Source organism: Burkholderia sp. Bp8991 (genome assembly GCF_003853795.1).
Taxonomy (GTDB): domain Bacteria; phylum Pseudomonadota; class Gammaproteobacteria; order Burkholderiales; family Burkholderiaceae; genus Burkholderia.
This window is the reverse complement of record NZ_QTQJ01000032.1, coordinates 1-57,671: the sequence shown is the minus strand read 5'-3', so window position 1 is coordinate 57,671 and position 57,671 is coordinate 1. Positions and strand designations below refer to the sequence as shown.

The 57,671-nt window shown below is 67.9% G+C and carries 43 protein-coding genes (1 of these 43 running past the window's edge); 26 read left to right on the top strand and 17 right to left on the bottom strand.

Annotation, left to right across the window (positions count from 1 at the left end; translation table 11 throughout):
• The 4 genes from DIE02_RS28400 to DIE02_RS28385 form a co-directional block, all read left to right on the top strand.
• Window positions 1-889 carry the 3' portion of a PDR/VanB family oxidoreductase gene (locus DIE02_RS28400; RefSeq protein ID WP_124529978.1) on the top strand. 77 nt of this gene lie to the left of the window's left edge, so only the last 889 of its 966 coding nucleotides appear in the window; its start codon lies beyond the left edge, outside the window; its stop codon occupies window positions 887-889.
• 48 nt (window positions 890-937) lie between these two features.
• On the top strand, window positions 938-1,999 hold the full coding sequence (locus tag DIE02_RS28395; protein WP_124529976.1) for an aromatic ring-hydroxylating dioxygenase subunit alpha: 1,062 nt from the start codon (window positions 938-940) through the stop codon (window positions 1,997-1,999).
• 156 nt (window positions 2,000-2,155) lie between these two features.
• Window positions 2,156-3,499, top strand: coding sequence for an MFS transporter (locus DIE02_RS28390; RefSeq protein ID WP_124530004.1), 1,344 nt, complete (start codon window positions 2,156-2,158; stop codon window positions 3,497-3,499).
• 102 nt (window positions 3,500-3,601) lie between these two features.
• A complete protein-coding gene (locus DIE02_RS28385) occupies window positions 3,602-4,693 on the top strand; it encodes a porin (protein ID WP_124529974.1) in 1,092 nt (363 codons plus the stop codon).
• Between the two features lie 21 nt (window positions 4,694-4,714).
• Here DIE02_RS28385 and DIE02_RS28380 read toward each other — a convergent pair whose 3' ends face one another.
• Window positions 4,715-5,161 carry a hypothetical protein gene (locus DIE02_RS28380; protein ID WP_124529972.1) on the bottom strand — a complete coding sequence of 149 codons (447 nt, stop codon included), beginning with the start codon at window positions 5,159-5,161 and terminating at the stop codon, window positions 4,715-4,717.
• 423 nt (window positions 5,162-5,584) lie between these two features.
• Between DIE02_RS28380 and DIE02_RS28375 the strand changes: the two genes are divergently transcribed.
• Window positions 5,585-7,771: a TonB-dependent siderophore receptor gene (locus DIE02_RS28375; RefSeq protein WP_124529971.1), complete on the top strand. Its 2,187-nt coding sequence runs from the start codon at window positions 5,585-5,587 to the stop codon at window positions 7,769-7,771.
• Between the two features lie 194 nt (window positions 7,772-7,965).
• Here DIE02_RS28375 and DIE02_RS28370 read toward each other — a convergent pair whose 3' ends face one another.
• Window positions 7,966-9,888 carry an SMP-30/gluconolactonase/LRE family protein gene (locus tag DIE02_RS28370; RefSeq protein WP_124529970.1) on the bottom strand — a complete coding sequence of 641 codons (1,923 nt, stop codon included), beginning with the start codon at window positions 9,886-9,888 and terminating at the stop codon, window positions 7,966-7,968.
• A 664-nt stretch (window positions 9,889-10,552) separates the two neighbouring features.
• Entirely contained in the window at window positions 10,553-11,746 is a 1,194-nt protein-coding gene (locus DIE02_RS28360; protein ID WP_124529969.1) for a porin, read from the bottom strand.
• A gap of 317 nt (window positions 11,747-12,063) precedes the next feature.
• Here DIE02_RS28360 and DIE02_RS28355 point away from each other — a divergent pair, with 317 nt between their 5' ends.
• The 4 genes from DIE02_RS28355 (at window position 12,064) to DIE02_RS28340 (ending at window position 14,834) form a co-directional block, all read left to right on the top strand.
• The gene (locus DIE02_RS28355) at window positions 12,064-12,696 is read left to right on the top strand and encodes a LysE family translocator (RefSeq protein ID WP_124529968.1); all 633 of its coding nucleotides are present in this window, start codon (window positions 12,064-12,066) and stop codon (window positions 12,694-12,696) included.
• A 96-nt stretch (window positions 12,697-12,792) separates the two neighbouring features.
• Window positions 12,793-13,329, top strand: coding sequence for a GNAT family N-acetyltransferase (locus DIE02_RS28350; protein WP_124529967.1), 537 nt, complete (start codon window positions 12,793-12,795; stop codon window positions 13,327-13,329).
• 106 nt (window positions 13,330-13,435) lie between these two features.
• Window positions 13,436-14,170: a metallophosphoesterase gene (locus DIE02_RS28345; protein WP_124529965.1), complete on the top strand. Its 735-nt coding sequence runs from the start codon at window positions 13,436-13,438 to the stop codon at window positions 14,168-14,170.
• 52 nt (window positions 14,171-14,222) lie between these two features.
• Window positions 14,223-14,834, top strand: coding sequence for an alpha/beta fold hydrolase (locus DIE02_RS28340; protein ID WP_044847427.1), 612 nt, complete (start codon window positions 14,223-14,225; stop codon window positions 14,832-14,834).
• A gap of 61 nt (window positions 14,835-14,895) precedes the next feature.
• Here the strand turns inward: DIE02_RS28340 and DIE02_RS28335 are convergent, their stop codons facing one another.
• Together DIE02_RS28335 and DIE02_RS28330 are read right to left on the bottom strand one after the other, a co-directional pair.
• A complete protein-coding gene (locus DIE02_RS28335) occupies window positions 14,896-16,218 on the bottom strand; it encodes an ATP-binding protein (protein WP_124523299.1) in 1,323 nt (440 codons plus the stop codon).
• Window positions 16,215-16,955 carry a response regulator gene (locus tag DIE02_RS28330; protein ID WP_124529963.1) on the bottom strand — a complete coding sequence of 247 codons (741 nt, stop codon included), beginning with the start codon at window positions 16,953-16,955 and terminating at the stop codon, window positions 16,215-16,217. Before DIE02_RS28330 ends, DIE02_RS28335 begins: the two co-directional genes overlap by 4 nt.
• 229 nt (window positions 16,956-17,184) lie before the next feature.
• Here DIE02_RS28330 and DIE02_RS28320 point away from each other — a divergent pair, with 229 nt between their 5' ends.
• Window positions 17,185-17,766, top strand: a complete 582-nt coding sequence (locus tag DIE02_RS28320; protein WP_124529961.1) for a thioredoxin family protein — start codon at window positions 17,185-17,187, stop codon at window positions 17,764-17,766.
• A 49-nt stretch (window positions 17,767-17,815) separates the two neighbouring features.
• Here DIE02_RS28320 and DIE02_RS28315 read toward each other — a convergent pair whose 3' ends face one another.
• A complete protein-coding gene (locus DIE02_RS28315) occupies window positions 17,816-18,454 on the bottom strand; it encodes an FMN-binding negative transcriptional regulator (RefSeq protein WP_124529959.1) in 639 nt (212 codons plus the stop codon).
• Window positions 18,455-18,580: 126 nt separating this feature from the next.
• On the opposite strand from DIE02_RS28315, the gene DIE02_RS28310 reads away from it, so the two are divergent.
• From DIE02_RS28310 to DIE02_RS28300, 3 genes are all read left to right on the top strand, one after another.
• A complete protein-coding gene (locus DIE02_RS28310; protein WP_124529957.1) occupies window positions 18,581-20,134 on the top strand; it encodes a PLP-dependent aminotransferase family protein in 1,554 nt (517 codons plus the stop codon).
• Window positions 20,135-20,231: 97 nt separating this feature from the next.
• Window positions 20,232-22,430 (top strand): penicillin-binding protein 1A, encoded by a 2,199-nt coding sequence (locus DIE02_RS28305; protein ID WP_124523309.1) that lies wholly within the window; start codon window positions 20,232-20,234, stop codon window positions 22,428-22,430.
• A gap of 98 nt (window positions 22,431-22,528) precedes the next feature.
• Window positions 22,529-22,975, top strand: a complete 447-nt coding sequence (locus DIE02_RS28300) for a nuclear transport factor 2 family protein (RefSeq protein WP_124523311.1) — start codon at window positions 22,529-22,531, stop codon at window positions 22,973-22,975.
• A gap of 120 nt (window positions 22,976-23,095) precedes the next feature.
• On the opposite strand, the gene DIE02_RS28295 is transcribed toward DIE02_RS28300, so the two are convergent.
• Together DIE02_RS28295 and DIE02_RS28290 are read right to left on the bottom strand one after the other, a co-directional pair.
• Window positions 23,096-24,394 (bottom strand): hypothetical protein, encoded by a 1,299-nt coding sequence (locus DIE02_RS28295; RefSeq protein WP_185702663.1) that lies wholly within the window; start codon window positions 24,392-24,394, stop codon window positions 23,096-23,098.
• Between the two features lie 334 nt (window positions 24,395-24,728).
• Complete coding sequence (locus DIE02_RS28290) at window positions 24,729-26,147, bottom strand: MFS transporter (RefSeq protein ID WP_124529955.1); 1,419 nt, start codon at window positions 26,145-26,147, stop codon at window positions 24,729-24,731.
• 422 nt (window positions 26,148-26,569) lie between these two features.
• Here DIE02_RS28290 and DIE02_RS28285 point away from each other — a divergent pair, with 422 nt between their 5' ends.
• A complete protein-coding gene (locus tag DIE02_RS28285; RefSeq protein ID WP_124529953.1) occupies window positions 26,570-29,029 on the top strand; it encodes a DUF3772 domain-containing protein in 2,460 nt (819 codons plus the stop codon).
• A gap of 142 nt (window positions 29,030-29,171) precedes the next feature.
• Here DIE02_RS28285 and DIE02_RS28280 read toward each other — a convergent pair whose 3' ends face one another.
• Window positions 29,172-30,683 carry an aldehyde dehydrogenase family protein gene (locus DIE02_RS28280; protein WP_124529951.1) on the bottom strand — a complete coding sequence of 504 codons (1,512 nt, stop codon included), beginning with the start codon at window positions 30,681-30,683 and terminating at the stop codon, window positions 29,172-29,174.
• A 642-nt stretch (window positions 30,684-31,325) separates the two neighbouring features.
• Between DIE02_RS28280 and DIE02_RS28275 the strand changes: the two genes are divergently transcribed.
• The 3 genes from DIE02_RS28275 (at window position 31,326) to DIE02_RS28265 (ending at window position 35,100) form a co-directional block, all read left to right on the top strand.
• On the top strand, window positions 31,326-32,906 hold the full coding sequence (locus DIE02_RS28275; RefSeq protein ID WP_124488685.1) for an amino acid permease: 1,581 nt from the start codon (window positions 31,326-31,328) through the stop codon (window positions 32,904-32,906).
• 135 nt (window positions 32,907-33,041) lie between these two features.
• Window positions 33,042-34,310: an FAD-binding oxidoreductase gene (locus DIE02_RS28270; protein ID WP_124488686.1), complete on the top strand. Its 1,269-nt coding sequence runs from the start codon at window positions 33,042-33,044 to the stop codon at window positions 34,308-34,310.
• Between the two features lie 115 nt (window positions 34,311-34,425).
• Entirely contained in the window at window positions 34,426-35,100 is a 675-nt protein-coding gene (locus DIE02_RS28265; protein ID WP_044848780.1) for a TetR family transcriptional regulator, read from the top strand.
• 139 nt (window positions 35,101-35,239) lie between these two features.
• Here the strand turns inward: DIE02_RS28265 and DIE02_RS28260 are convergent, their stop codons facing one another.
• Window positions 35,240-37,063 (bottom strand): phospholipase D-like domain-containing protein, encoded by a 1,824-nt coding sequence (locus DIE02_RS28260; protein ID WP_124529949.1) that lies wholly within the window; start codon window positions 37,061-37,063, stop codon window positions 35,240-35,242.
• A 104-nt stretch (window positions 37,064-37,167) separates the two neighbouring features.
• Window positions 37,168-37,926 (bottom strand): DeoR/GlpR family DNA-binding transcription regulator, encoded by a 759-nt coding sequence (locus tag DIE02_RS28255; RefSeq protein WP_044848782.1) that lies wholly within the window; start codon window positions 37,924-37,926, stop codon window positions 37,168-37,170.
• Window positions 37,927-38,131: 205 nt separating this feature from the next.
• Here DIE02_RS28255 and DIE02_RS28250 point away from each other — a divergent pair, with 205 nt between their 5' ends.
• The 3 genes from DIE02_RS28250 (at window position 38,132) to nadE (ending at window position 40,567) form a co-directional block, all read left to right on the top strand.
• Window positions 38,132-38,317, top strand: coding sequence for a hypothetical protein (locus tag DIE02_RS28250; RefSeq protein ID WP_006752380.1), 186 nt, complete (start codon window positions 38,132-38,134; stop codon window positions 38,315-38,317).
• A 252-nt stretch (window positions 38,318-38,569) separates the two neighbouring features.
• Window positions 38,570-39,439: a DMT family transporter gene (locus DIE02_RS28245; protein WP_124488688.1), complete on the top strand. Its 870-nt coding sequence runs from the start codon at window positions 38,570-38,572 to the stop codon at window positions 39,437-39,439.
• 279 nt (window positions 39,440-39,718) lie between these two features.
• Entirely contained in the window at window positions 39,719-40,567 is an 849-nt protein-coding gene (gene nadE / locus DIE02_RS28240) for an ammonia-dependent NAD(+) synthetase (RefSeq protein ID WP_124488689.1), read from the top strand.
• A gap of 75 nt (window positions 40,568-40,642) precedes the next feature.
• On the opposite strand, the gene DIE02_RS28235 is transcribed toward nadE, so the two are convergent.
• The 3 genes from DIE02_RS28235 to DIE02_RS28225 all read right to left on the bottom strand — a co-directional run bounded on the left by DIE02_RS28235 (window position 40,643) and on the right by DIE02_RS28225 (window position 44,901).
• Window positions 40,643-42,319 (bottom strand): S10 family peptidase, encoded by a 1,677-nt coding sequence (locus tag DIE02_RS28235; protein WP_124529947.1) that lies wholly within the window; start codon window positions 42,317-42,319, stop codon window positions 40,643-40,645.
• A 73-nt stretch (window positions 42,320-42,392) separates the two neighbouring features.
• Complete coding sequence (locus DIE02_RS28230) at window positions 42,393-44,018, bottom strand: protease pro-enzyme activation domain-containing protein (RefSeq protein ID WP_124529945.1); 1,626 nt, start codon at window positions 44,016-44,018, stop codon at window positions 42,393-42,395.
• A 259-nt stretch (window positions 44,019-44,277) separates the two neighbouring features.
• Window positions 44,278-44,901 carry a LysE family translocator gene (locus tag DIE02_RS28225; protein ID WP_124488692.1) on the bottom strand — a complete coding sequence of 208 codons (624 nt, stop codon included), beginning with the start codon at window positions 44,899-44,901 and terminating at the stop codon, window positions 44,278-44,280.
• 134 nt (window positions 44,902-45,035) lie between these two features.
• Here DIE02_RS28225 and DIE02_RS28220 point away from each other — a divergent pair, with 134 nt between their 5' ends.
• Window positions 45,036-45,500, top strand: a complete 465-nt coding sequence (locus tag DIE02_RS28220; RefSeq protein ID WP_044848788.1) for an Lrp/AsnC family transcriptional regulator — start codon at window positions 45,036-45,038, stop codon at window positions 45,498-45,500.
• A gap of 68 nt (window positions 45,501-45,568) precedes the next feature.
• On the opposite strand, the gene DIE02_RS28215 is transcribed toward DIE02_RS28220, so the two are convergent.
• A complete protein-coding gene (locus tag DIE02_RS28215) occupies window positions 45,569-46,480 on the bottom strand; it encodes a LysR family transcriptional regulator (RefSeq protein ID WP_124523321.1) in 912 nt (303 codons plus the stop codon).
• Window positions 46,481-46,630: 150 nt separating this feature from the next.
• On the opposite strand from DIE02_RS28215, the gene speB reads away from it, so the two are divergent.
• Window positions 46,631-47,587 carry an agmatinase gene (gene speB, locus DIE02_RS28210; RefSeq protein ID WP_124488694.1) on the top strand — a complete coding sequence of 319 codons (957 nt, stop codon included), beginning with the start codon at window positions 46,631-46,633 and terminating at the stop codon, window positions 47,585-47,587.
• A 53-nt stretch (window positions 47,588-47,640) separates the two neighbouring features.
• Window positions 47,641-48,966: an MFS transporter gene (locus tag DIE02_RS28205; protein WP_124529943.1), complete on the top strand. Its 1,326-nt coding sequence runs from the start codon at window positions 47,641-47,643 to the stop codon at window positions 48,964-48,966.
• A gap of 188 nt (window positions 48,967-49,154) precedes the next feature.
• Here the strand turns inward: DIE02_RS28205 and metE are convergent, their stop codons facing one another.
• Window positions 49,155-51,449 (bottom strand): 5-methyltetrahydropteroyltriglutamate--homocysteine S-methyltransferase, encoded by a 2,295-nt coding sequence (metE, locus tag DIE02_RS28200; protein WP_124529940.1) that lies wholly within the window; start codon window positions 51,447-51,449, stop codon window positions 49,155-49,157.
• Between the two features lie 127 nt (window positions 51,450-51,576).
• On the opposite strand from metE, the gene DIE02_RS28195 reads away from it, so the two are divergent.
• From DIE02_RS28195 to DIE02_RS28180, 3 genes are all read left to right on the top strand, one after another.
• Window positions 51,577-52,485, top strand: a complete 909-nt coding sequence (locus DIE02_RS28195) for a LysR family transcriptional regulator (protein WP_124488697.1) — start codon at window positions 51,577-51,579, stop codon at window positions 52,483-52,485.
• A 220-nt stretch (window positions 52,486-52,705) separates the two neighbouring features.
• Window positions 52,706-54,298, top strand: coding sequence for an inorganic phosphate transporter (locus DIE02_RS28190; protein ID WP_124529938.1), 1,593 nt, complete (start codon window positions 52,706-52,708; stop codon window positions 54,296-54,298).
• Between the two features lie 333 nt (window positions 54,299-54,631).
• Window positions 54,632-55,375: a 2OG-Fe(II) oxygenase gene (locus tag DIE02_RS28180; protein ID WP_185500328.1), complete on the top strand. Its 744-nt coding sequence runs from the start codon at window positions 54,632-54,634 to the stop codon at window positions 55,373-55,375.
• Between the two features lie 255 nt (window positions 55,376-55,630).
• Here DIE02_RS28180 and DIE02_RS28175 read toward each other — a convergent pair whose 3' ends face one another.
• Window positions 55,631-57,055 carry a DHA2 family efflux MFS transporter permease subunit gene (locus DIE02_RS28175; protein ID WP_124488700.1) on the bottom strand — a complete coding sequence of 475 codons (1,425 nt, stop codon included), beginning with the start codon at window positions 57,053-57,055 and terminating at the stop codon, window positions 55,631-55,633.
• Window positions 57,056-57,671: the final 616 nt, after the last annotated feature.

Genomic DNA, 57,671 nt, shown 5'->3' with positions numbered 1-57,671 from the left:
CAGCGACGACGGTTCGCCCCTGCCGCGCTTCGACGCCGGCGCCCATATCGACGTGCATCTGCCGGGCGGGCTCGTGCGCCAGTACTCGCTGTGCAACCACCCGGAGCACGGCGATCGCTACCAGATCGCGGTGCTGCGCGATGCCGACGGCCGCGGCGGGTCGCGCGCGATTCACGACGAAGTCCGGCAAGGCGATACCGTGCGGATCGGCATGCCGCGCAATCAATTCCCGCTCGCGCCCGACGCCCCGCACCACCTGTTGCTCGCCGGCGGAATCGGCGTGACGCCGATCCTCAGCATGGCCGAACGGCTGTTCTCGTCCGGCCTGCCGTTCGACATGCACTACTGCGCGCGTTCGACCGATCGCATGGCCTTCGTCGAGCGGATCAACGCCGCCGGGTTCCATGACCGCGTCCGCTTCCACGTCGACGACGGCGACCCCGCGCAACGCTTCGACCTCGCCGCGGTGCTCGCCGCCGCGCCGGAAGGCACGCACCTGTACGTATGCGGCCCGCGCGGCTTCATGGATGCGGTGCTGAACGCCGCGCGCGAGCGCAACTGGGCCGAAGCGCGGCTGCACTACGAGTTCTTCGGCGGCGCGGTCGAGTCGTCCGGCGCGGATCGCGCGTTCCAGGTCCGGATCGCGAGCAGCGGCAAGGTGATCGACGTGCCGGCCGAATGCACGGTCATCGCGGCGCTGGCGGCCAACGGCATCGACGTGCTGACGTCGTGCGAACAAGGCGTATGCGGCACCTGCATGACGCGCGTGCTCGAAGGCGAGCCCGATCATCGCGATTCGTATCTGACGGAAGCGGAACAAGCGGCCGGCGACCAGTTCATGCCGTGCTGCTCCCGATCGCGAAGCGACCTGCTGGTCCTCGATCTGTAGACGGACCGCCCGATACGCGGCGGCCAACCACAATACTGGAGACGATCAATGGAACGACCTGCCCAGGCCCCCATCAGTACTGCTCAATTCCCGGTCGATCGATGGTGGGTCGCCGCGCTGTCATCCGAACTGACGGACCAGCCCGTCGCCCGCACGTTGCTCGGCCGTCCGGTCGTGCTGTTCCGGTTGCCGTCCGGGGAAGTCGGCGCGCTGGAGGATCGCTGCTGCCACAAGTCGCTACCGCTGTCGTGCGGCTCGCTCGAGGCGCGCGGCCTGCGCTGCGGCTATCACGGGCTGCTGTTCGACCGCGGCGGCACCTGCGTGGAGATTCCCGGCCAGGAACGCATTCCGGCGAAGGCATGCGTGGCGTCGTATCCGGTGCGGGAGCAGGACGCGATCGTATGGATCTGGATCGGCGCCGACGCACACGCCCAACCGACCTGCGCGCCGCCGCGCTATGCGTTCCACACGGATCCGCAATACCGGTTCGGCGGCGGCCACTACCATTACGACGCGCCGTATCAGCTGATTCACGACAACCTGATGGACCTGAGCCACCTCGGCTACGTTCATCTGAAAACGATCGGCGGTAACGCGCCGCTGCATATGGGCGCGGAAACCCGCGTCAGCAGCGAAGGCGACACGGTGACGCTGGTCCGCCGGATGCCGGCGTCCGACCCGCCGCCGACCTACACGGCCGCGTGGCCGTTCGCGGGCCGCGTCGACCGCTGGCAGGAAATCGAATTCCACGTGTCGCATATCCGGATCTGGACCGGCGCGATGGACGCAGGCACCGGCGACCTTCACGACCCGGCGCGCGGCGGTTTTCACATGCGCGGCTTCCACGGCATCACGCCCGAGACGGAAACGACGACGCACTACTTCTGGACCGTCGCGACCAATCCGCAACACGACGTCGAACGCATCGCGCAAACCGTCATCGAGCAATCCGCGGCGACGTTCGACGAAGACAAGACCGTGATCGAAGCGCAATACCGGAATCAGTTGCGGTTTCCGGACTGCCGCCAGATCGACATTCATGTCGACGCGGGCCCCAATCGCGCGCGGCGCGTGATCGAGCGGCTGCTGCTGCAGCCCGACCCCGCGTAACCCTCGCCCCGGCGCGCGAACGACGCGAGCCGGCCGCGACGGGCGTTCCCCGGATTGCCCGTCAATCCACGCATTCGCTTTCGTCCCATTCGCCGCTGCCGGCTTCGATTTCATCCCATTCGATTAGTCATACTATTTTTATCAAGGATCTTTGACGTGAGCGATAATATCCGCAATACGATCGACGCGTCCCCGATGAGCGCGTTCCAGACGATGGCGGTCACGGCCTGCGTCGTGCTGAACATGCTCGACGGCTTCGACGTGCTGGCCATCGCGTTTGCCGCGCCGCACCTGGCGGCCGAGTGGAAACTGAGCGGCAAGGAAATCGGCCTGCTGCTGAGCGCCGGGCTGGCCGGCATGGGGATCGGCTCGGTGCTGATCGCCCCGCTGGCCGACCGCGTCGGCCGCCGCCGCATCATCCTGCTCTGCCTCGCCGTGATCTCGACCGGCATGCTGGCCTGTGCGGCCACGCACAGCACGTTGCAACTCGCCGTCGCGCGTGCCTATACGGGGCTCGGCATCGGCGGGATGCTCGCAAGCCTGACCGTCATCAGCGGCGAATACGCATCGAACAAATGGCGCAGCGCCGCGATCGGCATGCAGTCGACCGGCTACGCGATCGGCGCCACCGCGGGCGGCGTTCTCGCCGGTTACCTGTTGTCGGTATGGGGATGGCGCAGCGTGTTCGCGTTCGGCGGCATCCTGACCTTGATGGCGATCCCGATGGTGCTCGCACTGCTGCCGGAATCGCTCGACTTCCTGCTGGCGCGACGTCCGGACGACGCGCTGCAGAAGATCAACCGCATCCTCGCGAGAATGAAGCGCGCGCCGATCGATGCGCTGCCGGCCGCGAGCGCATCCATCGACACGGCGAGCCCCGCCTCAAGTTGGACAGCCGTGCTGCGCGCGCCGCTCACGCGTCGCACGATCGCGCTTTGGATCGCATTCTTCCTCGTGATGGGCAGCTTCTATTTCGTCGTCAGCTGGACGCCGAAGCTGCTGGTCCAGGCCGGCCTGTCGGCCTCGCAGGGTGTGACCGGCGGCGTGCTGCTCAACCTCGGCGGCATCGCGGGCGCGTCGCTGTTCAGCCTGCTGTCGACCCGGTTCGGCCTGCGCAGCCTGCTGGGCGCGACGCTGTTGCTGGGCGGCGCACTGATGGTCGCGTTCGGCGCGAACACCGGCTCGCTCGGCACCGGGATGATCGTCGCGGTGTTCCTCGGCGCCGTGATCAACGCGTGCGTGGCCGGCATGTACGCGCTGTCGCCAACGCCCTATCCCGCCGAGATCCGCACGACCGGCATCGGTCTCGCGGTCGGCATCGGCCGCCTCGGCGCGATCCTGTCGCCAATGACGGTCGGCGCGCTGCTGGACGACGGCTGGTCCGTGCCCCATCTCTATTTCGCGTTCCTCGTGCCGATGGCCGGCGCGGCGATCGCCGTCGCCGTGGCGGGCGCGCATGTCGCGGCGCCGCACCGGCAACGCGATCCGGCGATCTCGTAACACGCGACACCCGCAGTCCTGCCGATACCCGTCGGCATCCCGGGCAGGTCCGGGGCAATAAAAAAATCGATAAGTACATCTACATACTGTTTGGAGACAGCCATGAAAACGAAACTGGGCGTCGCACTCGCGACGGCGATGGCGCTGGCCGGACCGGCCTGTGCGCAAAGCAGCGTCACGCTGTACGGGATCATCGATACCGGCGTGTCCTACTACAACAACGCCGCGCGCGGCGGATCGTTCACCGGGATGCCGACGCTGACCGGCGAAGTGCCGTCACGCTGGGGCCTGAGAGGCACGGAGGATCTCGGCGGCGGCTACCAGGCCTTCTTCGTGCTCGAAAACGGCTTCCAGCCGGGCACCGGCGCGCTGAACTACGGCGGGCGCCTGTTCGGGCGGCAGGCCAACGTGGGCGTAAACAGCCCGTTCGGCGCGCTGACCCTCGGCCGTCAGATGAACATGTCGATGATCGTGGTGACCAATGCTGACGTGATCGGCCCGTCGATTCATTCGATGGCGGATTTCGACTCGTATCTGCCGAACGCGCGCAGCGACAATGCGATCGGCTACAAGGGCACGTTCCACGGCGTGACGCTCGGCGCGACCTACAGCTTCGGCCGCGACGCGGCCGGGCCGGCGGGGCCGTCGGCGACGGGCTGCGCCGGACAGGTGCCCGGCGACATCGTCGCGTGCCGCCAATACACGGCGATGCTCGCGTATGACGCGAGCAATTTCGGGCTGGCCGCGTCGCACGACGTGATGCGCGGCGGCGGCGGCGCGCTCGCGCCGCTGAACAATCCGGCCTACACCGACACGCGCGACATCGTCGCCGGCTACGTGAAGATCGGCCCCGCGAAACTCGGCGCCGGGTGGATCCGCCGCAACCTCGCGGCGGCCGAGCACCTGCAGGCCGACATCGTGTTCGCGGGCGGCACGTACTACGCGACGCCCTACCTCGCGCTCGACCTGCAGGGCGTGCGCTACCTGCAACGCCGCGAAAACAAGGAAGGCACGAACGCGACGCTGGTCGTCGGGCGCGCAAACTATTTCCTGTCGAAGCGGACGACCGTGTATACGTCGGTGGGCTACATGTTCAACAGCGCGCTGGCCGCGAACGCGGTCGCGGCCGGCGGGACGGTCGGCACCGGGATGAATCAGCTCGGCGTGATGGCCGGCATCCAGCAGAAGTTCTGAACGCCGGACACCGCACCTCGATCAATCGGCGAGCCGGCAATGCGACAGCTTCAGCCCGGGCAGCACCGGCGCGTCGATATAACCTTCGTTCACGCAGCTGAAGCGGAAATTCGCGGACGCCGTGAACGGCTTGATCTCGCCGCCCGGGAATTTCGGTTTCAACGCGGACTGATCGGCCGCGTCGAAATGCGTGTCGAACTGCTCGCCGTCGGCCGTCAACGCACCGAAGTACGTGCCGCCCGGGTCGCTGCCCATCCGCATCACCGCGCCGACGAACGCGAGGCGCCTGCCGTCGTATTTCGTCTTCGCGGCGGCCATGTCCTGCGTGTAGGCCTCGATCACGGTGGCGTAGTGCGCGTCGATCGCGGGCTCGGCGGCCGGCGCGGCGTAGCCGCTCTGGTGAACGCCCGCCAGCATCGCGCAGGCAGCCAGCGCGGCCGTCATGAACGGCGCGGAACTCTTTTTCATTGGGTGGTCTCCCGTCAAGCGTGGTGGTTGAAGTAATCGATCGCGGCGCTTCGCCGGCTGCCCGGCGAAACACCAGGGAATGACGTGCGGCCGTTGCGTCAATCGTTCGAATCGTGGAACACGGCTGCAATCACTTCAGCACCCGCGTGGTCGGCTGCGGTGCGCGACGTCGCGCGGCACGCGACGTGACAGGAAGATGACATGGTGCGGCCCCCGGCTCTCATTGAATTTCACTGCGTCTATTTTTGGGCGCTACGGTAGCAGACGGCCGGCGGCCCGGCAATCACGATGCCCGGTCCGAATCGGCCTCTTTACAATTGCAAACGATTCTCATTACATATATCATGCACATCCTCCGCGCGACGCAGTAAAGGCGCTGCGGCCCGCGTCATCGTCCTTAGCACTCCGTCCATTCATCGATTCATGCCATCCCGCCGAACGCCCCACCGCGCCCGGACGCTTCGTCCGTGGCGCGCGAGCCTGCCCGCCCTGATCACGCTTTGCGTCGCAAGCGGCGCGCATGCGGATGCCGAACCTGCCGCCACGGCTTCGGCGGCCACGCCCTCGCCCTCGTCGACGCCCGCGCGCCCCGAACGCGAACTGCCGACGATCAGCGTCAGCGCATCGTCAGCAGTCGATCCGACCGTCGGCTACCAGCCGCGCACGAGCAGCGTCGCCGGCGGCGACGATCGCCCGCTCAGGGAGATTCCGCAATCGGTCGCCGTGGTCAGCAGCAGCGTGATGCAGGACCAGCAGGCGCGCTCGCTCGACGACGTGCTCGGCAACATCAGCGGCGTCACGCAGACCAACACGCTCGGCGGCACGCGCGATGCGTTCATCAAGCGCGGCTTCGGCTCGAACAACGACGGCTCCGTGCTCGTCGACGGCGTGCGCACGCCGGTGCTGCACAGCTACCTCGCGACGATCGACCGCGTCGAAGTGCTGAAGGGCCCGGCTTCGCTGCTGTACGGGATGCAGGACCCGGGCGGCGTGATCAACCTCGTCACGCGCAAGCCGGAGGACACGTTCGGCGGCTCGATCTCGGCCTCGCGCACGAGCCACGGCGGCAGCAGCGCGCAGTTCGACCTGACCGGCCCGCTCGGCAAGCCGGGCCAGGTCGCGGGCGGCACGCTCGCATTCCGGCTCACCGGCGAATACGACACGAGCCGCTACTGGCGCAGCTTCGGCCGCGAGCGCAATGCGCTGATCGCGCCCGCGCTGTCGTGGCACGACGCGAACACGTCGATCGACGTCAGCTACCAGTACGCCGACTACACGATGCCGTTCGATCGCGGCACGGTGCTCGTGAACGGCCGCCCCGACGATGCGCTGCGCTATCGCCGCTACGAGGAAGCGTGGGCGCAAAGCAGCGGCATCCAGGAAACGCTGCGCGCGCGCGTCGAACACCGCTTCTCCGACGCATGGCGCGTGCGCGCGACCTACGGCTGGGGTCGCGACCGCTACGATCAATACATCGCCCGCGCGACCGCCTTCAACAGCACGACCGGCGCGCTGTCGCGCTCGTCCGACGCGAACCTCGGACGCAACGACTCCGACCAGATCGCGACGCTCGGCCTGCTCGGCAACCTGACGCTCGCGGGGATGAGCCACGCGCTCTATGTCGGCGGCGAATACGAGCGGCAGCGCAGCTTCCGCGGTGACACGATCCGCGGCACCGCGACGAAGGGCTTCGATCTCTACGATCCCGTCTACGGCCTGCTCGCGCCCGGCGGCACGGTGAGCGCGAAGCAGAGCGATTCGCTCTCGAAGGTCCACACGTACTCGATGATCGTGCAGGACTCGGTGAAGATCACCGACCGGCTCACCGCGGTCGGCGGGCTGCGCTGGGAGGACTGGCAGCAGGAATCGGGAATGGGGCGGCCGTTCGTGTTCGCCGACCGCTCGCACGGCAACGTGTGGCTGCCGCAGTTCGGGCTCGCGTATGCGCTCACGCCGTCGCTGACCGCGTATGCGAACGTGAGCCGTTCGTTCAAGCCGAACGTCGCGTCCAACGTGGCCGCGCCGCTCGCGCCGGAATTCGGCCGCGTGCTGGAAGCCGGCCTGAAGTTCAGCCTGAAGCCGGGCATCACCGGCACGCTCGCGGCCTATCAGATCGACAAGCGCAACGTCGCGGTCACGGTCAACGACATCACGTCGACGATCGGCACCGCGCGCTCGCGCGGGATCGAACTCGACGTCGCGGGGCAGCTCACGCGGCACCTGAGCCTGATCGGCAGCTATGCGTACACGAACGCGAACGACCGCGACAGCAACACGCCGCTCGTCAACGTCGCACGCCACACCGGCAGCCTGTTCGCGGTGTACGACACGGCGATCGCGAACCTCCCGGGGCGCTGGCGCTTCGGCGGCGGCGCGCGGCTCGTCGGCGCACGGCCCGGCGACACCGCGAACAGCTTCACGCTGCCCGGCTACGTGACCGTCGATGCGTTCGCGGCCTACGAAACGACGATCGGCAAGTTCCCGACGCGCATCCAGCTCAACGTGAAGAACCTGCTCGACAAGACCTACTACCCGTCGAGCAACAGCAACCTGATCGTCGCGGTCGGCGAGCCGCGGCTCGTCACGCTGACGACGACGGTGTCGTTCTGACGCATCTTCTCGCCGGGTGGCCGGGGCCGCGCAACGCGCTCCGGCCGGCGACACGAACACGTATCAGCCGCCCCGCAAAATCGAGCAGGATCCTGCTGCTTTGCTCGGGATTGTGCGCGGCCATCTCGAGGTGAACGGCCGCGTGCCCGGCGCGCCATGAGACCTGGCCGGCCCGGGCGGCGCCGCTTGCACCATCACGGACGCCAGCGATACACGACGAGGCTCGACCCGTTGTAGTTGTCCTTCGTGATCACGTATTCGCCGGTCGAGCGCAGGTACGCACGGATGCCGTACATCGAGTCGACGTCGTTGCCGACGTCCATCGCCGACGTGTTCGAGTTCGTCAGCGTGGTGACGAGGCTGCCGGTGTTCAGGTCGAACACGTCGACGTTCGGCACCGTGTGCACGTAGCCGACGAACAGATAGTGGCCGGCCGCCGCCATCGATTTCGGATTCGCGCTCGTCAGGTTGATCGCCACGTTCGGCGTGCTCGTGTTGCCGGCCATCCAGCCGCGATAGACCTCGATGTGCCCGTTCATCGCGGTCCAGTCCCAGCTGCCCGAGATGCCCTGCGCGAGGATCATCGTGTCGCTGTCGGCCTGGTAGATGATCCGCGTGAGCGGCAGCACGGAGCGCGGAATCGGAATCTGCACCGGCTTGCCCCATGTCGGCTTCCCGGCCGCGTCGAAACCCGTCATCGGATAGTGCGAGATGTTGTTGGTGCGATCGAGCCCGGCCCACACGTCGCCGTTGTCGTCGAGCGAGAAACCTGCCGTTACCTGCAGCGTCGTGTTGAACGGCTTGCCGGGAATCGAGCCGTCCGGAATCGCGATGTAGCCGCTCGCGCCGTTGAAGTGATAGAGGTTGTAGTTGCCCGGGTTCTGCCCGGTCGCGACGAGCATCCGGGTGCCCTTTACCAGCGCCAGCTGGCCGAAATGCTGGCCGCGCTGGTAGTCGTTCATGTCGAGGCGCGGGTCCTTCGGATAGCTGAACGGATCGATCGTGTTCGCGACGAACGTGCCGCCCGCGGTGCCGGTGTACACGTTGTTGCCGCTGTAGAAGAACGCGCCGTCGGTCGCCGGATCGGGCGCGGCGGCACCCTCGAAGTTCAGCGCCTGCAGCTTCCATTGCAGCGCGCCCGTCGGGTTGTACGAATGCAGGTCGGTGCTGCCGTTGCGCCCGAGATCCCAGCCGCCGCCCCAAGCGTTGTTCAGCACGTACAGGTTGCCGGCCGCGTCCTTGCCGATGCCTGCGACGCGCGTGAAGCGCTTGTCGCCGACCTGCCCCTTGATGCCCGACGTCGTGTCGAGATAGCCGCCCTGCACGCCGAACGTGCCGAGCTGCACGGGCTGGCCCACGAGCGCGTAGATCTTGATGTTCATGTCGGGGCCTTCGTCGCCCACCAGCAACTGCCCGCGCGGCGCATCGAAATACAGCGATGCCGGCCGCGCGCGGGCCGCCATCTGGATCGTGCTCATCGCCGTGCCCGTCGGGCTGAACTGCGCGACGACGCCCGCGCTCTTGCGTGCGACCCACAGGTTGCCGGCCGCGTCGAGCGCCAGCGCGCCGGGCCCCGATACGCCGATGTCGCGCTGCCACACGCCGTCCGTCGTGTAGACGCGCACGCGGTTGCCGTAGAAGTCGCTCACGTACAGCAGGTTGCCGGTCGTCGCGAGGCCCGTGATCACGTCCGCGTACTGGATGCCCGTCCACGTGCTGACCGGAATGCGCAGGTCGCGCTGGTTCGTGCTGCGGTTGTAACGGCCGACCGAGCCGCTGCCGAACGTGCGGTTGTAGCCGAGCGCGACGAACAGCGCGTTCGCGTTGCCGGTGATCGCGCCGCCCTGGAATTCGTCATGAATGCCGATCGTGCCGAGCGTCTGCCCGTTCTGGTAGATCGCGACGCCGCCCGCGTTCTCGTCCCAGCGCGAAGCCGTATAAATCACGCCCTCGGGGGCGACCCACAGCGAGCGCGCGCCGTTGCCGACGTGCGCGGCGAGCGTGCCGAACGTGTTCGCGAGCCAGTCCGTCGTGTATTGCGCTTGTGCGTGACTGACCGGCGCCAGCATTGCCATGCACAATCCAAGCAATGCCGCGCGAATTTGTTTCGATAACATGAATGATGCTCCCGGACGATCGTTGTTCGACACTCTAATTCGCCGCGTATGAAATATCGGTGATTTTTTCAAGAACCGGTTCAATTACCGTGCAAACGATTCATTACGTTCCCTTACCGCACGACGCGAATTGACCAGCGATGGGGCATGCCGGGGTCACCACCGTGAAACCCGTCAACCAACGCCGTTGCGATCCGTCATTACCGGCACTTTGTTCCGAATTTCCTAATGCTCGCACGTCATTTTTTCTGACATGCGCGCATTGATTTTCATTTCCATGAAATCGATTCGATTATTACAAATCGAAATAGAAATGAAAGAGAAAAAATATTATCCGGCGCACGCAGCATTGCCGGGTAAATCGTGAATATATGAAATAAGGCAGTGTGCGGCGGAATGTCGTTGCCGATGAAGATGCGGACGAGGTCCGGGATGTACCGCGCGTGCGGCGAAGGGAAGTGGGCAGCGGTGAATGAGCAAGGCCGCACGCCGGCGGGGGCGGCCGGTTACGGTCAGCTCGCGCTGTCGAGCGTCGGGCCGTCCCGGCCGTCGAGGTACTTGGGCAGCGCATCGACGACGTCGATCACGCGCTACCGATGGAACAGAGGCATCCACGCAACCGGCGGCCCGCATCGAACGCGAGCCCCCGGTCATGCACATGACATTAGAACTTCTGACGCAGCCCGAGGCTGACGATCGCCTGCGATCGCGAGTCGGACGAGTGGCCGTTCGCCTTGTCCGACACCGATGCAGTCGCCGCCACCGGCCGGCCGAGCGCGTCGAGCGTCGTGCCCGACGCATGCTGGTACGCGCCGAGCAGGTACACGCTGGTGCGCTTCGACAGGTCGTAGACCGCACCGAGCGTGACGTTGTGATACTGCGCGCGGTTGTCTATGCCGTCGACGTCGCTGCCGCGCGTGTAGCTGTAGCCCGCGAACAGTTGCGTCTGCGGCTGCACGTTCCAGCGCGTGAACACGCCCGCGACGTTGAACGTCGCATGACCGTTGAACAGCGACTGGGCCCCGCTGCGGTACTGCACGTTGCTGTAATTCACCCCGACCACGGCCGGGCCGAAGTCGTACGTCGCGCCGGTCGCGATGATCTGCTGCGACTGCGCGCTCGCATAGCCTTCGTTGATCGACGAGTTGAACAGGCCGTCGTCGGTGCTTCGCCACTTGCCGGCGGTTGGGTCGGTCGCGCCCGTCTTGCTGTTGTCCGAACGCTCGTAGCCGACGCCCACGCGCAGCGGCCCTGCCGCGTACGCCGCGCCGACGCTCCACGTGTTGCGCTGCTTCATGCTGCCCGGCTGGCTGCCGAAGCCGTACAGCGCGCCGAACGTGAAGCCCGCGTAGTTCGCGCTCGTGTACTTGATCGAGCTGTCGACGCGCGCGGTCTGGTCGAGGTCGTCGATGTCGCCCGGATGCGCGCCGAAGCCGCCGATGAACGACGACGGGCCGACCGGGCTCACGAAGTCGTCGAGCGACGTGTACTGGCGGCCGAGCGTGACCGTGCCGTAGCGGTCGCTGCCGACACCGACGAACGCCTGCCGGCCGAACTGGCGGCCGCCCTGGCCCGACGTGCCGTTGGTGATGTCGAAGCCGTTCTCGAGCACGAACAGCGCGCGCATCCCGCCGCCGAGATCCTCGGCGCCCTTGATGCCCCAGCGGCTGCCGGACAGGTTGCCGGTAGTCAGGGCGACGTCCGAGTGCCCGGTATAGGCGCCCGGCGAGCCGACCCGTTCGTTGCTGCGATAGGTCACGCCCGCATCGACGATGCCGTACAGCGTGACGGAGCTTTGCGCGGAGGCGATGCCCGCGAGCGAGAGCAGCAGCGGTGCTGCGATCAGTTGCTTGTTCATGATTTTTTAGCGTCTCCGGGCGGTGAGCCCGTTGTTCTATGCGAGTAGCGCGTGCGGTCGGCGAGATCCGCCGGCATGGCGAGGCCGGCAGCGTCCGCACACGGGAACGCGCGCATGCGAAACGCGCGCGCGACGTCGCGGCCAGCATGCCCGCCGTGGCCGCCATGGTAGTTGGAACCGGTTCCGGTCGATAGCGCAATAATGAAAACAGCTTCTTGCCAAAATCGAGATAATCAGCCGCGCGGCGGACGTCCCTGTACAGCGCGAGGCCGCGCGCCCGATAATCGGGCACCCGCCATCCACCGGGAGTCTTCGGCATGCATCAATCGACCCTGCTGATCTTCGCCGCCGTCGCGTTCGTCGGGATCGCGACGCCCGGCCCGACCGTGCTGCTCGCACTGACCAACGGCTCGCGCTACGGCGTGCGCCGCGCGGCCTACGGCTTCGCCGGCGCGATGCTGTCCGACTTCGTGCTGATCGTCGCGGTCGCGCTCGGCCTCGGCGCGCTGCTGATGGCATCGGCGTTCTGGTTCTCGGTGGTGAAATGGCTCGGCGCCGCCTATCTCGCGTACGTCGGCATCCGGCTGCTCACGTCGAAGGGCTCGCTCGACGTCGCCGTCGCGCATGGCGGCGCGGCGTACGAACGCAACGCGTCGATCTTCGCGAAGAGCTTCCTGACCGCGGTGACGAATCCGAAGGGCTATCTGTTCTTCTCCGCGTTCCTGCCGCAGTTCCTCGATCCGGCCGCCCCGCTGGCACCGCAATATGTTGCGCTCGCGGTCACGTTCGCGCTGCTCGACGGCGCCGTGATGTTCGGCTACGCGCTGCTCGGTGCGCGCGCTATGCGGCTGCTGAAGCGCTCGGGCGCGCTGTGGCTCGAACGCACGTGCGGCGCGATGCTGCTCGCGCTGGCGGGATCGCTCGCGCTGTATCGGCGGCATGCTGCGTAGGAGCATCGGCATGCGCGGTGCTTCGGGCGCTTCGAGCGCTTCAGGCGCGCCGTTCGCGCGGGTCGCATTACCCGCAACGTCCTCAACGGGCTCGCGATGAGAATCGACGTCCCGCCCCGCTCCGGTTTCCCCGGCCTGTCGCTGCGCCAGCTCGACCGCGCGGATCTCGACACGTGGTACGCATACCTGTCGAATCCCGACGTCGTCCGCCACACGAGCTGGAACCTGCATGCGCGCGACGATCTGCTGCCGCTGTTCGACGGCATCGAATCGGCTCATCCGGATTCGATCCGCCGCCTCGCGATCGTCGACGACGCGTCGGGCGCGCTCGCCGGGACCATCGGGCTGCATACGGTATCCACCGCGAACCGCTCGGCCGAGATCGCGTACGACCTCGCGCCGTCGCACTGGGGGCGCGGCATCGCGAGCGCGCTGTGCGCGAGCGTCACCGCATGGGCGTTCGCCGAAGGCGGCTTCATGCGGATCCAGGGCGTCGTGCTGACCAGCAATGCCGGCTCCGCGCGCGTGCTGCAGAAATGCGGCTACCGGTACGAAGGATTGCTGCGCGCATACCGGATGGTGCGCGGCGCGCCGGGCGATTTCGCGCTGTACGCGCGCCTCGCGACCGACTGACGGGCCGACGCGACGCGCGACGCGCCGATCCGCACGCCGTCGACGCGAATGGACGACCCGCGGCGAATTCGCGACAATCGCCGTTCCCCGCCTCGACTCCTTCGCCATGAAAATCGCCGCGCTGTCCGACATCCACGGCAACCTCGCCGCGCTCGACGCGGTGCTCGACGACGTGCGCCGCCGCGGCGCCGACGTGATGGTCAACCTCGGCGACATCGTGTCGGGCGCGCTCCATCCTGCCGCAACGGCCGACCGCCTGATCGCGCTCGACCTGCCGACCATCAAGGGCAATCACGAACGGCAACTGCTGACCGGCGATCGCGACACGATGCGGCTGTCCGACCGCTGGGCGCACGACACGCTGCGCGACGACCATCGCGCATGGATCGCCGCGCTGCCCGAGCGCCTGACGCTCGGCGACGATGTACTGATGGTGCACGGCACGCCCGCCAGCGACCTCGTCTACTTCCTCGAAACGGTCACGCCCGACGGCTGCCGTGCGGCGACGCCCGATGAAATCGCGCAGCGCGCGGGCGACGAGACGGCCTCGCTGATTCTGTGCGGCCATACGCATGTGCCGCGCCTCGCGAAACTCGACGACGGCCGGCTGATCGTCAACCCCGGCAGTGTCGGGCTGCAAGCGTACGCGGACGATCTACCGCACCCGCACCGGATCGAAACGGGTTCGCCGCATGCGCGCTACGCGATGGTGTCGCGCACGCCGGCCGGCTGGCACGCCGAATTTCATGCGGTCGAATACGACTGGCATACGGCCGCCGCCACCGCGGCATCGCGCGGCCGCGACGACTGGACCGTCGCGCTGCGCACCGGCCGGTGCTGACGCATCGCCGCCTTCCATTCACCCGCTTCGTTCACCAGAAAGCCGATCCGTCATGCCCGTTCCGTCACAACTGCTGTTCCTGCCCGGCGCATCGGGCAGCACCGCCTTCTGGCAACCGCTCGCGAGCCGCCTCGCGCATCCGGCCGAGCGTCGGATCGTCGGCTATCCGGGTTTCGGCGACACGCCGCGCGATCCGGCCGTCGACGACTTCGACGGTCTCGTGCGCCATGTGCTGAGCGCGATCGACCGGCCGACCGCCGTGATCGCGCAATCGATGGGCGGCGTGATCGCGATGCGCGCGGCACTCGAACGTGCGCCGCTCGTCACGCACCTGGTGCTGACGGTCACGTCGGGCGGCCTCGACATGCAGGGGCTCGGCGCGCAGGACTGGCGCGCCGGCTTCGCGCAAGCGAACCCGCAATTGCCCGACTGGTTCCTGACGTTGCGCGCCGACCTGTCGCAGGGCATCGGCCGCATCGCGCAGCCGACGCTGCTGCTGTGGGGCGACGACGATCCGATCAGCCCGGTCGCGGCCGGCAAACGCCTGCTCGAACGGCTGCCCGATGCACGGCTGCACGTGGTGCCGGGCGGCCGGCACGATCTCGCGGCCGTGCATGCCGAAACGCTCGCGCCGCTCGTCGACGCGCATCTGCAGCGCGTGTGACGCAGCCCGCTTCGACCCAGAAGCCCACGACGCGTTCGACGCCGCATCTCGGGGCGCCCCGTCAGGTCGCGTTCACCAGCGTCAACCGCGCTTCGAGTCCACCGCCGTCCGGCCGGTTGCGCAACGTGAGCGTGCCGCCCATCGCGAGCGCAAGCTGCCGCGCGATCGCGAGGCCGAGCCCCGTGCCGCCCGTCTCGCGATTGCGCGACGTCTCCACGCGCCGGAACGGTTCGAACACCGCGTCGAGCTGATCGTCCGGAATGCCCGGCCCGCGATCGAGCACCGCGATGACCGCGCCGCCGCCCGGCGCCGCCTGCACGTCGATCTCGGCCGCGCCCGCGAACTTCAGCGCGTTGTCGACGAGGTTGCCGACGATCCGGCGCAGCGCCTTCGGCCGCGTGACGAGCGCGAGCGGGCCGCCGCCATGCAGCGCGACGTCCTGCCCCGCATCCGTGTAGTCGCACACGATGCTGTCGAGCAGCGCATCGAGATCGATGCGGCGCGCGGCCTCTTCCGTGCCGTGCAGCGTGCGCGCATACGCGACGCCTTCCTTCACCAGATGCTCCATCTCGAGCAGGTCCTGGCGCAGCTTCGCGCCCTGCGCGTCGTCGTCCATCACGTCGACGCGCAGCCGCATCCGCGTGATCGGCGTCTGCAGGTCGTGCGAGATCGACGCGAGGATCTGCATGCGCTCGGCCATGTATTGCGCGATGCGGTCCTGCATCGCGTTGAACGCCCGCGCGGCACGCGCGACTTCGGACGGCCCGTCCTCGTTCAGGCGTTCGCCCTTCAGATCGGGGCCGAGCGCGTCGGCCGCCTGCGCGAGCTGCTTCAGCGGCCGCGTCGCGAGCCGCACCGCGAGCCAGCAGCACCCGGCCAGCACCGCGAGCTGCAGCGCGAGCACGACGGGCAGCCAGCCCGACAGCGGCACCGTGGACATCGGGTGGATGTCGATCGTCAGCGGCGAGCCGTCGGTCAGGCGCAGATGCACCTGCAGATGCTCGCGATCGCCGGGGATCGCGTTCGCCGTCAGCGGATAGTCGCCGCCGATGCCGTCCGAGATCGAGCGCTCGACGCGCGCCGAGAGCCGCGCCTCCGGCGGCGTGCCCGTCTCGCCGGGCCCGAGGATGAACGCGTAGCTGCGCCGTGCGAGACGCGGCAGCCACGCGGCACGCTGGTCGGGCGGCAGGTGATCGAGCAGCGCGACCGAACTCGCGACCTCGCGTTCGATGTAGCCCATCATCAGGTTGGTGGTCGCCTGGTCGCGCTCGGTGACCGTGAGCCAGAACGACAGCGTCTGCGCGAGCGCGAGGCCCACGCACAGGATCAGCGCGAGCCGCGCGAACAGCGAGCGCGGCCAGTGCCATGGGGTGCGCGCGCTCATGCGTCGCCTTCGACCGCGGTCACCGCCGCCGAGAACACGTAGCCCTCGTTGCGCAGCGTCTTGATGTAGCGCGGCTCGCGCGCGCCGTCGCGCAGGCGCTGGCGCAGCCGGCTCACGAGCAGGTCGATCGACCGGTCGAACGGATCGGACTGCCGGCCCTGCGTGAGGTTGAGCAACTGGTCGCGCGTCAGCACGCGCTGCGGATTGTCGAGGAACACGCGCAACAGCCGGTATTCGGCGCCGCTCAACGCGACCAGCGTGCCTTCGGCGTCGAGCAGGTGACGCCCCGTCGTGTCGAGCCGCCATTCGCCGAACGCGAGCATCGCGGCCGACTCCGTCACCTGCATGCCGGGCGGCAGCATGCGCGCGCGGCGCAGCACCGAGCGGATCCGCGCGAGCAGCTCGCGCACCGCGAACGGCTTTGCGAGATAGTCGTCGGCGCCCATCTCCAGACCGATGATGCGGTCGGTTTCCTCGCCACGCGCGGTCAGCATCAGCACCGGCACCGTCCGGAACTTGCCCGCGCGCAGATCGCGGCACAGCGTGAGGCCGTCCTCGCCGGGCATCATCAGGTCGAGCACGATCAGGTCGGGCGCGCCGTCGTCGAGCGCGTTGCGCATCTCGCGGCCGTTCGCGGCGAGCGACACGCGCATGCCGTTCTTCTCCAGGTAGTCCGCGATCAGTTCGCGGATCGCGCGATCGTCGTCGACGATCAGTACGTGGTCGATCTTGTCCATGGGCGATGTCGTTGGCGTGATGTTCCGGCTGGCGATGTCCGCTTTTATACCCCACTGCGGGCACCCGTTTGTATCCCAATGTATCGCGCCGCCGTGGCGACACACAACATTGCACACGCGCGGCCTGCCGGACACATCGCAGATACGTCGGCGCGGCCCAATGAGGGCTGTCGAAACCTGTCCGGCCGCCGCCCCCCCGCGCGGCGGCCGGCCGAACCGGAGAACCGCCATGCCGACCAGACTCAAGACCGCCGCCCTCGTGATCGCCCTCGCCGCCACGGCCGGGCTCGCCGCGTTCGCCGGCACCCGCGACGACGCGGGCATGCCCGCCTCGCTGGCCGGCACGCCGGCACCCGACTTCACCGGCATCGAGCAATGGCACAACAGCGCGCCACTCAAGCTCGACCAGTTGCGCGGCAAGGTCGTGCTGGTCGATTTCTGGACGTACTCGTGCATCAACTGCATTCATACGATTCCGTACGTGAACGACTGGTACCGGAAGTATCGCGACCAGGGGCTCGTCGTGGTCGGCGTTCATACGCCCGAGTATCCGTTCGAACGCGATGCGAAGAACGTCGCCGATGCGGTCAAGCGCTTCGGCATCCAGTATCCGGTCGCGCAGGACAACCGTTACGACACGTGGCGCGCGTACGGCAACCAGTACTGGCCCGCGCTGTACCTGATCGACGCGAACGGCAAGGTCGTCTATACGCGGTATGGCGAGGGCGGGTATGACAAGACGGAAGCGGCGATTCGGGGGGCGCTGGCGCAGGCGGGGGAAGTGGCGAAGGGCGCGACGCGTACGCAGTAGCGTGCGCCGGCGGGGGCGCGACATGCGCCCCCGTGCGATTCACCGTGACTCACCTGCGCTTCGCGTCGGCTTCCGCCAGCATCGCCTCCCCGATCGCGAGATTCCCGTCCGCGATCAGCGCGTCGCCCGCGCCGCGAATGTCGTCGACCGCCTTGTTCTGCCCGAGCTTGCGCTTGCCGACGAGCCGCGTGATCTCGATCTGCAGCCCGACGATCGACTGCAGCATCGTGTCGAGATAGTCCTTCGGCGCGTCGGCCATCTTCCACGGCGCCGGCTGCGACGCCTCGTGCGTGCGCGTCAGCCGCGCGACCACGCCGCGCACGAACTTCTCGTCGTCGCGCACGGTGATGCGGCCGTGCGCATGCACGACCACGTAGTTCCACGTCGGCACCTGCCGATGCGCGACGTGCTTGCTCGGGTACCAGTTCGGCGAGATGTACGCGTCGCCGGCGCGGAAGATCACGAGCACCTCGTCGCCATCCGCGACGTCCTGCCAGACCGGATTCGCGCGCGCGACGTGCGCATGCAGTTCGCCGAGGCCGCCATCGCCCGGCAGCAGTTCGAACGGAAGGTGGTTCGCGTCGAGCCCGCTGTTCCCGCGCGTGACCAGGGTGCCGAACGGATGCTGGACCATCAGTTCGCGCAGCACGTCGGGACGGGATTCGGCGAAATCGGCGGGGACATACATGGCGGCTCCACGATCGGACAGGGTTGGGAGGGAACGGGTCGGAACCGGCCCGTCATGCCCCGATTGTGATCGCTAACTGGTTTATGCTGTAGAGCCGGTTTAGAACATTTTCAGCAGACCAGAATCATGGCCAGGACCGCCCGGATCGTCGAAATCCCGTCGCTCGGCGCGAGCAGCCGCGCGGCCGGCGACCTGAGCCGCCAGCTCGCGCAGGCGTTGCGGGACGCAGTGCGCCGCGGCGACGTGCGGCCCGGCGACACGCTGCCGTCCACGCGGCTGCTCGCGGCATCGCTGCAGGTCGCGCGCGGCACGGTCGTCGACGCGTATGCGCAACTCGTCGCCGAAGGCTTCCTGGAGTCGCGCGGCGGCGCCGGCACGCGGGTCGCGAACGCGCTGGCCGAGCCGTCGCCGCCGGCTGGCGCACCGCCCGCCGCCCGCCAGCGCGCCGCCCATGCCGGCCTGCCCGAACCGGCCGCGACGTTTGCGCGGATCGCCCGCGAATTCCGCCCGCTGCCGGCCGTGCCGTTCGCGATCTCGGTGCCGGTCGGGCTCACCGCGCCCGACGACATCTGGCGCCGGCTCGGCAACCGCCTGCGCGCCCGCGGCGCCGGCGCGCCGTCCGGTTATGCGGATCCGCAAGGCGCGCTGCCGCTGCGCGAAGCGATCGCCGATTACGTGCGCCGCTCGCGCTCGGTGCGCTGCAGCGCCGAGCAGGTCGTCATCACGAGCGGCACGCAACAGGGGCTGCACCTCGCGAGCCAGATCCTGCTCGGCCCGAACGATCGCGCGTGGGTCGAGAATCCCGCCTATCGCGGCATCACCGCGCTGCTCGAGAGCACCGGGCGGCGCGACGCGATGGTCCGCGTGCCGGTCGACGCGGACGGCATCGAGGTCGAGGCCGGCATCCGTCTCGCGCCGGACGCGCGCGCGGCGTTCGTCACGCCGTCGCACCAGTATCCGCTCGGGATGCCGATGAGCATGGCACGCCGCAACGCGCTGCTCGGCTGGGCGCGCGCGCATCGCGCATGGGTGGTCGAGGACGACTACGACAGCGAGCTGCGCTACGAAGGCTATCCGTTCCCGTCGCTGCAAGGCCTGGATCCGGAACACGTGATCTATCTCGGCACGTTCAGCAAGATCCTGTTCCCGTCGCTGCGGCTCGGCTACGTGGTCGCGCCCGCCGAGCTCGTGCCCGCGTTCTGCGGCGCGCGCGTGCTGATGGATCGCCACGCGCCGACCGCCGATCAGCACGTGCTCGCCGCCTTCATCGCGGAAGGCCATCTCGACCGCCACATCCGCCGCGTGCGCGGCGTCTACGCGGAACAGCGCGCGCTGCTGATCGACACGCTCGGCGCGCGGCTGCCGCGCGAGCGCGCCTGGGTGCAGCCGGGCGATCAGGGGATGCACGTCGTGCTGTGGCTCGCGGAGGGGATCGACGATCTCGACGTGGTGGCGCGCGCCGCGCAGGCGGGCGTGGCGGTGCGCGCGGTGTCGCCGATGTTCGCGCCGGGCACCGCGCGTCCAGGCCTCGTGCTCGGCTTCGGCGGGTTCGATCGCGCACGGATGGAAGCGGCCGCGCAGCGGCTCGCGGACGTGGTCGGCGAAGCGGCCGGCGTCGATTCGTCGGAGGAATCGCGGCGACGCATGCGACCAAAAGTTGTCCGCGGGCAACAAACGTAATCGTCTGTAACGCCTGCAGGAAAACCGGCGTTTTGGCCACAGGTGACGCTGCGCGGTTTGCTAGGATCGCGCCTTTTCCGCTCGCGCTCCTGCCGCCGTGAATCGCTTCGTGCCGTATCTTCGAGATCTGTGGCTTCGCTGCCGTACCGGCGCCCGCGCGCTCGGCGCCGGCGCGTGGCATCGCCTGCGCCATCCGACGCGCCGCGGCGTCGCGCTGACGCTCGCCGCGATCCCCGTGCTCGGCCTGCTGGTCCTGCTCGCGTTCGTGCCGTTCACGCCGAGCATCGGCGACATCCGCAAGGCGCGCATCGACCGTCCCGCGCGCGTGCTGTCGGCCGACGGCCAGCTGATCGCCGAGTTCCGGCCCGTGAACCGCGAATGGGTGCCGCTCAAGCAGATCTCGCCGCACATGGTCGATGCGCTGATCGCGACCGAGGACCACCGCTTCTACGCACATCACGGCATCGACTGGCGCCGCACGCTCGCGGCGGGGCTGCATACATTCTCGGGTAGCCGCCAGGGCGGCTCGACGATCACGCAGCAGCTCGCCCGCAACCTGTATCCGGACGAAGTCGGCCGCGCGCCGACGCTCACGCGCAAGGTGAAGGAGCTGATCACCGCGTTCAAGATCGAGGCGGTGTACAGCAAGGACGAGATTCTCGAGACTTACCTGAACACCGTGCCGTTCCTGTACAACGCGTACGGCGTCGAAATGGCCGCGCGCACCTATTTCGGCAAATCGGCGGACCAGCTCGACATCGTCGAAAGCGCGACGCTCGTCGGGATGCTGAAGGGCAACAGCTACTACAACCCGGTGCTGAATCCGGAGCGCGCGGTCCAGCGCCGCAACATCGTGCTCGCGCGGATGGCGGCCATGGGCATGCTGTCGCCGCGGCAGCTCGCGCAGTTGCAGCGCCGGCCGCTGCGCGTCGACTTCGAGCCGCAGACCGCGCAACCCGGCCCGGCCCCGCACTTCGCGGTGCAGCTGCGCAAGTGGCTGATCGCCTGGGCCGACCGCAACAACTACGACCTCTACTCGGACGGCCTCGTCGTGCGCACGACGCTCGATGCGCAATTGCAGGAGATGGCGACGCGAGCGCTGACGCAGCAAACCGATCGCCTGCAGGCGATCGCCGATGACGCGTGGCACAACCCGTCCGGCTGCGGGCTGCGCAACGACCTGTTCCGCGGCTTCATCCGGCAGACGCCCGACTATCGCGACGCGCGCGCCGCCGGGCTCGCCGACGCGGCGGCGCTGAAGCAGCTCGGCGCGAATCGCGCGTTCGTGCGCGCGTTATGCGAGCGCAAGACGCAGGTACAGGCCGGCTTCGTCGCGCTCGATCCGCGCAACGGCGCGATTCGCGCGTGGGTCGGCAGCCCCGATTTCGGCAGCGAGCCGTTCGATCACGTCGTGCAGGCGCGGCGCCAGCCGGGCTCGACATTCAAGCCGTTCGTCTATGGCGCCGCGTTCGCGGACGGCATGCGGCCGGACGATACGTTCGTCGATCGCCCGGTGGCGATCCCGATCGGCGCGCACGCGGTGTGGCGCCCGACCGATGCCGAACCGCCGACGGACGCGCCGATGACGCTGCGCGACGCGCTCGCCCTGTCGCGCAATCGCATCACCGCGCAGGTGATGCAGCGCGAAGGCGCGGCCAGGGTCGCACAGCTCGCACGTGCGATGGGCGTGCGCGAAAGCCCGCTCGACGCGGTGCCGTCGCTCGCGCTCGGTACGAGCCCCGTCACGCTGAAGGAAATGGTGTCCGCGTACGGGACGATCGCGAACCGCGGCGTGTACGTCGCGCCGCAGATGATCACGCGCATCGAGGATCGCGATGGCAAGGTGCTCGCCGCGTTCGGCAGCGCGCCGCCCGAACGCGCGATGCCGGTGGCCGCGGCACAGACGCTGGTCGACGTGATGCGTGGCGTCGTCGATTACGGAACCGGTGCCGACATCCGCTCGCGCTACGGGATTCGCATCGACGTCGCGGGCAAGACCGGCACGACGCAGGACAACACGGACGGCTGGTTCATCCTGATGCATCCGCAACTGGTGGCCGGCGCGTGGGTCGGCTTCGACGACGGCAACGTGACGCTGCGAAGCGACTACTGGGGCGCGGGCGCGCACAGCGCGCTGCCGATCGTCGGCTCGTTCTACGATGCGGCGCTGCGTGCGCGTGCGATCGACCCGCATGTGCAGTTCTCGCCCGACTTCCGGCCGCGCAGCGCGCCAGCGCCGGCACCGAGGCGGCGTCCGCATCCGGGCCTGTTCGACTGGCTGAAGATTTTCCGCTGAGCGCGGCACGACTAAGACGCTTCGTCCACCCGGACGAAGCGATCCCGGCCCGCACCGCGCATCATCGACGCAACCCGTCCATCGATGCCGGAGGCCGCATGACCCACAGCGCCGTCCAAATCGCGAACCTGCTGTACCGGTACGCGGAGCTGCTCGACGCCGGTGACCTGCCGGGGATGGCGGCGCTGTTCCGGCATGCGCAGATCAAGGTCGAGGAAGCGGCGCCGACGATCGGCGCCGATGAATTGCTCGCGCTGTTCGACGCGCGCGTGAAGCGCTACGCGTGCGGCACGCCGCGCACGAAGCATGTAATCACGAATCCGCTCATCGAGATCGACGAAGCCGCGCATCGCGCGACGGCTCGCTCGTACTACACGGTGCTGCAGGCCGTCGACGGCCTCGCGCTGCAGCCGATCGCAGCGGGCCGCTATCACGACGCGTTCGAGCGCGTCGACGGCGCATGGCGTTTCGCGTTCCGCGACTACACGCTGTTCGATTTCGCGGGCGACCTGCGTCGCCACCTGAACGATGCGCCGGCCGCTTGACGCGCCGGCCGGCGAACACGGCCGGCAACGCGCTCAGGCCGCCGCGAGCGTCGCCGCCAGTGCGTCGAACTGCGGCGCCCACGCCGCGCGGCCTTCGTCGCGCCGGCGGACCGGCTGTCGTCAGTCCGCCGTGTCGCCGCTCTTCGGCAGCTTCGACCATGCGTTGCGTCCCGGCGCCGGCGACCATGCCGGACGTGTCTTGCGCGCGCTGTCGATCACGACCAGGTAGCGCCCGGCGATCGGCGTGACGTCGCGATCGCGGCGCAGCACCCACAACGACTTGCCGTCCTCGACGCGCGCCTCGTAGTCGTCGTCGAGGATGCCGTGCTGGTCGATGAACGCGTTCAGCGAAGCAGGAATCCGCACGCAGCCTTTCGAGTGCCGGATGCCGAGCAGCGGCTCGAGGCGATCGGGATCGGTCGCGTGCATCTGGAAGCGCATCGGCGACTTGCCGCCCTTGCCCCAGCCGCGCTCGCCGTCCACCCAGCCGAAGTCGTAGATGCGCATGTCGCGCTTGCCGTAGCCGCGAATACCGTTGTCGTTCGTCGTGCCTTCCGCGCGGAAATCCATGTTGTCGGGCGAGTGGTGGAACACGCCGAGCGGCGTCAGGAAGTGATCGTATTTGCCGGGCCAGCCGGTGCCGACCGGCGACGCGCCGATCATCAGCCACGCATTGGTCGGCGTCGCGCGGAAGTAGATGAACAGCGCCTGCACGTTCGGCGCGCGGTCGACGATCGCGACGTATTCGCCGGCCAGGTCGCCGAGGTCTGCATCGGCGAGCGCCTGCTGAAGGCGGACGCCATACGCGCGCTGCTCGCTCGCGGGCACGTTCAGGCGTCGCGTGACTTCCTGCGTGAAGCGCTTGCGCATGTCGATCGCACGCGCGGTTGCGCTCTTCGCTTCGTCGGCCGACAGCGGCGGGTGCCGGCGCGGCGGCGTCGGTGCGGGTGCTTCGGCTTCGCTTGCCGGCGTGCCGGATGCTGCCGATGTAGGCGATGCCTCCGATGCTGCCGATGCGGCGGAAGCCGGGGATGCCCCGCTGGCGGGCGACGCATGATGCGCGGCGGATGCCGCGGATGACGGCGCGACTCCGGACGACACATGCGCCGACGAAGCCGAATGCGCGGCCGAAGCCGTGGATGACGACGCGACGCCCGACGACACATGCGCCGGCGAAGCCGAATGCGCAGCCGAAGCCGTTGATGAGGATGACGTAGCAGTGGCCGACGGCACGTCGGACGCGGCAAAGGCGGGCCGCGCGACAAGCACGGAGATCGGGAGAACGGCCGCGAGCCACACATGGGTGGCGACCGCGAGAGTACGGCAACGCGGCTTGCACAACCGCCGCGTCAGGTCGGAGAGCATCATGCGATCGAAACCATCGGCCGAACCGGCCGCCGCACGTTGCGAACGGCGCATCTCCCGCGCGAGCCATCGACACGCCGGCCGCACGCATGTGCCCGGCGCCGACGCCTCTTCGCGGTGGAGTCGTTCGCAGTACAACGCGTTCGGTCCAATGGCGGCTAATGAGTCGTCAGGTCTTTCATTCTACCCGCGCGGACACGAATCGGCAGGGCCGCTTCCCCGGTTTCGCCGCGGCTTTGCGCTTCGTCACACTTTGTTTCAACTCATTGCCGCTTGATGCGCCGCTGCACGGCAGGTTGCTTCGCCGGGCGTGTCCGGCAAGACAAAACCGAAACGCCCGGAAATTCACTCGCATGCTGCATACGACACGCGAGCGCGCAACCCCCGTCTACTTCGAAATGGTTTCGAGCGCGATGCCCCTGGTACGCGGCCCCATGAACCCGATCGCGGCCATCACGATCACCATCGCGCCGGCGATGAACGCGAACACGCCGAACGTGCCGAAACCCTTCAGCACGGCCGCGATCACGAACGACGAGAAGATCGCCGAGAAGCGGCTCCACGAGTAGACGAAGCCCACCGCGCGCGCGCGGATCGACGTCGGGAACAGCTCGGCCTGATACGCATGGAAGCTGTACGACATGATGTTGCTCGCGAGCGTGAGGCCGATGCCGAGCACGATCAGGAACGCGCCCACCGTCGTCTGGCTGAACAGCAGCCCGCAGACGACGATCGCCGCCGCCATCGCGACGATCACCGACTTGCGCTCGAAGCGGTCGGCGATCACGAGGCCGATCAGCGGGCCGAGCGGCGCCGCGAGCGCGATCACGCTCGAATACATCAGACTCGACGTGATCGTGATGCCCTGCTTGATCAGCAGCGTCGGCACCCAGTTCGCGAAGCCGTAGAAGCCGACCGTCTGAAACACGTTGAAGATCGTCATCATGATCGTGCGGCTGCGATACGGCGGCACCCACATGTCGCGGAAGCTGCCGCGCGGCGGCACCGGCTCGGCCGGTGCGGGCGGCGGAAGCGGCCGGCCGTATTCGGCTTCGACCTTCGCCTCGAGCGCGCGCATGATGCGGTCGGCTTCGTCGACGCGGCCCTGCTGCGCGAGCCAGCGCGGGCTCTCCGGCAGCGCGCGGCGAATCCACCACACGAACAGCGCGCCGTGCGCGCCGATCAGCACGACCCAGCGCCAGCCGTCGAGGCCGAACGGTGCGTGCGGCACGAGCAGGTACGCGAGGAACGCGACCACCGGCACCGCGACGAACCCGACCGCCTGCTCGCACGCGAACGCGCGGCCGCGGATCTGCTTCGGCACGAGTTCGGAGATGTACGTGCCGATCGTCACCATCTCGACACCGAGCCCTAGGCCGACGACGAAACGCCAGAAGTTCAGCCCGCCTGCCGTGTCCTGGAACGCCATCACGACGTTGGCGGCCGTGTACCACAGCAGCGACCACGTGAAGATCGCGCGGCGGCCGAAGCGGTCCGCGAGGAAGCCGCATGCGATCGTGCCGATGAAGAGGCCGGAGAACAGCGCGGCGATGAAGCTCGCAACGCCCGTGGTGCCGAACAGGCCGTGCGTCGTCGCGGACAGGATCCCGCTTTTCACGAGGCCCGGCGCAACGTAGCCGCTGTACAGCAGATCGTAGAGTTCGAAGAAGAAGCCGAGGCTCAGCAGCACGACGAGCTTCCAGACGCTGCGGGTCGGCGGCAGGCGGTCGAGGCGGGCTGAAATCGAGCCGGCGTCGATGGAAGAGGACGAGGTGGCTGCCTGGGGAAAGCTGTCCGTTGAGACCATCTGGGTCGTGTCTCCTGATCGTGTCGTGTGTTGTTGTCCGGCGGCCGATCGGCCCGGCCGCCGTCGGGCGATTCGTCGCATTGTACCGGCACGCCGCGCGCGCCGCGTCGCGTGGCGAACCGGTTCGGACACCCCACTTTCGCGCGGGACCATGTGTAACTTGCGTAACTGTCTGTCGAATCCGTAAGGTTCGAAGGCATCGCGATCGTCTGCCACTCGCGCGCATCCGAAACCGGCACGGCCCCGTCTGCAAGGGGCTGCCGGGCCGTCGCGCGCCCGCGCCGGCACCGCGAGACACGACAGGCAACGTGCGCAATCGGCAGCGCCGCCGCCGCCACGCCCCGGTAACATGCTACCGGGCCAACTCCCGGCTTCCGGGCGCCTTTCGGCACCCGGCATTGTCGGCAAAACGTAAGCATTCCATGTTCATACAACGACTCTCCACGTACGCACGCCGGATCGCGCTGTTCGCACTGCTGCAGTTCGCGGCGATCGCGACCGCGTCGGCGTTTCCGACGGCTGCGTCCGCACCGGGCGCGAGCGGCGTCGGCGTCCCCGTGCCGACCATTTCGCTGAACGACGCGGTTGCGCGGCTCAAGCAGATGCAGGTGCAACAGGACCGCATCAAGCAGCAGACATCGAACGCGACCAACAGCAAGGAACTCGACGAGCTCGGCGACGCGACCCAGGAACTGAGCGCCGACGTCGACAAGCTGCAGAGCCAGCTCGCGCCGCAGCGCACGCAAGTCCAGGCGCAGCTCGACGTGCTCGGCCCGCCGCCGGCCCCGGGCGCATCGCCCGAAACGCCTGCGGTCGAACAGCAGCGGGAGACGCTGAACGCGCGCAAGGCGCAGATCGACGCGGCGCTGAAACAGGCCGCCGACCAGAAGACCAACCTCGCGAACCTGAACGACCAGTTTGCGAAACTGCACCGCAGCCTGCTGAAGAACCAGCTCGCGTTCCGTTCGGGCAGCATCTTCGGCGCGCAGTTCTGGCTGCCGCTGTTCCACCTGTCGCCGGACGACGTCCAGCGGCTCGAGGACTTCAACGACGAACTGCGCGACATGCTGCGCTCGTCCTGGACACCCGGCCAGCGCGCCATCACCACGCTGCTGCTGATCGCCGCGCTCGCTGCGTGGCTCGGCGGCCGCCGCGTCGTCGAACGCGGGCTCGCGTGGTTCTGCCTGAACCGCCTGCCGCCCACCCGGCTGCGCCGCAGCGCGCTGGCGCTGGCGACGGCGTTCTCGACACTGCTCGCGACCGCGGTCGCCGTACAGATCCTCTATCTCGCGCTCGCCCGCCACTCCGAACTCACGTCTTCGATGACCGATCTGTGGGACCAGTTCGCGAAGCTCGCCGTGACCTGCGCGCTGATCGCCGGCCTCGGCCGCGCGCTGCTCTGCACGAAGCATCCGTCATGGCGGCTGCCGGCGCTCGCCGATCCCGTCGCGCTCGCGATGAAGCCGTTCCCCGGCGTGCTGGCCGCGCTGCTGCTGATGTCCGGCACGCTCGAGTCGATCAACCGGATCGTCGATACCAGCCTGTCCGTCACGCTGTTCGGCCGCGGCATCGTCTCGCTCGTCGTCGCGCTGACCGTCGGCGCGTCGATCCTGCACGCGAATCGCGTCCGCACCGCGCTGGCGGCATCCGGCGAGGCGCCCGAGCAACGCTCGACGCTCGCCGGGCTGATTCACGCCGGCGTCACGCTGGCGATCGTCGTGTCGCTGGTCGCGCTGCTGATCGGCTACATCACGGTCGCGCGCTTCATCACGTACGAGCTCGTCTGGTTCGAGATCGTGGTGTGCAGCGTCTACATCCTGACGCAGCTGACGCGCGACGCGAGCGAAAGCCTGTTCTCCGCGAACCTGTCGACCGGCAAGCAGATCAAGCACCTGTTCGCGCTCGACGACCGGCATCTCGACCAGGCCCACACCGTCGTGTCCGGCCTCGGCACGAGCCTGCTGATGCTGATCGCGGCGATCGCGCTGCTGACGGGCGGCTTCGGCACGACGCCGAGCGACCTGCTCGACAGCGCGGTCGCGATGATCGGCGGCCAGCGGCTGCAGAGCCTGAACATCATGCCCGACCGGATCCTGAACGCGGTGATCGGGTTCGCGATCGGCTTCTACCTGCTGCGCTCGGTGCGCCGCTGGCTCGACGGCGAGTTCATGCCGGCACTCGGCATGGACGCGGGGATGCGCGTGTCGCTGATCACGCTGTTCACCAACGTCGGCTACGTGCTGCTCGTGCTGATGACGCTAGGGCTGCTCGGCGTCAGGTGGAGCAACCTCGCGTGGATCGTCAGCGCGCTGTCGGTCGGTATCGGTTTCGGCCTGCAGGAGATCGTGAAGAACTTCGTGTCGGGGCTGATCCTGCTGACCGAGCGGCCGGTGAAGGTGGGCGACATGGTCAGCATCGCGGGCGTCGAAGGCGACATCCGCCGCATCAACGTGCGCGCGACCGAGATCCAGCTCAGCGACCGCTCGACCGTCATCGTGCCGAACTCGCAGCTGATCTCGCAGAACTTGCGCAACGTGACGATGGGCAACAGCACGCAGGGCGTCGCGACGCTGATGCTCACGTTCCCGCTGAACACCGACCCCGAGCAGGTGCGCGACCTGCTGCTCGACGCGTATCGCGAGCACCCGGCGATTCTCGACAAGCCGGCGCCGTCGGTCACGTTCAGCCAGCTCGCGCCGGACGGGATCACGCTGAGCGTCACGGGCTACGTGGCGAGCCCGCGGATCGCCAGCTCGACGAAGAGCGACCTGCTGTTCGAGATCCTCAAGCAGTTGCGGGCGGCGCAGATCACGCTGTCGACGCCGCAGATGCTGGTCGTGCAGAACATGCCGGCAAGCGACGCTTCCGCCCCGCACGAGTAAGCGATCGAGCGGGCATGCGCCGATCGGGCATCGCCGCGCACGCATCGCCGCAAGCGACAAGGGCCGGTTACCGCTTTCGCGGCAACCGGCCCTTGTCATTCGATCGATTCGACCGTCGCGGCGCCCTCCCGGACGCGCTCCGTCAGACGTCGAACTTCACACCCTGCGCCAGCGGCAACTGACGGCTGTAGTTGATCGTGTTCGTCGCCCGGCGCATATACGCCTTCCACGCATCCGAACCCGACTCGCGGCCGCCGCCCGTTTCCTTCTCGCCGCCGAACGCGCCGCCGATCTCCGCGCCGCTCGTGCCGATGTTCACGTTGACGATCCCGCAATCGCTGCCCGCTGCCGACATGAACTGCTCGGCCTCGCGCATGTCGTTCGTGAAGATCGCCGACGACAGGCCTTGCGGCACCGCGTTGTGCAGTTCGATCGCATCGTCGAAGTTGTCGTACACCATCACGTACAGGATCGGCGCGAACGTCTCGCGCTCGACCACGGCCGATTGCTTCGGCATCCGTACGATGGCCGGGCGCACGTAGTACGCATCCGCGTGACCGACGTCGACGCGCTCGCCGCCCTTCACCTCGCCGCCCTGCTCGCGTGCGTCGCCCAGCGCCTTCTGCATCGCATCGAACGACGCGCGATCGACCAGCGGGCCGACCAGCGTGCCTTCTTCAAGCGGGTTGCCGACCTTCACCGACGCGTAGGCCTTCTCGATGCGCGGCAGCAATTGCTCGACCAGGTTGCGATGCACGATCAGGCGGCGCAGCGTCGTGCAGCGCTGGCCGGCCGTGCCGACCGCCGCGAACGTCACTGCACGCACGACGAGATCCAGGTCCGCGCTCGGCGCGACGATCATCCCGTTGTTGCCGCCGAGTTCGAGGATGCCGCGCGCGAGACGCTGGCTCAGCACCTTCGCGACTTCCTGGCCCATCCGCACGCTGCCCGTCGCGCTGACGACCGGCACCTTCTTCGACGCCGTCAGCACCTCGCCGACATCGCGCATGCCGAGCACCAGCTGGCTCAGCTCCGCCGGCGCGACACCCGGATGCGTCTTGTCGAATTCGCGGATCGCCTTCTGGAGCAGCACGTGGCACGCGATTGCCGTGAGTGGCGTCTTCTCGGACGGCTTCCACACGACCGAATCGCCGCACACGAACGCCAGCGCGGCATTCCACGCCCACACCGCGACCGGGAAGTTGAACGCCGAGATCACGCCGCACACGCCGATCGGGTGCCACGTTTCCATCATCCGGTGGCCCGGGCGCTCGGACGCGATCGTCAGGCCGTAAAGCTGGCGCGACAGGCCGACCGCGAAATCGCAGATGTCGATCATTTCCTGCACTTCGCCAAGGCCCTCCGACGTGATCTTGCCGGCCTCGAGCGTGACGAGGCGGCCGAGCTCGGCCTTGTGCTCGCGCAGCACGTTGCCGAACACGCGCACGAGTTCGCCGCGCACCGGCGCCGGCACCGTGCGCCACTTGAGGAATGCGTCGTGCGCGGCGTCGATCTTGCGCTCGGCGTCGGCGGGCGAGTCGACCGCCAGCGTCGCGAGCGTCGCGCCGTCGAGCGGCGAACGCGCGGTCAGCGCATTGCCTTTCCACTGGGCGAGATCGATGTCGAGCGCAGCAAGAATGTCGTTGAATTGCATCACTTCCTCTTCAGGGACAGATTGATCGGTGCGGCGGCGACGCCGCCCGCGTGATTCGATTGGAGCGCGTTCGCGCGCCCTGTGCAAGCGGATGCGCAGCTCGGCAGGCCCGGTGCGCCGCACGGCGCATCGCGCGGCGCCGCCGCCGGAAACCCGGCCGGGCGGCGCGCCCCCGCCTCGCGAGGCACGATCCATGAGACACATTGTCGATGGCCACAAGTCCGGCCGCTATTGATATTAACTCACGACTTCATTCCCAAAACGCAACAACCCAGCGGGACGAATCCGCCCGTTTCGGCACCGGCATGGGACGTATCCAAGGCCGATGGCCGGGCCGCCGGGGCGGTTTCGATGCGCGGCAAGTTGATGACAAAGTTGCATCACCCTGTGCGGAAATATCGTTTGCCGCGCTTGCGGCCGGCACCCACAATCGGGGCGGCGTCGAGGTGCACCGCACCCGGCGCGCCGACGGCCGCCCAACGGGCGGCCGACGACAGACGAAGGCAACACGCGTCGCGGCCCGGCGGTCCCGGTCGATCCGGACCAGCCCCGCGAAGCAGTGCCGCCGCCCGGCCGGCGGCCGGCAACGCGCCGCCCTTCGTAACCAAAAAACAATCCCGGAGACAGCGCCCAGCACCCGCCATGCATTCAGATGCCCGCCCCGACTCGCCCCGTCCGTCCGGCTCGCCGCCCGCGCAGCCGTCCCTCCACCGCAGCCTGCAGGCGCGCCATCTGCGGATGATCGCGATCGGCGGCTCGATCGGCACCGGTCTGTTCGTCGCGTCCGGCGCGTCGATCTCGCAGGCCGGCCCCGGCGGCGCGCTCGTCGCGTACATGCTGATCGGCCTGATGGTCTATTTCCTGATGACGAGCCTCGGCGAAATGGCCGCGTTCATGCCGGTGTCTGGCTCGTTCGCGACCTACGGCGCGAAATTCGTCGACGAAGGCTTCGGCTTCGCACTCGGCTGGAACTACTGGTACAGCTGGGCCGTGACGCTCGCGGTGGAACTCGTCGCCGCGCAGCTCGTGATGCACTACTGGTTCCCGCACGTGCCGGGCGTCTGGTGGAGCGCGATCTTCCTCACCTTGATCTTCGCGCTCAACGCGCTGTCGGTGCGCGGCTTCGGTGAAGCCGAATACTGGTTCGCGCTGATCAAGGTGCTGACGGTGCTCGCGTTCGTCGGCGTCGGCCTGCTGATGATCTTCGGGATCATGCAGGGCGGCCCGAGCGCGGGCTGGGGCAATTTCACGATCGGCGACGCGCCGTTCGCGGGCGGCTGGGCCACGATGCTCGGCGTCGCGATGATCGCGGGCTTCTCGTTCCAGGGCACCGAAATGATCGGCGTCGCGGCCGGCGAATCGGAGAACCCGCGCACGACGATCCCGCGCGCGGTCAGCCAGATCTTCTGGCGCATCCTGCTCTTCTACGTGTTCGCGATCTTCGTGATCGGCGTGCTGATTCCGTACACCGACCCGAGCCTGCTGAAGAGCGACGTGACCGACGTCGGCGTGAGCCCGTTTACGCTCGTGTTCCGCCACGCGGGCCTCGCGTTCGCGGCCGGCGTGATGAACGCGGTGATCCTGACGGCCGTGCTGTCGGCCGGCAACTCGGGCATGTACGCGTCGACCCGGATGCTCTACAACCTCGCGGTCGAGGGCCGCGCGCCGAAGCTGTTCGCGAAGCTGTCGCCGGGCGGCGTGCCGCGCAACGCGCTGTACGCGACGACCGCCGTCGGCGCGCTGTGCTTCCTCACGTCGCTGTATGGCGATAAGACCGTCTACCTGTGGCTGCTGAACACGTCGGGCATGGCCGGCTTCATCACCTGGCTCGGCATCGCGGTCAGCCACTACCGGTTCCGCAAGGGCTTCCTGAAGCAGGGCTACCGGCTCGACCAGCTGCCGTACCGGTCGAAGTGGTTCCCGTTCGGGCCGCTGTTCGCGTTCGCGCTGTGCGCGATCGTCGCGCTCGGCCAGGACTACCAGGCGTTCCTCGCCGACAGGATCGACTGGGCCGGCATCGCCGCGACCTACATCGGCCTGCCGTTCTTCCTCGCGATCTGGCTCGGCTACGCGCTGGTGCGCAAATGCCGCCTCGTCCGCTACGAGGACATGGAGATCGCGCCGTGGATCGAGCGCAACGCGGCGCCCGACGCCACGGTCAAGACCGACGCCGGCTATCCGGCCTACATCGCCGCTCCGGTCAACCCGACGCCGGGCGCATGATGCCCGGCCGCGCGCCAGCCGCCGCCCGACCGCGGCGGCCGGTGCGCTGAACACCCCATTCGACGCGGCGCGCGCGTTCAGGCAAGATCGACGCGCGCCGTCCGTTTTTCCGTCGTCACGAGTCATCGAAAACGCATGCAGAACTTCTACGAAGCCACCGTTACCCGCCAGCCCTACCCGCAACTGACCGGCACGATCGACACGCAGGTCTGCATCGTCGGCGGCGGCCTCGCCGGCCTGTGCACGGCGCTCGGCCTCGTCGAGCGCGGCGTGCGGGATGTCGTCGTGCTCGACGGCGAACGGGTCGGCTTCGGCGCGTCCGGCCGCAACGGCGGCTTCGTGTTCGGCGGCTACAGCCTCGACAACGCGGACCTGCTGCGCACGCTCGGCCGCGACGAAGGCCGCCGCCTGTACCGGCTCACCGTCGATGCGGTCGACCTGATCCGCGCGCGGATTGCCCGCTACGGCATCGACTGCGACATCGTCGACGAGGGCGTGATGCTCGCCAACTGGTTCGACGATCCATCGCGGCTCGATGGCGTGCGCACGCTGATGAAGCAGGAATTCGACGTCGACTGGGAACCGGTCGCGACCGACGCGCTGCGCGCGCGGCTGAAGACGCAGCGCTATTACGGCGGCCTGTTCGAGCCGAACGCGTTCCACTTCCATCCGCTCAAGTACGTGCTCGGCGTCGCGGCGGCCGCCTCGCGCGGCGGCGCACGCGTGTACGAACGCTCGGCCGCGCTCGGCATCGCGCGCGAGGGCGCCGGCTACGTCGTGCGCACGGCGCAGGGCACGGTGCGCGCGAAGGACGTCGTGTTCGCCGGCGGCGGCTACGCGCGCGGCGTGTCGCCGCGCATCGAGCGCGCGGTGCTGCCGATCGCGACCTACGTGATCGCGACCGAGCCGCTCGGCACGCGGCTGCCGGACGCGATCGACGCGCCGTACGCGATCTACGACACGCGTTTCGCGTTCGACTACTACCGGCCGCTGAAGGACACGCGGATTCTGTGGGGCGGCCGGATCTCGGTGCTCGACCGCGGCCCCGACGCGATCGCGCGGCTGCTGCGGCGCGACCTGCTGCGCGTGTATCCGCAGCTCGACGGCGTGAAGGTCGAGTATGCATGGGGCGGGCTGATGAGCTACGCGCGGCACAAGATGCCGCAGATCGGCCGCGACGCGGACGGCGTGTGGCACGCGATCGCATTCGGCGGTCACGGGATGGCGCCCACCACCGTCGCCGGCGAAGCGCTCGCCGCCGCGCTGGCCGGGGAGCAGCCGGTGCCGGAAGGCTTCGCCGCGTTCGGGCTCACGCGCACGTTCGGGCTCGCCGGCCTCGCGGCCGCGCAGCTCACGTACACCGCGTACCAGGCCCGCGACGCGCTCGCGTCGTGCCGGCGCTGAGCGGCGACGGCCGCCGAAACCGCGCGGCCGATTAGAGCAGAAGGTCGGCCGGGCGGCGATTTCCCGCATGCTAGAATGATTTCTTCATGCCGCCGCGAACCCACAACAAAGTCACATGAAAGCTGGAAGCAAGGCCGCCACGTCCGAAAGCCGCGCGCTTGCGACCGATGCGCGGCGCAAATACGATCCCGAGCAAACCAAGCGCAACATCCTCGACGTCGCCACGCAGGAGTTTTCCGCGATGGGCCTCGCCGGCGCGCGCGTCGACGCGATCGCCGAGCGTACCAACACGACGAAGCGGATGCTCTACTACTACTTCGAAAGCAAGGAAGGCCTGTACGAGGCCGTGCTGGAGAAGGTGTACGGCGACATCCGCGCGCTCGAGCAGGAACTGCACGTCGGCGACATGGAGCCGCGCGAAGGCATGCGCCGGCTCGTCGAATTCACGTTCGACTATCACGACAAGCATCGCGACTTCGTCCGCCTCGTGTCGATCGAGAACATCCACGGCGCGAAGTATCTCGAACAGCTGAAGTCGTTCAAGAACCGCAACGTCAGCATCATCAAGACGCTCGAGGAACTGCTCGAGCGCGGCGCGGCGAGCGGCGCGTTCCGCAAGGACATCGACGCGTTCGACCTGCATCTGCTGATCAGCTCGTTCTGCTTCCACCGCGTGTCGAACCGCTATACGTTCGGCGCCGCGTTCGGCCGCGATCCGTCGGCGCCGCGGCTGCGCGCGCGGCATCGCGAGACGATCGCCGATTCCGTGCTGCGCTACGTCGCCGCGTAAGCGCATCGCGCGGTTTCATCCGAAGGCCGGCGACGAGCGCTGAACCCGCCGCCCGGCCCTCTCCCGACCGGCACTACGACGCTTGCAACCGGCATGAGCCGGATTCACGCGGCGCGTTCCTTCAAGCCGCTCAGGCCGCTCAGGCCGCCTCAGGCCGAACTTCCGCCTCACGCCAGTCCGTCGGCGCCGACGCCAATGCGATCCGCGCCTTCTCTTCCGGGCTGCCCGCCACGTAATACTTCTTCGCCCAGCTCGAATCCGGTGCGAGCGCGAGGCGCCGGTGCGCATCGGTGCCCTGCCGTTTCGACTCGATCGACAGCGCCCGTGCGCGATAGTGCTCGTAGAGCCGCAGGAATTCCGCGAGATAGATCGCCGCGATCCGCGCGTCGCGAATCTCCAGCAGGTTTTCGTCGTTGTACTGCTCGGAATTGCGGCTCATGTTCGCCGAACCCGTGTAGACGATCGGGTTCGCGCCTTCCGCATCGATCACGATGAACTTGTGGTGGATCACGACCGGCGGATAGGCCGGCGCCGGCTCGCCCGGAAAGAGGCGCAGTTCCGGCTCGAAACCCTGCGGCACCGTCGCCGGTGAAAAATACGCGGCGTCGATCACGTCGCGATGATCGCGCCGGCGATGGTAAAGCTCGAGGTTCGCGAGCGTCGCCGCATCGAGCGGCCGGCCGTCGTGCTGCGCGGCATCGGCCTGCGTCGCGCTGCCGGCGTTGATGCGGTTCACCAGGCCGAACATCATCAGGCCGCGGTCGCCGGCGGCAAAGCATGCGTCGCGCAGCGCCGCGTCGGTCGGCATGAACAGGCAGAACGACACCGAATGCTGCGCGGCCGCGATCGCGGCGACGATCGTATCGATCTCGGTGCGCTGCCCCGCCGGCTCCGGCGAAAACGCGACGCGCACCTGCGCGCTGCCGATCGTCAGCGGCTCGGACCAGCCCGGCGACAACTTCGCCGTCTCCGCGATCGTCGGATTCGCGGCCAGCGCCTGCGCACGCGCGTTGTACAGCGCCGCGAGCCCCGGCGAATCGAATGCGTGCAGCACGTTCGCCTGCTCAGTCAGCCCTTCGGTCGTGAAGTTCGCGGAACCGGTCAGCACGCGCGCGGGCGTCGGCGCAGCCGCCCCGTTCGCCGGTGCGTCGGTCACGATGAACTTGTCGTGCATGATGTGCGTCCTGTCGCGCGGCGCGCGCGTCGCAAGGCCCTGAAGCGCGTCGACGGCCGGCTGGTTCGGCGACGGCAGCGGCGGCTTGCCCTTGCGTGCGGTCACGTGCGCGTCGTAGACGATCGCAAGCGACGCTTCGCCGTGCTGCCGTCCGAACGCCTCGAATGCGGGCAACGCCCACAGCGTGTCCGTCAGGTGATAGACGGCCGAGACCGCGCGCGACGCGGGAGCGAGCATCTCCGCGAACACCTGTTCCATATCGTTCGCGAGCCACGTGCGCAGCTTCAACGCCTGGTCCGCGCTCGGCGCCGCATTCGGCGCGAGACCCAGCGCCGCGACCTGCTTCGCGAACGCCTGCGAACTGACCACCGCGCGATTGAACCACGTGCCGACGCCGTCCACGATGTGCGCGGGCAGCACGACATCGCACACGCCGGCCTGCGCATCGAGCACCTTCAGGTTCTCCGGCGTGCCGACGACCGGATAGACGTCATAGCGGAACGATGCATCGCGATCCTGCGGATCGATGCGCGCGTCCCACCACATGAATTTCTGGATCGGTGCCTGGTCGGTCGGCGCGTCGCCCTGCGTGCCGGCGGCCGGGCCGTCGAACGTGAGCCGGTTCGGCAGCCAGCTGTCCGGCGCGCGCGTCTTGCCGTCGGCCGACCAGAAGCCCGGCGTGCGCCGGATCGCGAAGCCGAGGAAGTCGGTGCGCGAGGCCGCGTCGGGCCAGTCGAAAGCGAGGAGAACCAGGGTCGGGGAAAGATAGCTGCGTACGCTGACGGTCATTCTTTGCTCCTGCCGCGGCGGCCGGTCGAAAGGAATGAGTCAGTGTCGAAGGCGCATCTTCCCGTGCGATGACCGTTCGATGAACCTTGTATGTCGAAGCCGCGTCAGTCGCACACGAGCAGCTCGATGCCGCGCGCGGTCAGCGCGCGGCGCACGGCCTTGTCCGGCGTGCGTTCGGTGACGAGATAGCGCGCGGCCGAGGCGCCGTTGATCCGCACCGGCGTCACGCGGCCGAACTTCGAATGGTCGGCGACGATGATCGCGGTGCCGGCCGCCGCGATCATCCGGCTGCGCACTTCGGCGGCGAGCCGCGAGTAGTCGGTGCAGTCGCCATCGGCCGTGATGCCGCCCGCGCCGACGAACGCGAAATCGACGTGGTACTGCGCGAGCTGCTGGATCGTATCGAGCCCGAACGTCGCATCCTCGTCGTCGGACAGTTCGCCGCCGAGCAGCGTCACGCGATTGCCGTTGCGCCGCGCGAGCACGAACGCGGTGCGCCAGTCGTTCGTGTAGATCGACAGCCGGTGCCGGTCGGCCAGCGCGAGCGCGACCGCATGCGGCGTGCTGCCCGAGTCGATCAGCACCGAGGCGTCGTCGGGCACGAATTCGGCCGCGCGTCGCCCGATCGTGCGCTTCGCTTCGGCATTCGCCGCCTCACGCTCGGACAGGCTCGGCTCGCGGCGATCCGCCGCCAGCGCGCCGCCGTGCGTCATCACGAGCAGGCCGCGCGCCGCGAGTGCGTTCAGGTCGCGCCGTACCGTCTCGCGCGACACGTCGAGCGAGCGCACGAGCTCGGCGACCGACAGCGCGCCCGATCGTCCGAGCTCCGACAGAATGTATTGATGACGTTGTTCCGCCAGCATCGCAATGCGCCCGAGGCGACTGGTAATGGGTAGGCCGACCATTGTATTACGGCCGTTTGACCGCCATTTGACGGCGGCGCGTCCGGCCGCGGCCACGTTTCACGAAAGCGAAATTCTGTATTGCCCGATGCGCGCGAATCGGCGTGGCAAGCGGTTGCTACACTCTGCGTTTCGCCGAACGACAGACCATCAAGGGGCTTGCGTCATGTACCGCAAAGGCAGTGTGCTCGAAATCCAGTTTTCGCCGGAACGGCTCAACGACGGGGCCGGCGATCCGTACTGGATCGACCTGACGCTCGACGAGGCCCGCCGGCTGTACGAACAGCTCGCCGCACGCTTCGCGACCGATGCGCGCGCGAACCAGCCGCTCGACACGTTCTCGCTCGACTGATCCCCGTTCCTCTGCGCGCGGCACGGCGCGCCTTCATGCCGCGGCGCCTTCGCCCGGACGGCCGCTAACCGGACGGCCGGCGTGCTGCCGCGCTCGTGGCGGATCACGCCCGCGGCCAACGTGCCGCGCACCGCTGCTGCATGCGTTCCGCACGCACCACGCGCGAATGCAGAATCCGACAAGACGGCCGCGCCGCTTCACCCGATACTGGCCGGCTCACGATTCGTCCGGCCGTATCGCGGCCCGCCACGCATGTTTACCTCGCTCGTCGCCGCGGCTTTCGTCGCGCTGTGGTCCACCGGCTTCATCGTCGCCCGGGCAATCAAGCCCTACGCCGACCCGAACCTGTTCCTGCTCGCGCGTTTCGCGGGCACGGCCGTGCTGTTCGGCGCGGTGGCGCTCGCCGCGCGCGCGCCGTGGCCGGCGCGCCGCGAATGGCCGCGCCACCTGATCGCGGGCGCGCTACTGCAGGGCGTCTATCTCGGCGCCAGCTACTGGGCCGTCGCGCAAGGGCTGAACGCCGGCGTGATGGCGCTGCTCGGCGCATTGCAGCCGCTTGCCACCGCCGTGCTCGCGGTGCCGCTGTTCAACGAGCGGCTGCCCGCGCGCGGCTGGCTCGGGATGGCGCTCGGGCTCGCCGGCGTCGCGCTCGTCCTCGCACCGAAGGTCGCGGGCGGCGTCGCGCCGCCTGCGGGCGCCGCGCCCGCGTGGTTCGTCGTGACCGTGTCGATCCTGTCGGTCGGCTCGATCACCGCGGGCTCGCTGTACCAGAAGGGCAAGCTCGCGCAGAACGACCTGCGTACGGCCGTCGCCGTGCAGAACCTCGGCGCGGCGATCGTCGCGGCCGTCTTCGTCGTGCTGCTGCACGAAACGCGCTGGATCGGCGCACCGGCGCTGTGGATCTCGCTCGTGTGGGGCGTCGTGTTCCTGTCCGGCGGCGCGGTCACGATGCTGATGTGGATGCTGCGGCGGGGCAACGCCGCGCGCGCGACGTCGTTGCTGTTCCTCGCGCCGCCGCTCGCCGCGCTGCAGGGCTACCTGCTGTTCGGCGAAACGCTCGCGACCGTCCAGCTCGCCGGCTTCGCGCTCGCGCTGGCGGGCGTCGTGCTCGCGCGGCGCTGACGCGGGCGAGCGCGCGGGTTCGTCACCGCGCCCCGCCATGCGCGGCGTCGCGCTGCCGCCGGGCGCCGCGCCTCGTGGTTCATCGTGGCGCGCCCCGCCATGCCTCGAAACGAAGCATCCGCGCGCACGCCGGGGGACGCCGCCCCGCGCGCCGCACCATGACGATGCATCGCGTCTCGCCGATGCAACGCGCGGCCGCCGGATCGCATGCCCGGCGCGGCGCCGGGCCGCGATTGCGCTTATGATGGGCGCCTTGCATTTCGTTCCGGAACCACCTTCATGACATCCGCCGATTACGCCAGCCGCCAACGCGCGATCATTGCCGAACTGAACGTCACGCCGCACTTCGACGCCGACGCCGAAATCGCCCGCCGCGTCGATTTCCTCGCGCAGTACCTTCGTTCGACCGGCCTGCGGACCTACGTGCTCGGCATCAGCGGCGGCGTCGATTCGTCGACGGCCGGACGGCTCGCGCAGCTGGCGGTCGAACAGCTGCGCGCCGGCGGCTACGACGCCCGCTTCATCGCGATGCGCTTGCCGAACGGCGTGCAGAACGACGAAGCCGACGCGCAACGCGCGCTCGCGTTCGTGCGCGCGGACGAAACGTTCACGGTCGACGTCAAGCCCGCCGCCGACGCGATGCTCGCATCGCTCGTCGCGTCCGGCCACGCATTCGAAAACCCGGCCCAGCAGGACTTCGTGCACGGCAACATCAAGGCGCGCGAGCGCATGATCGCGCAATACGCGGTGGCCGGCGCGCGGCGCGGCATCGTGATCGGCACCGACCACGCGGCCGAATCGCTGATGGGCTTCTTCACGAAATTCGGCGACGGCGGCGCGGACGTGCTGCCGCTCGCCGGCCTGAGCAAGCGCCGCGTGCGTGCGGTCGCCCGCGCGCTCGGCGGCGACGAACTGATCGTGATGAAGGTGCCGACGGCCGACCTCGAGGAACTGCGTCCGCTGCGCCCCGACGAGCACGCCTACGGCGTCACCTACGACGAAATCGACGATTTCCTCGAAGGCAAACCCGTCGCCGACAACGTGTACGAAACGGTGCTGCGCTTCTACGACGGTTCGCGCCACAAGCGCGCGCTGCCGTACACGCCGTTCGACTGGCCGGCCGCGTAAGCCGGCTCGTTCAGCCGCAACACCGCGCCGCGCGAACCCTGGCGGTTACGCGCGGCGCCTGCGCGACGGGCAGCGCTACGCGTGCCCGCCCGCCTTCTTCGCCTGCAGCGCGCGAATCCGCAGCCGCGCGCCCGTATCGCTGACCGTCGCGTCGTACATCGTCGCGAGATCGCGCTTGAGCGCGGTGCGCGAACCGCCGTCGAGATACACCATGTGCCCGGACGGATAGAAACGCGCGGACAGGTTCTGCCGCACCTTCGGATCCACGAGCGGCATCTGCTGCAGGTCGATCACGGTCTGGTAGAACGGCGTGACGAAGTCGTAGAGGCCGTTCGCCGACAGCACCTTCAGGTCGACGTTCAGCGCCATCACCGCGGCGAGATCGCCCGCCGTGTAGAGGATCAGGTTCCCCTTCGCATCGATGCCCTGCTGCGCGCCGGTCGGGTCGATGTGGCTGAAGTCCCAGTTCCGGAACGCCTGGTCGTTCAGGTCCGTGAACGCGGAATTCGACGTGAACTTCAGCTGCTCGTTCAGGTAGCTGTTCCACATCGCCGTGTAGACGCCCGTCACGGCCGTCATCGTCGGATCGTTGCCGCCCGAGTTCGGGTCGATCTTGCCGGCGATGCCCGACGAGATCCCGGTCACGCGGCCGTCGTACGACCCGAGCGCGAGCCCCTGCGCGTGCAGCAGCGTCGTCAGGAACAGCGAATTGCCGCGCGTGTCGTAACCCGCGATGTCGAGGCTCCACGACTGCAGCGTCGCGGTATCGATACCCGTGTATCGCGACAGCTTCTGCACGGCGGCCGGGTCCGCATGCGGAACCGTGCGCAGCGCCTTCAGGTAGTCGGTACGCGCGAATTGCGCGACTTCCTCGACGAACGCGCCGAGATCGGTCGGCGCGGGCGTGACGCCGAGCTTCTTGTGATACCACGCGTCGGCCGCCGCGGTCGGCAGCGCGCCGACCGGGTTGCCGGCCTGCCGGTAGTCGAGGATCGACGACTGCAGCGTGACGCCGTTCAGGTCGACGCCGTCCTCGTGCAGCTTGTACGCGAGCACGCAGCTGCGCGCGGTGCCGTACGACTCGCCGAACAGGTACTTCGGCGAATTCCAGCGGTTGTTCTTCGTCAGGTAGCGCTTGATGAACTGCTTCAGCGAATCCGCATCCTGGTCGACGCCCCAGAAATCGCGGTTCTTGTTCGGCGCGACGGCCGCCGAATAACCGGTGCCGACCGGGTTGATGAACACCAGGTCGCTGTGGTCGATCATGCTGTCCGGATTGTCTTCCATCTGATACGGCGCGGGCGGCGTGAACCCCGGCATCGACGTCCTGATGCGCTTCGGCGCGAACGAGCCGAGCAGCACGAACACCGACGACGACCCGGGTCCGCCGTTGTAGAAGAACGTGACGGGCCGCGTTTCCTCCTTCGCGCCGTCGGCCGTGAACGCGACGTAGAAGAGCTTCGCGGCCGGCAGCGAGCTGCTCGGGTCGACCGTCACGAGGTGGCCGGCCGTCGCCGTGTACGCGATGCGCTTGCCATCGATCAGGATCGTGTGATGCGTGATCGCGGCCGCTTCGGTCGTGTCGGTCACCGAGTCGTCGGGACCGTTGCCGTACGCGACCGGATCGAAGAACGGCTGGTCGCGGCCGTGGCTCAGCGCGACCGGACTGATGGTCGGCGGCACGCCATGCGAATTGTGGTCGCCGTGATGCAGCGGATACACGCCGCCGGAAGATGCGGAATCGATGCCCATCGTGCTGCTCCTCGAGGTGAAAAAAGACGCGGGCAGGAAACCCGCGTCGCTTGGAAAGGCCGGTGCCGGCGCGTCAGCTCGACGGCTTGCGCGCGAGGATCGCCGCGAGTTTCGCGCCGTCGGGGCTGCCGAGGCCCGTGCACGCATCCCAGCCGGACGCGGCGGCATACGTGCCGTTCGAGCCTTTCGTGATGTCACGCAACGCGCCAGGATTCTTGTACAGCGCCGGGTTGATCCAGCCGGCCGATGCACTCGCCGCCACACCGGCCGCCGCACTCGCCGCCGCACTCGCCGCCGCATTGATCCGCGCGATCAGCGCGGCCCACAACGGCGCGACCGCGCTCGTGCCGCCCATCACCGCGGCCGTGCCGGCGACCGACACCTCGTAGCCCGTCTGCGGCGATGCATCGGCGGCGACGTCCGGCACGCCGCGCTTCGTGAGCGGCGTGGTGCTGCCGTCGGCGAGCGTGACGGTCAATCCCTGCTGCCACGCCGGCAGGTCGAACAGCGTGCTGACACCGCCGCCGCCCGCGCCGCCGCCGGCCGCCTCGTCGTTCCACGCGACTTCGCTGCGAATGCCCTGCCCCGGCAGCGCATCGAGCTGCGTGCCGCCGCAGCCGAGCACGTACGGACTCGACGCCGGGAAGTCGACGTGATCCGTGCCGTCCTGCAGCCCGTCGCCCGAGCCGCTGTCGCCCGACGCCGCGCACACCGTGATCCCCTGCGCGGCGGCCGCCTGCAGCACGCGGTTGAACGCATGCGCCGACTGCGCCTGCCAGATCGCTTCCGGCCCGCCCCAGCTGATCGAGATCACCGACGGCCGGTTGGTCTTGTCGGTGACGGCCGCGTTGACGGCCTGGATGAAGCCCGCGTCGCTGTTCGGCGCGAAATAGACGGCGAGCTTCGCGGCGGGCGCGATCGCACCGGCGATCTCGATGTCGAGCGCGACTTCGCCGTCCGGGCCGTTCGCCTCGCCGGTCGGCGCATTGCGGCCGGTGCCGACGTTCACGTCGACGAGCGTCGGCGGCGTCTTGATGCCGAGCCCGCGGAAATACTGCTGGATATCGGCCGCGCGATAGCCGCCGCCGAGTTCGACGATCGCGATGCATTGCCCTGCACCGTCGCCGGCCGGAAAGCCGTACAGCGACGCGAGCTGGATCGGCGTGAACGTGACGGCGGGCGCGCCGCGCGCGGGCTGGAACGGCGGACGCAGCCGGAAGTGCGGCCGCGCCTGCGGACGGCTGTCGAGGCCGAGCACGGCCGTGACGGCATCGCCGAGCTCGTCCGGCAGCGCGATCGGGCCCGAGCGGCCGCGGTACTGGCCGATCGAACGATGCTCGAAACGCTCGAGCTTCACGCTGAATGCCGCTTCGAACTGCTGGATCGAGCCGGACAGCACGACGACGCTTTCGACCGGATCGACGCGATCGACCGTGAGCTGGTGACGGCGCGCGAAGTCCTCGGTCTTGCGAATGTCGTCGGGATTGGCGGAGAAACGCTGCGCGAACGCTTCGCGCGACAGCGGTTTCGCCTGTGCGTCGCCGGTGGCGAGCTGCTGGACCAACGTGTCGAGTTGCCCTTCTTCCTGCCGCCGCAACATGATCGTGACGTGGATACGTTCTGCCGGATCGCACGGGCCGAGACACTTCGACTCGGCGACGATCCGGGGTTCACGGTCGGCGTGAAGATGCCTTGCCATGTTCAGACCCTCCTTGGTACCGCGTTGCACGGAACAGCCAGGAAATCGGACATAGCCGGCGGAAGTCGGTTCCGTTCGGTCAGTCGGTTCGCGAAAGCGCGAAGCTGAAGGGAGTTTAGATCAGTCAGACGATTTACGCGCACGCCCTTCCACCCCAACGCATGCGCGCGAAGCCCGGCATGGCGCGCGGCCCACGTTCGGCAGCGCATCGCGGCCGCGCGGCAAGTCGAGCCGCGCGGCCGTGATGCAATGCAGCAGCTCAATCCATCGACAGGCGCAACGCGAACCCGATCAGCGCCGCGGAAAACGTCCAGCGCTGGACCGTCTGCGCGAGCGGATGCGCGCGCATCCACGCCGCGATGCGCGACGCGCCGAACACGCATGCGAGGTCGAAACACACGCCGGCCGCGACGAGCAGCGCGCCGAGCTCGAACATCTGCCACACGACGGGTCCGGCCTCGGGGCGCACGAACTGCGGCAGCAGCACCGAGCAGAACAGCAGTGCCTTCGGATTCAGCAGGTTCGTCAGCAGCCCCTTGAAGAACGACTGCCGCAGTTCGCCCGGCGCCGCCCCATCGCCGTCGCCGAGCGCGAACACCGGCGAGCGGAACACCTGGATCGCGACGTAAGCGAGATAAAGCGCGCCGCCGTAGCGGATCACTTCATACAGCCACGGTGCGCTGCGGATCAGCGCCGCGACGCCGCAGGCGGACAGCGTCACGTGCGCGGTGCGCGACAGCGACAGGCCGGCCGCCGCCGCCATTCCCGGGCGCACGCCGCGGCCGATGCTGGTCTGCAGCACGAGCGCCATGTCCGGCCCGGGCACCGCGTAGATGGCCGCCAGCGCGGCGAGATAAATCAACAGCAAATGCGTGGAAATCATGGTCTGCCCCCGTTCTTCAGTGACGATATGTTGCCGCTGAAGGGAGAGCGATTATTGGCCATCTTTGGCTCGAAATTGGCGCTACATAGCGGAATCCGCCACAATCACGGAATTCAGACAAGGATTCCGCCAACATGACCGAACTCGACAAAACCGATCGCGCGATCCTCGCCGCGGTGCAGCGCGACGGCCGCCTGCCGATCGCGCGTCTCGCCGATTCCGTCGGCCTGTCCGAGACGCCCTGCGCACGGCGCCTGAAGCGTCTCGAAAACGACGGCTACATCGAGCGCTACCGCGCGCAGCTGTCGCGCCAGGCGCTCGGCTTCGGCGTCGTCGCATTCGTGCTCGTGCGGTTCGCGACGCACGACCGCAAGGTCGCCGACCGGTTCGAACGGGAAGTGCTCGGCATCGAGCGGATCCTCGCGTGCCACAACGTCGCGGGCACGGCCGACTACCTGCTGCAGGTGGTCGCGCGCGATCTCGACGACTACGGTACGTTCCTGCGCGACTCGCTGCGGATGCTGCCGGGCGTCACGTCGATCGAATCGGCGTTGTCGTTGCGGGAGGTGAAGCACGATGCGGGGTTGCCGGTGCCGTGATGCGGGCAGTGGATCGCTCCGGCGTGACATTCGTTCACGTTGCCGCCCTCAGGCGACCTCACGCGACCTCACACGACATCGGGCTTTTGATGCGCGCGCTCGAGATCCTCGAGAAACGCTTCGACGAGCGGATCGCCGCGCCCGTCGCGCGCCACGACCATGTGGAACGTGACGTCGTAGTGCAGCTGGTCCGGATTGAGCGGCGCAAGCAGCCCCTGCGCGACATACGGCGCCGCAAAGTGCTGCGGCAGGTAGCCGAGGTGATGGCCTGACAGGATCAGCAGCGCGACGGCCTCCATGTTGTCGGCGGTCGCCGTCACGCGATCGGGCGTCGTCGACATCTGCGCCTCCGGCAGCGGATACGAGCGCCACGCCCATTCGAATCCCGCGACGTCGGCCGGCGTCAGCGCGCCGGCGCGTTCGAACAGCGGATGGCCGCGCCCGCAGTACGCCACCTGCCGCTCGATGAACAGCGGCGTGTAGTGCAGCGACGGCACGCGGTGCCAGAAATAGCCGACCGCGATCTGGATCTCGTTGCTCAGCAGCTTTTCCTCGAGATCGCCCGGCGCGCGCACCGAGATCGAGAAGCGCACGGCCTCGTCGCGCGTGCGGAACGCGGCGATCGCCTCGGCGATCCGTGCATTCTGGCTGACCGGCGTATGGCCGATCAGGCCGATGTGCAACGTGCCGACCAGCTGGCGGTCCATGTGCCGCGCCGCGATCCCGAATTCGTCGAGCGCGGCGAGCAGCTTGCGGCTCATCGCGTGGAACCGCTCGCCTTTCGGCGTGAGCCGGAAGCCGCTGCGGCCGCGCTCGCAGAGCCGGTAGCCGAGCCGTGTCTCGAGCGACGACAGCTGCGCGCTGATCGTCGACTGGCCGACGTTCAGGATCGCTTGCGCGGCCGACACGCCGCCCGCGTCCGTGACCGCGAGAAACACGCGGATCAACCGCAGATCGAGGGTCGACAGATTCCCCAGCACGCTATTCCCCTTTTGTTCCCCTTCCATACATCGATGAAAATCGATGTTTACGTCGATATCTTCGCATTCTTCTTTCCGGCCGGACGCGTAAAACTATGTGCCAGGCCGCGTCGAATGATACGGCAACCCCACATCGGAAGAGACAAGCCCATGAACGACCACACCCATTTCCAGCCGCTCGGCGGCAATGAAATGCCGCGCAGCGGCGGCATCGCGACGATGATGCGCCTGCCGCACGTGGCGAGCGCAGCCGGCCTCGACGCCTGTTTCGTCGGCGTGCCGTTCGACCTCGGCACCTCCAACCGCACCGGCGCGCGCTTCGGCCCGCGCCAGATCCGCACGGAATCCGTGCTGCTGCGCCCGTACAACATGGCCACGCGCGCCGCGCCCTTCGATTCGCTGCAGGTTGCCGATATCGGCGACGTCGCGATCAACCCGTACAACCTGCACGATTCGATCGCGCGCATCGAGGCTGCATACGACGCGATTCTCGAGCACGACTGCAAGCCGGTCACGCTCGGCGGCGACCATACGATCGCGCTGCCGATCCTGCGCGCGATCCACCGCAAGCACGGCAAGGTCGCATTGATCCACGTCGATGCACACGCCGACGTGAACGACACGATGATGGGCGAAAAGATCGCGCACGGCACGCCGTTCCGCCGCGCGGTCGAGGAAGGCCTGCTGCACGGCGACAAGGTCACGCAAATCGGCCTGCGCGGCACCGGCTACGCGGCCGAGGATTTCGACTGGTGCCGCGAGCAGGGCTTCCGCGTGGTCCAGGCCGAGGAATGCTGGAACAAGTCGCTCGCGCCGCTGATGGAAGAAGTGCGCGCGCGCATCGGCGACACGCCCGTCTACATCAGCTTCGACATCGACGGCATCGACCCGGCCTACGCACCGGGCACCGGCACGCCGGAAATCGCGGGCCTCACGGTGCCGCAGGCGCTCGAGATCATCCGCGGCGCGAAGGGGCTGAACATCGTCGGCTGCGATCTCGTCGAAGTGGCGCCGCCGTACGACCCGTTCGGCACCACGGCCCTGCTCGGCGCGAACCTCGCGTACGAGCTGCTGTGCGTGCTGCCCGGCGTCGCCTATCGCGACTGATCCCGGCACGCGACCCATTCCAAATCAGAGAATTCCAGAGGAGCACATAACAGATGGGGACTGCCATCAAGCAACCGAAGCGGGCGGCGCTCGCTTCGTTCGTCGGCACCACGATCGAGTGGTACGACTTCTATAGCTACGCGACCGCCGCCGCCATCGTGTTCGGGCCGCTGTTCTTCCCCGGTGAAAGCCGTTTCGTCAGCCTGCTCGCGTCGTTCGGCTCGTTCGCGGTCGGCTTCTTCGCGCGGCCGCTCGGCGGCGTGATGTTCGGCTATCTCGGCGACCGCTTCGGCCGCAAGCGCTCGCTGCTCGCGACGCTGATGCTGATGGCCGTGTCGACGGTCGCGATCGGCCTGCTGCCGACCCATGCGCAGGCCGGCGTGATCGCGCCGATCCTGCTGGTGCTGATGCGCGTGCTGCAAGGCATCGCCGTCGGCGGCGAATGGGGCGGCGCGGTGCTGCTCGCCGGCGAGCATGCGCCCGAAGGCAAGCGCACGTTCTTCGCGTCGTTCGCGCAGCTCGGCAGCGCGAGCGGCCTGATCCTGTCGATGCTCGCGTTCGGCGCGATCAGCACGCTGTCGAAGGACGACATGATGAGCTGGGGCTGGCGCATGCCGTTCCTCGCGAGCGCCGTGCTGCTGGCGGTCGGCTTCGTGATCCGCGCGAGCGTGTCCGAGTCGCCCGAGTTCGAGGAGGTCAGGAAGAGCGGCAACATCGCGCAAAAGCCGCTGCGTGAAGCACTCAAGTACTGGCCGCTGCTGCTGCTCGCGATCGGCGCGAACGTGTACGGCATCGCCGGCGTGTATTTCAGCAACATCTTCATGATCAGCTATGCAACGCAATTCCTGTCGCTCGACCGGTCGATGGTGCTGCATTGCATGACGATCGTCGCGGTGCTGCAATTCGTCGTGCAGCTCGCCGCCGCGTTCCTCGCGCAGCGCTTCGGCACGACGCGCGTGCTGCTGATCACCGGCGCATGGGCCGCGATCGTGCCGTTCGTGATGCTGCCGCTCGTGCACCTGGGCACGCCGCTGTCGATCACGGTCGGCGTCGGCCTCGCGACGCTCGCGGAATCGGGCTACTACTCGGTGGTCGCGGGTTTCGTCAGCGGCATCTTCATCGCGCGCATCCGCTACACGGCGATTTCGATCGCGTACCAGGTGTGCGGCGCGCTCGCCGGCGGTCTCACGCCACTCGTCGCCACGCTGATCGCGCAGAACACCGCGCCGCAATGGTGGCCGCTCGCGATCCAGTACACGAGCGCCGCCGTGCTGTCGTCGGTGTGCGTGTGGCTGATCTCGCGCCGCGTCAGCATCGACGATGCCGGCGCGCCCGGCAGGGCGGACGAAGCGCTGCCGCGCGGTGCGCGTACCGCGTAACCTCACGCAAACGGGCAGGCGACATCGCCTGCCCGTTTGCGTCGGGCGTCGGGCGTCGGGCGTCGGGCGGTACGCCGCAACGCCCCGCCTTGCCCCGAACATTCATTGCGACAAACGGCCCGCACATGCGGGCCGCTTGTTTGCCGCCCGATCGTCGATCGGGACGGCCGGCGCGCAGCGTTCGCGCGTCATTGCGCCTGGCTGCGCAGCGTCTTCGCCGCGGCGACCATGTTCGTCAGCGCCGGAAGCACTTCCGCCCACTGACGCGTCTTCAGCCCGCAGTCCGGGTTCACCCACAGGCGCTCCGCCGGAATCCGCTCCGCCGCCTTCTTCATCAGGCCCACGATGTGATCCTGCGTCGGGATGTTCGGCGAATGGATGTCGTACACGCCCGGCCCGATCTCGTTCGGATACCTGAAGCTGTCGAACGCGTCGAGCAGCTCCATGTCCGAGCGCGAAGTCTCGATCGTGATCACGTCCGCATCCATGTCGGCGATCGACGCGATGATGTCGTTGAACTCCGAATAGCACATGTGCGTATGAATCTGCGTATCGTCCCGCACACCGTTCGCGGCGATGCGGAACGACTCGACCGCCCACTTCAGGTACGCGCCCCATTGCGCGCGACGCAGCGGCAGCCCTTCGCGCAGCGCGGCCTCGTCGATCTGGATCACGCGCACGCCGGCCTGCTCGAGATCCAGCACTTCGTCCCGGATCGCGAGCGCGAGCTGATGGCACGACACCGAACGCGGCTGGTCGTCGCGCACGAACGACCAGTTCAGGATCGTCACCGGGCCGGTCAGCATGCCCTTCATCGGCTTGTTCGTCAGCGACTGCGCGTACGTGATCCATTCGACCGTCATCGCCTTCGGGCGGCTGATGTCGCCGAACAGGATCGGCGGCTTCACGCAGCGCGAACCGTACGACTGCACCCAGCCGAACTGGCTGAATGCGTAGCCGTCGAGCTGCTCGCCGAAGTATTCGACCATGTCGTTGCGTTCGGCTTCGCCGTGCACGAGCACGTCGAGCTCGAGCGATTCCTGTTCGCGCACGCTGCGTGCGATTTCCGCCTGCATCGCCGCGCGGTAGCCGGCTTCATCCAGCACGCCGGCCTTGAACCGGCTGCGCGCCTGACGGATCTCGGCAGTCTGCGGGAACGAGCCGATCGTCGTCGTCGGGAAGGCCGGCAGGTTCAGGCGCGCCGACTGCTTCGGCGCACGCTGCGGGTACGGGCTCGCACGGTTGCCGAGCTGCGCGTCGATGCGCGCGATCGCGGCCTTCACCGCCGGGTTGTTCACGCGCGGCGAGCGGCGGCGCGAGCCGATCGCGGCGGCGTTCGCGGCGAGCGCGTCGGCCACCTCGTCGCGGCCTTCGTTCAGCGCGGTCGCGAGCAGCTTCAGTTCGTCGAGCTTCTGCAGCGCGAACGCGAGCCACGAGCGGATCTCCTCGTCGAGCGTCTGCTCGCTCGCGAGATCGACCGGCACGTGCAGCAGCGAGCATGACGGCGCGAGCCACAGGCGCTCGCCCAATTGCTTCGCGAGCGGCTCGAGCCAGTCGAGCGCCGCGTTCAGGTCCGTCTTCCAGATGTTGCGTCCGTTGATCGCGCCGACCGACAGCACGCGCCCGGCCGGCAGTTCGCGCACGAGTGCGTCGATTTCGTCGCGGGCGTTGATCGCGTCGACATGCAGGCCGTCGACCGGCAGCGAGGCCGCGAGCGCCAGGTTGTCCTGCAGCTGGCCGAAATACGTCGCGAGCAGCAGCTTGATGCGGCGCGTCTCGAGCGCGTCGTATGCCGTGCGCAGCGCTTGGCGCCAGGCGGCGTCGAGCTCGGTCACGAGGATCGGCTCGTCGATCTGCACCCATTCGACGCCTTGCGCGGTCAGCGTGTCGAGCAGCGCGCCATATACCGGCAACAGCTTCGGCAGCAGCGCGAGACGATCGGAATCGTCCTTCGCCTTGCCGAGCCACAGATACGTGACGGGGCCGAGGATCACCGGCTTCGCGGCGACGCCCTGCTCCTGCGCTTCCGCCAGTTGCTGGAGCAGGCGCGACGGATCGAGCGAGAAGTTCGTATCCGCATGGAATTCCGGGACGATGTAGTGATAGTTCGTGTCGAACCACTTCGTCATTTCACCGGCCGCGACTCCGCCGCAGCATGCCGCGTGTGCTTCCGCCGACTGCGCCGAGCGGCCGCGCGCGACGCGGAAATAGTTGTCGAGCGCATCGCCATGGAAGTCCTGCACGCGTTTCGGCAGGTTGCCGAGCGTGAAGCTCATGTCGAGCACCTGGTCGTAGAACGCGAAATCGCCGATCGGCACGAGATCGAGGTCGCGCTGGTCGTTCCAGTGGCGCTGGCGGAGTTCGGCGCCGAGTGCCTTCAGCGCGTCGCGCGACGACTCGCCCTTCCAGTAGCGTTCGAGACCGAATTTGAGTTCGCGCTTCGCGCCGATGCGCGGAAAACCGAGGTTGTGGGTCGTAACCATGAAGCTGCCGTCCTGAAGAAATAGTCGATCCGGCAGCCATCATAGGGATTTCATCCCATGAAATAAAATGGCATTATTTCATTCATCCATTAAATCTGTTCATGTATCTGTCGGGCAAGTGATACCCATGCTGGAACGATTCCATCTCGTCGTGATCCGCGAAGTCGAGCGCCAGGGCTCGTTGACCGCGGCCGCCAACGCGCTGCATCTCACGCAATCGGCGCTCAGCCATACCGTCCGGAAAATCGAGCAGCAACTCGGCACGCCGATCTGGGACCGCGAAGGCCGCGGCCTGCGGCTCACGCAGGGCGGGCAGTATCTGCTGAAGCTGGCGAACCGGCTGCTGCCGCAGTTCGAGCTCGCCGAGGAGCGCATGAAGCAGTACGCGAAGGGCGAGCGCGGCACGCTGCGCATCGGGATGGAGTGCCATCCGTGCTACCAGTGGCTGCTGAAGGTCGTGTCGCCGTACCTGTCGCGCTGGCCGGACGTCGACGTCGACGTGAAGCAGCGCTTCCAGTTCGGCGGCATCGGAGCGCTGTTCGGCCATGACATCGACGTGCTCGTGACGCCCGACCCGCTGAACAAGCCGGGCCTGCGCTTCGATCCCGTGTTCGATTACGAACAGGTGCTGGTGGTCGCGGACGCGCACCGTTTCGCGAACGCCGACTACGTGACGCCCGAGCAGCTGACCGACGAGATCCTGATCACCTACCCGGTCGAGACCGACCGGCTCGACATCTACAACCAGTTCCTGACGCCGGCCGGCATCGTGCCGCGGCGTCACAAGTCGATCGAGACGACCGACATCATGCTGCAGATGGTGGCGAGCGGGCGCGGCGTGGCCGCGCTGCCAAGATGGCTTGCAGACGAATACGCGGACCGGATGCCGGTCGTGCCGGTCAAGCTCGGCAAGAAAGGGATCGCGAAACAGATCTTCCTCGGCATCCGCGAGGCGGATGCGTCGATCGACTATCTGGCCGCATTCGTCGCGCTGGCGCGTGAATCGACATGGAGCGCGCCGCGCATGCTGCGCTAGCGGCGCTCGCGCCGTGCGCGCTTCCCGCGGCCCGCATGCCGGTGCGCGGGCCTGTTCACGAAATGGATGACGACGCGAGCTGGCACGACATGTCGCAATTCGACGTCACGGCACCCTCCCCTTACACATCCGTAAGACGATGATTCGACGTCCCGACTGTCATCAAACTGACTGGTAGCGAAAGCTAGGATCGGACGCGGTTCCCTTACGAGATGCCGTCATGAATCAACCTGCTTCGTCCGCACCGAACAATTCGGGTTCCGTCGAACGCACCAGGCAGGTCGGCTATGCCGTCTTTCTGCTGGTGCTCGCGTTCGGCGCCCTCTATATCGCCACGCACCTGATCGCCGACCTGTCGCCGGTCCGCGAAGGCTCGCTGTTTCCGTACCTGATGCTCGGCGCCGCGCTGCTGATCGCGCTCGGCTTCGAATTCGTCAACGGCTTCCACGACACTGCAAACGCGGTCGCTACCGTGATCTATACGCACTCGCTGACGCCGAACGTCGCGGTGATCTGGTCCGGCATGTGGAACTTCCTCGGCGTGATGGTCTCGAGCGGCGCCGTCGCGTTCGGCATCCTGCAGTTGCTGCCGGTCGAGCTGATCCTGCAGGTCGGCAGCGGCGCAGGCTTCGCGATGGTGTTCGCGCTGCTGATCGCCGCGATTGTGTGGAACCTCGCGACCTGGTATTTCGGATTGCCGTCGTCGAGCTCGCATACGCTGATCGGGTCGATCATCGGCGTCGGTCTGATGAACCAGCTGATGCACGGGCCGTCGGGCACGAGCGGTGTCGACTGGGCCCAGGCGCTCGGCGTCGGCAAGTCGCTGCTGTTCTCGCCGATCGTCGGCTTCCTGTGCGCGGCACTGCTGCTGCTCGTGCTGAAGGCGCTCGTGCGGGTTCCGGAGTTGTACAAGGAGCCGCCGAAGGATCAGCCGCCGCCGTTCTGGATTCGCTGCCTGCTGATCCTGACCTGCACGGGCGTGTCGTTCGCGCACGGGTCGAACGACGGGCAGAAAGGGATGGGCCTCATCATGCTGATACTGATCGGCACGGTGCCGACCGCGTATGCGCTGAACAAGGCCGTCACGCCGGCCGAAACGCAGACCTTCGTCGCCGTCGCGAACCAGGCTGCCGCGACGTTCGGGAAGTACACGAACGGCGTCGCGCCGTCCGCGAACCCGCGTGCCGACGTCGAACACTACGTGCAGCATCGTGAACTGACGCCCGCGGTGCTGCCGGCCGTGCAGCAGTTGTCCGCGTCGCTCGCGAACGCGGTCGGCGCGTCGGGGTCGATGGCGGCGGTGCCGCAACGCGACGTCGACAACGTGCGCAACACGATGTATCTGGTGTCCGAAGCCATTCGCCTGATCGAGAAGTCGGGGCAGCCCGCGTTCGCCGCCGACGACAAGCTCGCGATCGACAACTATCGCAAGCAGCTCGACCACGCGACCAAGTTCATTCCGACCTGGGTGAAGGTGGCTGTCGCGATCGCATTGGGCCTCGGCACGATGGTCGGCTGGAAACGGATCGTCGTGACCGTCGGCGAGAAAATCGGCAAGCAGCATTTGACGTATGGGCAGGGCGCGTCGGCCGAACTCGTCGCGATGCTGACGATCGGCGCCGCCGACGTGTACGGGCTGCCCGTGTCGACGACGCACGTGCTGTCGTCGGGTGTCGCGGGCACGATGGCGGCGAACGGATCCGGGTTGCAGTGGAGCACGGTGCGCAGCCTCGTGCTCGCGTGGGTGCTGACGCTGCCCGCGTCGATCGTACTGGCTGGCGGGCTCTACTGGTTGTTCCGGTCGGTGGTTTGATCGGGGAAGCGGCGCGTGGCCGGTGAAAACCGGTCGCCTGCCGTGGAAGGTTCCTCAGTCGCTTCTCCGCTTCTGCGCTTCTGCGCTTCTGCGCTTCTGCGCTTCTGCGCTTCTGCGCTCCGACACATCGCGGCAACCGATGTGCCCGTGCCGCATTCCCAACCTTTCCCTCCCCCTTCCGAATTGAAGCGCAAGATCTGGAGCGCGCCAGCACGCGGACGCCGCTAGACTGGGTTCATCGACTTTCATCGTGGCTTCAACCGTGCACGCGACGCTGGCGAGTATTTCGCGCGACCGTACGGCGCCACACTGCTGACGAACCGAGGGATGCCCGTGAATATCGCCGATCTGCAACCTGCCGTCGAATCGCCGGACATCGCGCAACGCGTCGACGCAATCGACTGGTCGACCGTCGATGTCGAGCTCGATCGCTACGGATGTGCGCGGGTACCAGGCCTGATCTCCACAAGCGAGTGCGATGCGCTCGCCTCGCTCTATGCGCGGGATGCACTCTACCGTTCACGCGTCGTGATGGCACGGCACGGGTTCGGGCGCGGCGAATACAAATACTTCGCGTACCCGCTGCCCGCGGTCGTCGCCGAGTTGCGTGCGACGCTCTATCCGCATCTCGCGCCGATCGCGAATCGCTGGAACCAGGCACTCGGGAGCGACGTCCGCTATCCGAAAGAGCACCGGACCTTCCTCGATCGCTGCCACGCGGCGGGGCAGACACGCCCGACGCCGCTGATCCTGCAATACGGGCCGGACGACTACAACTGTCTCCATCAAGACCTGTATGGCGAGCATGTCTTTCCGCTCCAGGTCGCGATCCTGTTGTCGGCACCCGGGCGGGATTTCACGGGCGGCGAGTTCGTGCTGACGGAACAGCGGCCACGCATGCAGTCACGCGCGGAAGTGGTGCCGCTCATGCAAGGCGACGCGGTGATCTTCGCCGTGCACGGCAGGCCCGTGCAGGGAACGCGCGGCGTCTACCGCGTCAACTTGCGCCATGGTGTGAGCAGAATTCGAAGCGGCCACCGCCACACGGTCGGCATCATCTTCCATGACGCACAGTGACGGCCCGCGGAACAAACATGACGCTGTCGCGCCATTCGGCACGCGGGCAGGGTCGTGCAACCGGCACCGCACGTCGGTGCTCGATGCTCGTTGTACCCTGGCGTCGCCGTACGGTCCGCTCATCGGCCGTGGTAACGGATAACGGGTTGTGCCGCCCGTCGGACCATCGTCGCCTCGACCGATCGATGTTTCAGGTGAGCAACGAAAAGCCGCCGCCCTCACCTGTCGCGACGCCAAGGCAACGCGAGATCCGGCCTACCCTCGGGCCACATTTGCCCGCAGGCGGTCGCCAGCATCGGAAGCCAGCCGCGCATAGCCCGGCAGCGTCAGCAGCGCGAGCACGCCCGCCGCAACGAACGCCCAGCGAAAATCGTCGAGTACGTAGTGCATGCCGGCCGCGTCGCCACGTACCAACGCCGCGAGCCGCAGCGACAACGCACCGAATGCGATCCCCATCCCGATCGTCATCTGCTGCGCGGCGCTCCACAGCGTGCTGGCCGCGCTCGTCTGCCGGGCCGGGATATCCGCATACGCCAGCGTCGCGAGCGTCGTGAACTGCATCGACCGCGTGAGCCCGTAGACGAATACGACGAACAGCGTGATCGCCAGCGGCGTCGACGCGGTCAGCCAGCCGCACGCGATCGTGAAGATTCCGACGATCGTCACGTCGACGAGCGCAACGCGCCGGAAACCGAAGCGGTCGAGGATCCACGACGTTCCCGCCTTCATCCCGAGATTGCCGAGCGCGCTCGCGAGCAGCAGCAGGCCGGACTGGAACGGCGACAGCCCGAAACCGATCTGGAACAGCAGCGGCAGCAGATAAGGCACGGCGTTGATCGCCATCCGCGTGATCGAGCCGGTGATCACCGTCACCGAGAACGTCGGCACCTTCAGCGTCGTGAAATCGAGCAGCGGGTGCGCGCAGCGTTGCGCGTGCATCCACGCGGCGATGCCGAACAGCACGCTCGCCCCCACCAGAATGCCCGCGCGCGTGAAGTCGACGTCCTGCTGGCCGGCCGCTTCGGTACCGATCAGCAGACAGGTCAACGCTCCGCCGGCCAGCACGAACCCGACCCAGTCAAGCGGCCGTTGCTCATCGGCCCGTGTATTCCGGACGATCAGCCAGGTACAGACGAGCGCAGCGATGCCGAACGGGACATTCAACAGGAAGATCCATCGCCATGACGCGTAGGTCGTGATGAAGCCACCGATCGGCGGCCCGACGACCGGCGCGACGATGCCCGGCCACGTAATCGTCGCGATCGCACGCATCAGCCTGGCCTTCTCAGTGCTGCGCACGACGATCATCCGTCCGACCGGCACCATCATCGCCCCGCCGACACCCTGCAGCAGTCGCGCGGCCGTGAACGTCACCACGCCCTCGGACAGCCCGCACAGCACCGACGCACCGGTAAAGACGAAGATGGCCGTGGCGAACACCGTACGCGAGCCATAGCGATCCGCGATCCAGCCGCTGATCGGGATGAACACCGCGAGCGCCAGCATGTAGGCTGTCATCCCGAGGCTCAACGCGTTCGGCCCGACGCCGAACGAGCGCGCCATCTGCGGCAACGCGGTCGCGATCACGGTCGTGTCGAGATACTCCATGAAGAACGTTGCGGCGACGAGGTACGGCAGGAAGTCGGTCGTCCGACCACCTTGGGCAGGGCTGTCAGTCATGAACGGTACAGGAAACGGAATGCGAGGATGCCGAGTTCCGGCAGGTGCAGACGAGGCCGGTAATCGGGACGAGTGGCGATATTACCCTGAAGGATTGATTGTCCGCTCTGTCGGGCATGTCGCGCGAATGGACTTTATGCGCATAGATTTTTATGACGATATTGCGCCGCGTTGGCCGAATGGTGCACACGAGCAGGTCGACGTGACACTTCGAGGGACGGATGGATCAAGCCGGGGGATTCCGCTGCAAAGTGGCATTTCCAGACAATTGCGGACCAACGTCACGCATCGTCGGCCATTATGACGTCATCGTCATGCGCCGCGACATTGACTGGTGCTGACAGATGGCGGATTGGTGTGATCTGGAGAAGGATGTACCGGGTAGATCTCGGTGGGCAAAGTGGTGGGTTGTTCGAGCACCGTGGGTACATGAATTAACGCCATCGGCACCCCAGTTCCAGCCACGTTGCACTTCGCCATTGCGCGCGCGTTTCTTTGCCGCAAATGCAAAAACCCCCGCCTTTTCGGGCGGGGGTTTCTGGCTTAGGGAGCCTGACGATTACCTACTTTCACACGGGAATCCGCACTATCATCGGCGTAGAGTCGTTTCACGGTC

Excerpts from the sequence above, each read along its gene's own strand:
- DIE02_RS28190 (WP_124529938.1), top strand. The coding sequence starts at position 52,706 with ATGAATCAACCTGCTTCGTCCGCACCGAACAATTCGGGTTCCGTCGAA.
- DIE02_RS28385 (WP_124529974.1), top strand. The coding sequence starts at position 3,602 with ATGAAAACGAAACTGGGCGTCGCACTCGCGACGGCGATGGCGCTGGCC.
- DIE02_RS28260 (WP_124529949.1), bottom strand. The coding sequence starts at position 37,063 with ATGACCGTCAGCGTACGCAGCTATCTTTCCCCGACCCTGGTTCTCCTC.
- speB (WP_124488694.1), top strand. The coding sequence starts at position 46,631 with ATGAACGACCACACCCATTTCCAGCCGCTCGGCGGCAATGAAATGCCG.
- DIE02_RS28295 (WP_185702663.1), bottom strand. The coding sequence starts at position 24,394 with ATGCGCCGTTCGCAACGTGCGGCGGCCGGTTCGGCCGATGGTTTCGAT.
- DIE02_RS28345 (WP_124529965.1), top strand. The coding sequence starts at position 13,436 with ATGAAAATCGCCGCGCTGTCCGACATCCACGGCAACCTCGCCGCGCTC.
- DIE02_RS28290 (WP_124529955.1), bottom strand. The coding sequence starts at position 26,147 with ATGGTCTCAACGGACAGCTTTCCCCAGGCAGCCACCTCGTCCTCTTCC.
- DIE02_RS28265 (WP_044848780.1), top strand. The coding sequence starts at position 34,426 with ATGAAAGCTGGAAGCAAGGCCGCCACGTCCGAAAGCCGCGCGCTTGCG.
- metE (WP_124529940.1), bottom strand. The coding sequence starts at position 51,449 with ATGGTTACGACCCACAACCTCGGTTTTCCGCGCATCGGCGCGAAGCGC.
- DIE02_RS28255 (WP_044848782.1), bottom strand. The coding sequence starts at position 37,926 with ATGCTGGCGGAACAACGTCATCAATACATTCTGTCGGAGCTCGGACGA.
- DIE02_RS28340 (WP_044847427.1), top strand. The coding sequence starts at position 14,223 with ATGCCCGTTCCGTCACAACTGCTGTTCCTGCCCGGCGCATCGGGCAGC.
- DIE02_RS28250 (WP_006752380.1), top strand. The coding sequence starts at position 38,132 with ATGTACCGCAAAGGCAGTGTGCTCGAAATCCAGTTTTCGCCGGAACGG.
- DIE02_RS28395 (WP_124529976.1), top strand. The coding sequence starts at position 938 with ATGGAACGACCTGCCCAGGCCCCCATCAGTACTGCTCAATTCCCGGTC.
- DIE02_RS28370 (WP_124529970.1), bottom strand. The coding sequence starts at position 9,888 with ATGTTATCGAAACAAATTCGCGCGGCATTGCTTGGATTGTGCATGGCA.
- DIE02_RS28300 (WP_124523311.1), top strand. The coding sequence starts at position 22,529 with ATGACCCACAGCGCCGTCCAAATCGCGAACCTGCTGTACCGGTACGCG.
- DIE02_RS28280 (WP_124529951.1), bottom strand. The coding sequence starts at position 30,683 with ATGCAATTCAACGACATTCTTGCTGCGCTCGACATCGATCTCGCCCAG.
- DIE02_RS28245 (WP_124488688.1), top strand. The coding sequence starts at position 38,570 with ATGTTTACCTCGCTCGTCGCCGCGGCTTTCGTCGCGCTGTGGTCCACC.
- DIE02_RS28350 (WP_124529967.1), top strand. The coding sequence starts at position 12,793 with ATGAGAATCGACGTCCCGCCCCGCTCCGGTTTCCCCGGCCTGTCGCTG.
- DIE02_RS28355 (WP_124529968.1), top strand. The coding sequence starts at position 12,064 with ATGCATCAATCGACCCTGCTGATCTTCGCCGCCGTCGCGTTCGTCGGG.
- DIE02_RS28335 (WP_124523299.1), bottom strand. The coding sequence starts at position 16,218 with ATGAGCGCGCGCACCCCATGGCACTGGCCGCGCTCGCTGTTCGCGCGG.
- DIE02_RS28220 (WP_044848788.1), top strand. The coding sequence starts at position 45,036 with ATGACCGAACTCGACAAAACCGATCGCGCGATCCTCGCCGCGGTGCAG.
- DIE02_RS28310 (WP_124529957.1), top strand. The coding sequence starts at position 18,581 with ATGGCCAGGACCGCCCGGATCGTCGAAATCCCGTCGCTCGGCGCGAGC.
- DIE02_RS28315 (WP_124529959.1), bottom strand. The coding sequence starts at position 18,454 with ATGTATGTCCCCGCCGATTTCGCCGAATCCCGTCCCGACGTGCTGCGC.
- DIE02_RS28380 (WP_124529972.1), bottom strand. The coding sequence starts at position 5,161 with ATGAAAAAGAGTTCCGCGCCGTTCATGACGGCCGCGCTGGCTGCCTGC.
- DIE02_RS28225 (WP_124488692.1), bottom strand. The coding sequence starts at position 44,901 with ATGATTTCCACGCATTTGCTGTTGATTTATCTCGCCGCGCTGGCGGCC.
- DIE02_RS28320 (WP_124529961.1), top strand. The coding sequence starts at position 17,185 with ATGCCGACCAGACTCAAGACCGCCGCCCTCGTGATCGCCCTCGCCGCC.
- DIE02_RS28360 (WP_124529969.1), bottom strand. The coding sequence starts at position 11,746 with ATGAACAAGCAACTGATCGCAGCACCGCTGCTGCTCTCGCTCGCGGGC.
- DIE02_RS28275 (WP_124488685.1), top strand. The coding sequence starts at position 31,326 with ATGCATTCAGATGCCCGCCCCGACTCGCCCCGTCCGTCCGGCTCGCCG.
- nadE (WP_124488689.1), top strand. The coding sequence starts at position 39,719 with ATGACATCCGCCGATTACGCCAGCCGCCAACGCGCGATCATTGCCGAA.
- DIE02_RS28330 (WP_124529963.1), bottom strand. The coding sequence starts at position 16,955 with ATGGACAAGATCGACCACGTACTGATCGTCGACGACGATCGCGCGATC.
- DIE02_RS28375 (WP_124529971.1), top strand. The coding sequence starts at position 5,585 with ATGCCATCCCGCCGAACGCCCCACCGCGCCCGGACGCTTCGTCCGTGG.
- DIE02_RS28175 (WP_124488700.1), bottom strand. The coding sequence starts at position 57,055 with ATGACTGACAGCCCTGCCCAAGGTGGTCGGACGACCGACTTCCTGCCG.
- DIE02_RS28235 (WP_124529947.1), bottom strand. The coding sequence starts at position 42,319 with ATGGGCATCGATTCCGCATCTTCCGGCGGCGTGTATCCGCTGCATCAC.
- DIE02_RS28230 (WP_124529945.1), bottom strand. The coding sequence starts at position 44,018 with ATGGCAAGGCATCTTCACGCCGACCGTGAACCCCGGATCGTCGCCGAG.
- DIE02_RS28195 (WP_124488697.1), top strand. The coding sequence starts at position 51,577 with ATGCTGGAACGATTCCATCTCGTCGTGATCCGCGAAGTCGAGCGCCAG.
- DIE02_RS28270 (WP_124488686.1), top strand. The coding sequence starts at position 33,042 with ATGCAGAACTTCTACGAAGCCACCGTTACCCGCCAGCCCTACCCGCAA.
- DIE02_RS28205 (WP_124529943.1), top strand. The coding sequence starts at position 47,641 with ATGGGGACTGCCATCAAGCAACCGAAGCGGGCGGCGCTCGCTTCGTTC.
- DIE02_RS28285 (WP_124529953.1), top strand. The coding sequence starts at position 26,570 with ATGTTCATACAACGACTCTCCACGTACGCACGCCGGATCGCGCTGTTC.